This is a genomic window from Micromonospora sp. WMMD712, assembly GCF_029581295.1.
Lineage (GTDB): Bacteria > Actinomycetota > Actinomycetes > Mycobacteriales > Micromonosporaceae > Micromonospora > Micromonospora carbonacea.
In genome coordinates this window covers 6008715-6066385 of the sequence record NZ_CP120743.1, presented here as the reverse complement: position 1 = coordinate 6066385, position 57671 = coordinate 6008715, and the positions used below count along the sequence as shown (strand labels likewise).

At 72.8% G+C, this 57671-nt stretch carries 39 protein-coding genes (2 of these 39 cut by a window edge); 12 read left to right on the top strand and 27 right to left on the bottom strand.

Annotated elements, in window-relative coordinates:
* A protein-coding gene (locus O7633_RS26310) for a MerR family transcriptional regulator (protein WP_282324307.1) crosses the window boundary here: on the bottom strand, positions 1–190 show its 5' end (the start). It extends 398 nt beyond the left edge of the window; the window shows 190 of its 588 coding nt (coding positions 1–190); its start codon is at positions 188–190; its stop codon lies beyond the left edge, outside the window.
* 1030 nt (positions 191–1220) lie between these two features.
* Between O7633_RS26310 and O7633_RS26305 the strand changes: the two genes are divergently transcribed.
* Positions 1221–1667 carry a hypothetical protein gene (locus O7633_RS26305; protein ID WP_282324306.1) on the top strand — a complete coding sequence of 149 codons (447 nt, stop codon included), beginning with the start codon at positions 1221–1223 and terminating at the stop codon, positions 1665–1667.
* Between the two features lie 125 nt (positions 1668–1792).
* Here the strand turns inward: O7633_RS26305 and O7633_RS26300 are convergent, their stop codons facing one another.
* From O7633_RS26300 to O7633_RS26285, 4 genes are read right to left on the bottom strand one after another with little or no spacing between them, the layout of a single operon-like run.
* A complete protein-coding gene (locus tag O7633_RS26300; RefSeq protein WP_282324305.1) occupies positions 1793–3004 on the bottom strand; it encodes an ABC transporter permease in 1212 nt (403 codons plus the stop codon).
* Complete coding sequence (locus O7633_RS26295) at positions 3001–3693, bottom strand: ABC transporter ATP-binding protein (RefSeq protein WP_282324304.1); 693 nt, start codon at positions 3691–3693, stop codon at positions 3001–3003. Before O7633_RS26295 ends, O7633_RS26300 begins: the two co-directional genes overlap by 4 nt.
* Positions 3690–4775 (bottom strand): peptidoglycan-binding protein, encoded by a 1086-nt coding sequence (locus O7633_RS26290; RefSeq protein WP_282324303.1) that lies wholly within the window; start codon positions 4773–4775, stop codon positions 3690–3692. Before O7633_RS26290 ends, O7633_RS26295 begins: the two co-directional genes overlap by 4 nt.
* A complete protein-coding gene (locus O7633_RS26285; protein WP_278132385.1) occupies positions 4772–5314 on the bottom strand; it encodes a hypothetical protein in 543 nt (180 codons plus the stop codon). Before O7633_RS26285 ends, O7633_RS26290 begins: the two co-directional genes overlap by 4 nt.
* A 176-nt stretch (positions 5315–5490) precedes the next feature.
* On the opposite strand from O7633_RS26285, the gene O7633_RS26280 reads away from it, so the two are divergent.
* Both O7633_RS26280 and O7633_RS26275 read left to right on the top strand, forming a co-directional pair.
* Complete coding sequence (locus tag O7633_RS26280) at positions 5491–6150, top strand: response regulator transcription factor (protein ID WP_282324301.1); 660 nt, start codon at positions 5491–5493, stop codon at positions 6148–6150.
* Between the two features lie 38 nt (positions 6151–6188).
* On the top strand, positions 6189–7349 hold the full coding sequence (locus tag O7633_RS26275; RefSeq protein WP_282324300.1) for a HAMP domain-containing sensor histidine kinase: 1161 nt from the start codon (positions 6189–6191) through the stop codon (positions 7347–7349).
* A gap of 13 nt (positions 7350–7362) precedes the next feature.
* Here the strand turns inward: O7633_RS26275 and O7633_RS26270 are convergent, their stop codons facing one another.
* Positions 7363–8460, bottom strand: coding sequence for a hypothetical protein (locus O7633_RS26270; protein ID WP_282324299.1), 1098 nt, complete (start codon positions 8458–8460; stop codon positions 7363–7365).
* A gap of 186 nt (positions 8461–8646) precedes the next feature.
* Complete coding sequence (locus O7633_RS26265; protein ID WP_282324298.1) at positions 8647–10248, bottom strand: glycoside hydrolase family 44 protein; 1602 nt, start codon at positions 10246–10248, stop codon at positions 8647–8649.
* A 191-nt stretch (positions 10249–10439) separates the two neighbouring features.
* Between O7633_RS26265 and O7633_RS26260 the strand changes: the two genes are divergently transcribed.
* Together O7633_RS26260 and O7633_RS26255 are read left to right on the top strand one after the other, a co-directional pair.
* Entirely contained in the window at positions 10440–12125 is a 1686-nt protein-coding gene (locus O7633_RS26260) for a cellulose binding domain-containing protein (protein ID WP_282324297.1), read from the top strand.
* A 963-nt stretch (positions 12126–13088) separates the two neighbouring features.
* A complete protein-coding gene (locus tag O7633_RS26255; RefSeq protein ID WP_278132375.1) occupies positions 13089–13955 on the top strand; it encodes a LysR family transcriptional regulator in 867 nt (288 codons plus the stop codon).
* Between the two features lie 106 nt (positions 13956–14061).
* On the opposite strand, the gene O7633_RS26250 is transcribed toward O7633_RS26255, so the two are convergent.
* Genes O7633_RS26250 through O7633_RS26235 form a run of 4 tightly spaced genes read right to left on the bottom strand, consistent with a single transcriptional unit; the run spans position 14062 to position 17599 of the window.
* Positions 14062–15300, bottom strand: a complete 1239-nt coding sequence (locus tag O7633_RS26250; protein WP_282324296.1) for an FAD-dependent oxidoreductase — start codon at positions 15298–15300, stop codon at positions 14062–14064.
* Positions 15297–15551 carry a hypothetical protein gene (locus O7633_RS26245; protein ID WP_278132371.1) on the bottom strand — a complete coding sequence of 85 codons (255 nt, stop codon included), beginning with the start codon at positions 15549–15551 and terminating at the stop codon, positions 15297–15299. The genes O7633_RS26250 and O7633_RS26245 overlap by 4 nt, the downstream gene beginning before the upstream one ends.
* Positions 15548–16150 (bottom strand): VOC family protein, encoded by a 603-nt coding sequence (locus O7633_RS26240; protein ID WP_278132369.1) that lies wholly within the window; start codon positions 16148–16150, stop codon positions 15548–15550. The genes O7633_RS26245 and O7633_RS26240 overlap by 4 nt, the downstream gene beginning before the upstream one ends.
* Before the next feature lie 42 nt (positions 16151–16192).
* A complete protein-coding gene (locus tag O7633_RS26235) occupies positions 16193–17599 on the bottom strand; it encodes an MFS transporter (protein WP_282324295.1) in 1407 nt (468 codons plus the stop codon).
* A 161-nt stretch (positions 17600–17760) separates the two neighbouring features.
* On the opposite strand from O7633_RS26235, the gene O7633_RS26230 reads away from it, so the two are divergent.
* Complete coding sequence (locus tag O7633_RS26230) at positions 17761–18633, top strand: LysR family transcriptional regulator (RefSeq protein WP_282324294.1); 873 nt, start codon at positions 17761–17763, stop codon at positions 18631–18633.
* Between the two features lie 13 nt (positions 18634–18646).
* Here the strand turns inward: O7633_RS26230 and O7633_RS26225 are convergent, their stop codons facing one another.
* Complete coding sequence (locus O7633_RS26225) at positions 18647–20248, bottom strand: class I adenylate-forming enzyme family protein (RefSeq protein WP_282324293.1); 1602 nt, start codon at positions 20246–20248, stop codon at positions 18647–18649.
* 536 nt (positions 20249–20784) lie between these two features.
* Between O7633_RS26225 and O7633_RS26220 the strand changes: the two genes are divergently transcribed.
* From O7633_RS26220 to metK, 5 genes are all read left to right on the top strand, one after another.
* Positions 20785–21522, top strand: coding sequence for a hypothetical protein (locus O7633_RS26220; RefSeq protein WP_282324292.1), 738 nt, complete (start codon positions 20785–20787; stop codon positions 21520–21522).
* A gap of 62 nt (positions 21523–21584) precedes the next feature.
* Entirely contained in the window at positions 21585–22265 is a 681-nt protein-coding gene (locus O7633_RS26215) for an O-methyltransferase (protein WP_278132360.1), read from the top strand.
* Entirely contained in the window at positions 22265–23518 is a 1254-nt protein-coding gene (locus O7633_RS26210; RefSeq protein WP_278132358.1) for a 3-deoxy-7-phosphoheptulonate synthase, read from the top strand. Before O7633_RS26215 ends, O7633_RS26210 begins: the two co-directional genes overlap by 1 nt.
* Positions 23515–23847, top strand: a complete 333-nt coding sequence (locus O7633_RS26205) for an antibiotic biosynthesis monooxygenase family protein (protein WP_074478358.1) — start codon at positions 23515–23517, stop codon at positions 23845–23847. The genes O7633_RS26210 and O7633_RS26205 overlap by 4 nt, the downstream gene beginning before the upstream one ends.
* 77 nt (positions 23848–23924) lie before the next feature.
* Positions 23925–25109: a methionine adenosyltransferase gene (metK, locus tag O7633_RS26200; RefSeq protein ID WP_278132357.1), complete on the top strand. Its 1185-nt coding sequence runs from the start codon at positions 23925–23927 to the stop codon at positions 25107–25109.
* Positions 25110–25217: 108 nt separating this feature from the next.
* On the opposite strand, the gene O7633_RS26195 is transcribed toward metK, so the two are convergent.
* From O7633_RS26195 to hflX, 7 genes are all read right to left on the bottom strand, one after another.
* Entirely contained in the window at positions 25218–27917 is a 2700-nt protein-coding gene (locus O7633_RS26195; protein WP_278132355.1) for an RICIN domain-containing protein, read from the bottom strand.
* 471 nt (positions 27918–28388) lie between these two features.
* A complete protein-coding gene (locus tag O7633_RS26190) occupies positions 28389–29576 on the bottom strand; it encodes an EI24 domain-containing protein (RefSeq protein WP_282324291.1) in 1188 nt (395 codons plus the stop codon).
* A gap of 409 nt (positions 29577–29985) precedes the next feature.
* The gene (locus O7633_RS26185) at positions 29986–30393 is read right to left on the bottom strand and encodes a nitroreductase family deazaflavin-dependent oxidoreductase (protein WP_278132353.1); all 408 of its coding nucleotides are present in this window, start codon (positions 30391–30393) and stop codon (positions 29986–29988) included.
* A 325-nt stretch (positions 30394–30718) separates the two neighbouring features.
* On the bottom strand, positions 30719–31552 hold the full coding sequence (gene erm, locus O7633_RS26180) for a 23S ribosomal RNA methyltransferase Erm (protein ID WP_278132351.1): 834 nt from the start codon (positions 31550–31552) through the stop codon (positions 30719–30721).
* Between the two features lie 239 nt (positions 31553–31791).
* Positions 31792–33240, bottom strand: a complete 1449-nt coding sequence (desII, locus tag O7633_RS26175; RefSeq protein WP_278132349.1) for a dTDP-4-amino-4,6-dideoxy-D-glucose ammonia-lyase — start codon at positions 33238–33240, stop codon at positions 31792–31794.
* Between the two features lie 40 nt (positions 33241–33280).
* Complete coding sequence (locus O7633_RS26170; protein ID WP_278132346.1) at positions 33281–34507, bottom strand: dTDP-4-dehydro-6-deoxyglucose aminotransferase; 1227 nt, start codon at positions 34505–34507, stop codon at positions 33281–33283.
* Positions 34508–34572: 65 nt separating this feature from the next.
* Positions 34573–35967 (bottom strand): GTPase HflX, encoded by a 1395-nt coding sequence (hflX, locus tag O7633_RS26165; protein ID WP_278136351.1) that lies wholly within the window; start codon positions 35965–35967, stop codon positions 34573–34575.
* A 378-nt stretch (positions 35968–36345) separates the two neighbouring features.
* On the opposite strand from hflX, the gene O7633_RS26160 reads away from it, so the two are divergent.
* A complete protein-coding gene (locus tag O7633_RS26160) occupies positions 36346–37557 on the top strand; it encodes a transposase (RefSeq protein WP_282324290.1) in 1212 nt (403 codons plus the stop codon).
* Here O7633_RS26160 and O7633_RS26155 read toward each other — a convergent pair.
* From O7633_RS26155 to O7633_RS26120, 8 genes are all read right to left on the bottom strand, one after another.
* Positions 37499–39502, bottom strand: a complete 2004-nt coding sequence (locus O7633_RS26155; protein ID WP_282324289.1) for a helix-turn-helix domain-containing protein — start codon at positions 39500–39502, stop codon at positions 37499–37501. The two genes, O7633_RS26160 and O7633_RS26155, sit on opposite strands and share 59 nt — an antisense overlap.
* Positions 39503–39688: 186 nt before the next feature.
* On the bottom strand, positions 39689–41029 hold the full coding sequence (gene ccrA, locus O7633_RS26150) for a crotonyl-CoA carboxylase/reductase (RefSeq protein ID WP_278136350.1): 1341 nt from the start codon (positions 41027–41029) through the stop codon (positions 39689–39691).
* 72 nt (positions 41030–41101) lie between these two features.
* Positions 41102–41818 (bottom strand): class I SAM-dependent methyltransferase, encoded by a 717-nt coding sequence (locus tag O7633_RS26145; RefSeq protein WP_278132340.1) that lies wholly within the window; start codon positions 41816–41818, stop codon positions 41102–41104.
* 14 nt (positions 41819–41832) lie between these two features.
* Positions 41833–43134 carry an activator-dependent family glycosyltransferase gene (locus tag O7633_RS26140; protein ID WP_282324288.1) on the bottom strand — a complete coding sequence of 434 codons (1302 nt, stop codon included), beginning with the start codon at positions 43132–43134 and terminating at the stop codon, positions 41833–41835.
* Positions 43122–44456 (bottom strand): P450-derived glycosyltransferase activator, encoded by a 1335-nt coding sequence (locus tag O7633_RS26135; RefSeq protein ID WP_282324287.1) that lies wholly within the window; start codon positions 44454–44456, stop codon positions 43122–43124. The genes O7633_RS26140 and O7633_RS26135 overlap by 13 nt, the downstream gene beginning before the upstream one ends.
* 53 nt (positions 44457–44509) lie before the next feature.
* Positions 44510–49864 carry a type I polyketide synthase gene (locus O7633_RS26130; protein ID WP_282324286.1) on the bottom strand — a complete coding sequence of 1785 codons (5355 nt, stop codon included), beginning with the start codon at positions 49862–49864 and terminating at the stop codon, positions 44510–44512.
* A gap of 32 nt (positions 49865–49896) precedes the next feature.
* On the bottom strand, positions 49897–54621 hold the full coding sequence (locus O7633_RS26125) for a type I polyketide synthase (RefSeq protein WP_282324285.1): 4725 nt from the start codon (positions 54619–54621) through the stop codon (positions 49897–49899).
* A 61-nt stretch (positions 54622–54682) separates the two neighbouring features.
* On the bottom strand, positions 54683–57671 hold the 3' portion of the coding sequence (locus tag O7633_RS26120) for a type I polyketide synthase (RefSeq protein WP_282328651.1). It continues 6671 nt past the right edge of the window; only the last 2989 of its 9660 coding nucleotides appear in the window; its start codon lies off the right edge, out of view — the gene reads right to left on this strand; it ends in the stop codon at positions 54683–54685.

Below are 57671 nucleotides of genomic sequence, written 5' to 3'. Positions count from 1 at the left end.
AGATCGTCTCCAGGGAGAGGCCCCGCCCTTGCAGGAGCGCCACGGTCCGCATCCGGTTGAGATGGGGAAGGTCGTAGTAGGGCGTCCTGCCGATCCGGTTCGGCGGCTGCAACAACCCACGGGTGTGGTAGGAGCGGATGGTCCGTGGGGTGAGCCAGACCTCGGCCGCGAGCTGATCTATGGTCATCATCATAAATCCCTGCCTCCGCTCGTTGCCGCAGCAGCCCGACGCCCGGATGACGGCCGGGCCCGGTGAGCCTCGACCGCCCGCCTTCCTCCGGAGCACAGCGGCACGTCCGGGAGATCGACGGATCGCCCGCCGACCGTCGACACGGACCCACCATGCCGACGGAGGGGACCGGGCAGCCCGCCGGGCCCACACCGAGTGGTTTACGCCGGAGCCCGTCGGACGACATTCCCCATCCCCCGGACCGTGATTGTGGCAGCGCCGCTATAAGCAAAACATAAAGGGCGCGCAGGCGTTCGTCGCGCCCGCCGCCCACGCCTGGACGAATGCCACCAACCGGCCGACCCGGCGATACGCGTAAGACACCCGGGCCGAGCACAACACGCCACCCCGCCATGTTCGTGATGCATACCCGGCGGCGCTTCGCGACCCAAAGAGGCCCTACGGCGCAATGTCACTTCTTTGGTCACACCCGGATACACCCGGCCCGGCCCGCGGCAGCCTCCGGCGAGGCGAGCGCCTCCGGCCAGGCGGAGAAGCCGGCCCCCGCCCGGACGCCTGCGGGAAAGCCCGCGGGACGCGGCCGGGACCAGCAGGGCCCGGCCGCGCGCGCCGCCGAGTTCCCACGCCTCGGCGGACAACCGGACGGCGTCAACCCCGGCGGGTCAATTATCCACGCCGCGCAATTCTTGCGTCGCCCGCCGCCCGTGCCCAACCGAGGGAATCCGCACATCCGAGCCGATGCCGTCCACACCGGCCCAGCAACCAGGCATTCGCCCGCATTGATCCCGCTCGTCGAATTCGACGCATCATCCGACACCCGCCGAACAGTTGTCGGACGATGGGTTGAAGGGGGAATCCGACCAACCCTTCGGACCACCACCGAAGGATGATCGGCTGAGTGGAGAATCGCCCGCACATTCACCTCGCCGCATGTCGTGGAAAGGATCGCTTCCATTTATTTGCGCCTCGCCGATTGCTGCCGATGCTTGTCGGTGTCCGTCCCCCACGAGGGCTCCATGGAGGTCCCAGGATGAACGTTCCGACCAAGCTCCGGCGCGACGGCCAGAGCATCCGCACTCTCCTGCTCCAGCTGACGCTGGCGGTAGCGATGGTCTTCGCGGCCACCGCGGTGGCCGCGCCCGCCCAGGCCGCTCCCAAGCCGGCGCCCACCGGCGGCACCCAGGCCGCGATCGGTTCGGCCGCCGCGCCGACCGCCACGCCGACCGGGGCCAAGGTGCTCGGCAAGGACTCGGTGTTCGGGCCGACGGCGTCCTACAGCTACAGCGTGTACTACTACGCGCCCAACCGCGTCGACGCCTACTACACCGTGTACTCGGGCTCGGTCAGCTTCGGCGTGTACTGCGCGGGCCTGGGCTGGTACAACCTCGCCTACGTCGGGGTCGGCTCCTGGTACAGCTGGATCGACTGCGGCGCCTACGGGCCGGCGACCGCGTTCCGGTTCCTGACCATCGGCTGATCCCGAACCCGCTCGATCGGCAGCAGGTGCGGCCCCCCGGCTCTCCGGGGGGCCGCACCCGTGTCCGCGTCGAGCCGGCCCGACCACCGCCGGCCCGACCACCACCCCGCAGCGGGCGGCGGCGGTCAGTTCGTGCTCAACGCCTCGGTCGGCGCCAGCCGGGCGGCGCGCACCGCCGGGTAGACACCCGCCAGCACGCCGGTGCCGACCGCCACCGCGAGCCCACCGAGCAGGGCCGTCGGCGGCAGGACGGCCGGCCACCGCTCGACGACGGCGTAGCCGGCGGTGACCGCCGCGCCGAGCAGGATTCCCAGCGCGCCGCCGATGCCGGTGAGCAGCACGGACTCGGCCAGGAACTGACTGGCGACGTGTCCGCGGCTGGCACCGAGCGCCCGGCGCAGGCCGATCTCCCGGCGGCGTTCGAGCACCGAGATGATCATCGTGTTGGCCACGCCGATCCCGCCGACCAGCAGCGCGACCGCGCCGAGCCCCAGGAACAACGAGGAGTACGCCTGCTCGACGAGACGCTGCGCGGCCAGCGCGTCGGACGGCCGGGAGACGAGCACCTCCTCGGGCCGCTGCGGGTTCGCCGTCCGCCCGAGGACCGCCCGCACGTCGTCGACAGCCTCGTCGTCCACCCGGACGAAGATCGCCTGGGGACGCCCGTCGAAGCCGAGGTAGCGCTGCGCCGCCGGCCAGCCGACCAGGACCGAGTTGTCGATCTCCGGCGCGAGGGGGAGCCGGTCGAGCACCCCGACGGTGACGTACCAGCGGTCGTTGATCCAGACCGGCGGGGCCGGTTCCCCCGGGTGCGGCTCGATGCCCAGCAGCTCGCTGGCCCGCGCGCCCAGCACCACGGCCGGATACTGCTCGGTGACCCGGTCGAGGAACACCCCGGCACGCATCGTCGACCTCAGCACGGTCGGCAGGTCGAGCCGGGCGGCGGCGACCGCGAGGCCGTTGGTCTCGCCCTCCGGCACCAGGTTGGTCCGCCGCACCCTGGCCGAGGTGTAGCCGATGGCGGAGGCCGACTGCACCGGTGCGATGCGCTGGATCATCGGCACCGACTCCGCAGGAAGCTGCGCCCGGTCCCCGGTGACCAGGTTCTGGCCGGGCGTGACGGTGAGCAGGTTCGGCCCGAGCGCGGCCAGGCCCGCCCGTACCGCCGCCTGGTTGGACGCCGGGATCCCGAGCACCGCGATCAGGGCGGCGATGCCGATGGTGATCCCGAGGGCCGCCAGCACCGTGCGCGCCGGGCGGGCCCGGATGCCGACGGTGGCGAGCCCGAGCAGGTCGGACACCGACAGCCGGGCGGGCGGTGGCAGTCGTAGGGTCATCCGGTCACCGTGCCCGGCCGGGTCACGTCGGCGCGGATCCGCCCGTCGAGCATCTCCACCCGGCGGGGGAACCGGCCGGCGATGCCGAGATCGTGCGTGATCACCACGATCGTGGTGCCCTCGGCGTTGAGCTCCCGGAGCAGGCCGAGCACCTCCGCGCCCACCCGGGAGTCGAGGTTGCCGGTGGGCTCGTCGGCCAGCACGATGCTGGGACGGTTCACCACGGCCCGGGCGATCGCGACCCGTTGCCGTTCCCCGCCGGACAGCTCGGTCGGCAGGTGGTCGGCCCGGTGCGCGAGCCCGACCCGGGCGAGGGCCTCGTCCGCGCGGGCGCGCCGCAGCCGGGCGGGGACGCCCCGGTAGAGCTGCGCCGTGACCAGGTTGTCCCGGGCGCTCAACCCGTCGGTCAGGTGGAACGACTGGAAGACGAACCCGATCCACGACGCCCGCAACGCGGAGAGCCGGCGGTCGGTCAGCCGGTCGACCCGGTGGCCGTTGACCGACACCGTCCCGGCCGTGGCCCGGTCGAGGGTGCCCATCAGGTGCAACATGGTCGACTTGCCGGAACCGGACGGCCCGACGACGGCGATCATCTCCCCCTCGTGCACGCGGAGGTTCGCCGCCCGCAGCGCGTGGACCCCGCCCGGATAGGTCCTGGAGGCGTTCTCCAACTCCAGCACGGCGGTCATCCCGCGACCACCACCGTCATGCCCTCGACGACCCCGTCGCCGGAGACCTCGACCATGCCGTCGGCGAACAGGCCCAGCTCGACCGCGTGGTACCGCTGCTCGCCCTCGACCGCCTCGACCCCGTAGCCCCCCTCGCGCAGCGCCAGCAGGGCCTCGACCGGCAGGGCGAGCGCATCCGCCCGACTGACGCCGTCGAACCGGACGGTGACCGGGCCGGTGTCCACCTTGGTGGCCAGCGCCGGGTCGGTGAAGTCGATCGTCACCGTGAGCGCGGCGCGGTCCTCCTCGTCGGCGTCGGCGGCGACCGACCTGACCGTGCCGGTCGTGGACCGTCCGTCGGCCAGGTCGAGGCGGACCTTCGCGGCGGGGCGCGCGAACCGGCGCTGCGCCTCCTCCAGCCCTGCCCTGACCAGCCGCCCGACGCCGGTCACGTCGAGCACCTCGCCCTGGGCGGAGCCACCGAGCTGCCCGGTCACCCTGTCGACCCGCACCTCGCCGGGGAGCACCACGACGTCGCCGAGGGCGAGTCTCCCGGTCTCCGGCAGGCCGAGTTTGCGCTGCCACTCGCCGAGCGCCCGCCGGGTGCCCGACCGGAACCTGCCGTCGACCGTGCCGACGTCGTAGCCGAGCGCGTCGAGGTTGCGCTCCAGGACCAGGACGTCGGGCCCGGCGGAGACCCCGTCGCCGAGGTCCCGGTACATCGGCGTGTCCCCGACCAGCAACGGGACCGGGTCGGCGTCGACCGAGTAGAGCCGTTCCCCCCGCCCGACCCGCGCGCCGGGGCTGGGCAGCCAGGTGATCGTGCCGGCCCGGCGGCCGGTCACCGGGCTGCTCCGCCCGTACCCGACGGTGCCGTCGACCACGATCCGCTCGACCAGGTCGGTCCGGACGACCGTCGCGGTACGCCGGGGCGTGGCCTTCCGCGTGGGCTCGGCGGAGACGTGCTGGAGTCGGCTGTACGCCGTGGCGCCGCCGGTGGTGAGCACGGCCACGGCCACGAGGCCCCCCAGCAGCCAGCGCCGTCGCCGCTCGCGCCGGACCCGCACCGGGCCGCCGCTGCGGTCGGCGGTCGCCGCGCTCACGATCCGGCACCCGGTGTGGCCGGCAGGTAGCCCGCCTCCTGCCGGCACTCGTGCAGCTTGGCCAGCACGGTCGGATTGTCGATGTCGATCCCCGGCGGGATGGCCAGCGATCCGTCCCCGCCACCGGAGTGCGGATCGGGGTCCGGATAGTCGAACCCGTCGGCGCGCATGCACTTGGCCAGCGCCCGGGCCTGCTCCAGCTCCTCCTCGCTGAGCGGCTTCGGATTGCCGCCGTTGGGCAGGTGCTGACGGCACTGCTCCAGCGCGGCGAGTTCCCGCTGCTGCTGGCCGGGGGGCTTGGTCGAGTCGACCTTGCCCGACTCGTGCCCCGAGTCGCCGCCCAACTCGGTGCTGTCGCTGTTCGCGTCGAGATCGACTCCCTGCTGCCTCATGCACCGCCGGAACTCGTCCTGGTCCGCCTCCTGCGGCGCCTGCGAGGCACCGGACACCGACGCGACCTCCCTGCCGCCGGCCTCGGCGGCGCAGCCGGTGGCCAGCAGCATGGCCAGCAGGACGGGCGTCAACCACTTACGACTCATGGCGTTCCTCTTTCCGGGCCCTCTCCCGATCAGGATCATCTCCAGCTCAGGAAGATGTCATTGTTGCCAACAGGTGTACCAGCGAGCTGATATTGGCGGCGTAAGCGGCAGTTCTTATCTCGAACTTAGAATCGAGCGGTGCACACTGGAGCCGGGTTTTCCGAGAAGGGATCTCAATGCGCGTGCTGATCGTGGAGGACGAGGCGGTGCTGGCCGAGGCGACGGCCGAAGGGCTGCGCCAGCAGGCCATGGCGGTGGACCTGTGCGTGGACGGCGCGGCCGCGCTGGAGCTGATCAGCATCAACCGCTACGACGTCGTCGTCCTCGATCGCGACCTGCCGGTGGTGCACGGCGACGACGTCTGCCGGGCGATCGTCTCGGCCGGCGGCGAGACCAGGGTGATCATGCTGACCGCCTCGACCGGCCTGGACGAACGGGTGTACGGGCTCAACCTCGGCGCCGACGACTACCTGACCAAGCCGTTCGCCCTCGCCGAGCTCGTCGCCCGGGTCCAGGCCCTCGGCCGGCGGGCCAGGCCGGCGCTGCCGCCGGTGCTGCGCCGCGCCGGCATCGAGCTCGACGTCCCCCGGCACCAGGTGCTGCGGGACGGACGGTTCATCCCGCTGTCCCGAAAGGAATTTGCCGTACTGGAAGTCCTGATGCGGGCCGAAGGCACCGCGGTCAGCGCCGAGGAACTGTTGGAGAAGGCATGGGACGAACACATCGATCCGTTCACGAACGCGGTTCGAGTGACAATGATGACCTTGCGAAAGAAGCTGGGCAGCCCGGCGGTGATCGAAACGTTGTCCGGAGTGGGCTACCGATTGGGCGGCTAGTCCTGCGCCGCCTGTCGGTCAAGGGGCACCTGGTCCTCATGTGCGGGGGGATCTTCCTTCTCAGCGCCGTCGTCCTATTGACGATCAACTACATCCTGTTCCGGGCGGCGCTGCCTCCCGCCGTCACCGGACGGATCGACACCGCGGGCCCGAACCCGACGTCGTTGGTGCGGCCGCTGAACCCGGAGACGGCGGCCGAATACCGGATCGACGTCCTCAACACGCTGCTGGTGCAGTCCGGCGTGACGCTCGCCATCACCCTGCTGCTCGCCCTGCTGGTGGGCTGGATCGTCGCCAGCCGCATGCTGCGGCCGGTGCGGGTGATGGCCGAGGCGGCGCGCCAGTTCAGCGCGGAGAACCTCAACGAGCGCATCCGGATGCGGGGGCACCGCGACGAGCTGACCGACCTCGCCGACACCTTCGACGAGATGCTCGACCGGCTGTCCGCCTCGTTCGACAGCCAGCGGCGGTTCGTCGCCAACGCCTCGCACGAACTCCGCACCCCACTGGCCGCGCAGCGCACCCTGGTCGAGGTGGCGTTGGCCCGCAGGAGCACCGACCCGGACGTACGGGGCCTGTGCTCTCGCCTGCTCGCGATGAACATCCGGATCGAGTCCCTCATCGAGGGGTTGCTGGTGCTGGCCCGCAGCGACCGCGGGCTGGACCACCGCGCCCCCGTGCGGCTCGACGAGGTGGCCGCCGGGGTGGTCGAGGCGCAACGCGCCCGCGCCGGCCAGCACGGCCTGCGCATCCACGCCGACCTGGCACCGCAGGTCGTCAACGGCGACCGGGTGCTGCTGGAGCGCCTGGTGATCAACCTGGTGGACAACGCGATCAAGTACAACCACCCGGGCGGGCAGGTCTGGGTACGGGTCGGCTCCCCCGGCCCCGTGCTCCGGGTCGACAACACCGGGCCGGTCGTGCCGGTCGACCAGTCCGCCGCGCTGTTCGAGCCGTTCCGGCAGCTGCGCCGGGGCCGGGACAGCGCGGATCACGGGGTGGGGCTGGGGCTGTCGATCGTCGCCTCGATCGCCCGGGCGCACCGCGGATCCGTGCGGGCCCAGCCGCGGCCGGCGGGTGGACTCGTCGTCGTGTTCGACGTGCCGGGATCCGCTCCGACCCAGCCACGGACCACCCGGTACGTCGGCGCGTCGACCGCGTCGGACCGGGCCCACCCGGACCGGTCGGTACGCAGCTGAGCCGGCCGGTCCGCTACCGCCGGCCGGCGCGCCGGAGCCGGCGGCGCACGCCGCCGTCGACCCGTGTCCTGACCCGCGCCAGGATCTCCTCGTACCGGCGGTCCGCGCGCGTGCTGAGCGCCTCGGCCTGCTCCAGCATGGCCACGATCGTCTCGATCGCCGTGGTCAGGACCTGCCCGTCGTCGAGCTCGTCGGGGCTGCGGCTCTGCGTCATGCCGGTCGGCCGGAGCTCCGCCAAGTCGCCCGCGACCTGGCACGGGTAGTCCCGCAGCTCCGTGATCTGCCGCTCCGCCTGGTCGGCCACCCAGGCGGCCCGGTCGAGGCCGACGCCGAACCGCAGCCCGTTCCCGCGCTGCCGCAGCACCGAGTCGACCAGGTGCCGCTGGACGACCTCCTGGTACGGCCTGCGCAGCGGATAGCGGTCGCCCAGCGCGAGGTTGACCCGGCGCAGCACCTCGGCCTCGGCCGCGCCCAGCGAGGGGTTCGAGGTGGGGGCCGCCAGTTCGCAGAGGCCGTCGGGGATGCCCATGATCCCCGCGAAGCGGTGCCACAGGGTGTCGTGCGGCGCCCCGGGGGGCGGGACCGTCACCAGGTGGCGTCGCCCGGCGGGCACCAGGTCGCCCCAGCGGCGCAGCATCCGGCTCGCGGTGTAGTTCTCCCAGAACGTGTCGAACTCGCCGCGTTCCACCGCGCCCAGGAAGGCGCCGAAGCGCCAGCCGCTGCGGGCCCGGATGCTCTGCTGCCAGGTCGACGGCAGGGTGCGCCACAGGTCACGTCCGGCCACCACGACGTGCACCTCGGCCGGCAGCAGGCTCTCCACGGCGCGGGCCGCCTGCACGCTGCTCGCCCCGCCCAGCCCCTCGTTGCTGATGATCACGTCGCCCGGCCACCCGCGTGCCTTCGCGGCCAGCCGGTCCCAGGTCCAGCGCAGGTCCGCGTCGCGCCAGGGCACCTGGCGCAGGTCGGTCATGGCGGCGTCCTGCGCGCGGGCGCTGCCCGGCAGCAGGATGCCGGCCCGCTTCAGCTCCCGCCTGTTCCGCCAGAGCACGTCCTGCACGAAGGTGCTGCCCGTCTTCGGGGCACCGACGTGCAGGAAGACGCGTCTGGCCATGCCGCCTCCCCGGGTGGCTCAAGGGCGGCCGGTCACGGCCCGGCCCGTTCGGCGCCCAGGCTGACACACGAAGGTGGCGGGAAGGTGTCGTCGCGAAGGCCGTCGTGCCGCGGCTTGGCGACGCGTCGGGTCACGCCGCCCTCCCCACCGCCGTCCCCCTTGCCGGCCGGCGGGAAGCGGGCGGTGTCAGCGCTGCGGCAGGACCAGGAGCGTCACGGAGTTCGCCGGGTACGTCGCGCTGACGCCGCCACGGGTCACCCGGAGATCCTCGCCCCGGACGATCGAGGTGAGGTCGGCCGGGCCGTAGGTGAACCGCTGGGCCCTGTCCCTGCCGTGGAAGCCGGCGAGCGTCAGCCGCGACGTCAGATCGCCGCCGGTCTTGTTGACCACCATGACGGTGAGCGCCCTGTCGCACGAGCGTTGCGCGGCGTAGACCGCGAGCTGTCCCTGGTCGCTGCTGACCGCCGACACGCTCACGTCGCCGAACCGGCTCCCGGCGCCGTCGTAGTTGCGGTACATCCGGAACGCGTACGCCCCGGGGTCGGTCGGTTTCGGTTCGCCCCAGATGGTCGCCAGGTCCAGCCCCTCGCGCCCGAAGATGCCGAGCACGTCGGCCTGCGCGAGCGCGCCGTTGATGTCGTCCAGCGCGCCCCAATTGTATTCGGTGATGGCGACCTTCGTGCCGGGGTAGTACTGCGCGACCCACGCCTTCATCTGGCGGATGAACTGCAACGGTGGCGCGTTCACCCCGCCGGGGCCGATCCACGACTCGTCGACGTACGTCGGATCCCACAACGACCGGGTGGACCGCAGCCGCAGCGCGTTGGCCTCCGGGTCCCTGCCGCCGCTGATCTGGGGGTAGTAGTGCTGGTCGAAGTAGTCGAGGAAGCGCTTCCCGCCGTGGGCGTCGCTGAAGTCCTTCATGTTCTTCAGGTACCACTGGGACAGGTTGAGCCCGCCGTGCGCCGCCGCGTCCGCGCCCGGCGCGCAGCCGTCCACGCCGGAGGCCACCCACTCGCAGTAGCCCCAGCCGGACGGGCCGAGCACCGCCGCGCGCGGGTCGGCGGCCTTGATGGCCGCGGCGGTCGCCGTGCCCTTGCCGCCCAGCTCGTCGTAGCCCACCGCCTCGGGATGCACGTCGCGGTGGGTGGAGCTCCACAGCACCGGCTCGTTGTCGAGTTCGTAGATGGACACGCCGCCGCGTGACGCCGGGCCGAACTGGGTCACGAGATGCGACACCATCTCGCCCGCGAACGACGCGTCGGCCGGGATCGAGGTGTCCGTCGGGACCGCCCCGGTCAGGTTCGCGTCGGCGTGCCGGCCGTTGCCGCAGTTGGGGTCCCACTGGTCGAACGAGTCCTGCTCGGGGAACCGGGTGGCCGGGAAGCCGCAGGCGAACGGGTGCGACGAGGGCGAGTCCTTCGCCACCCACCCGATCAACGGCACGGTGACCACCTGCCTGGTCCCGTGGTCACGGTTCCGCTGGACGAACGCCTCGACCGTGTTGTCGGGCCCGGCCACGATGTTCTCGAAGTACCAGTCGCTGCCCGTGTTGTAGGTGTGGTTCCTGAAGTTGTAGCGGCTGCTCGCGTTGCCGCCCCAGCGCGCGACCGGCGTGCCGAGTTCGGCGACGAGCTCGGGGTCGCCCCCGTTCATGCCGTAGATGTCGGGGCTGATGGGGTGCCGGGCGGCGGACACGTCCACGGCCAGGGTGAGCCCGTCGGCAGCCGCCGCCGGGCCGGCGACGGCCTGGGCGGTCAGCAGCCCCGCCACGAGAGAACCTGCCACGCCGATCGCCGTGGCCGGACGCGGCCTGCGCCGCCTTCGTACACCCATCAGGGGCTCCCGTCGCCGATCGGCCCCGGGCGGACCGAATTCACATATAGATTATCGTCCATCTATATGATGGCCATCGATTCCCGCCGATTGAAATAATCGGCGCGCGTCCGTGCCAACCACCTACCAGAGAGGAGCCGCCCGTGTCCGGGGGCTCTCTGTTCCGCCGCCTGTGGCCGGCCTTCGTGGCCGCCGCCGCCCTGCTGGTCGCGGTGCCCGGTGTGGGCCTGGCCACCACACCCTCGGCCGACGCCGGCACCATGTCGACGCCGGCCAGCAGCGTCCCGCCGCCGGCCCCGGCCAGCACACCGGCGCCGCCGGCCCCGCCCACGCTGCTCACCGCCACCCGGGTGACCTCGACGTCGGTCACCCTGACCTGGACCGCATCCGTCCCCGGCTGCTGCGCCATCACCAACTACAACATCATGTACCCCGAGCCGTTCAGCGACGTCATACCGACCATCACGGTCGGAAACGTCACCACTGCCACGATCAGCATCTCGCCGACCCACCAGTACAACATCAGGGTGGCGGCCAGGGACTCGACGGGACACACCTCCCCCTGGTCGAACCAGATCATCGTGGTGGCCCCGGCCACCGACAGCGGCCCGGACACCGTGCCACCCGGCTCGCCGACGAACCTGACCAACCGGAACGGCACCCTGTACTGGTCGGCCGCGCCGGACAACGTCGGCGTGACCGGCTACCGCGTCTACCGGTACGACGGCTGGTACACCTCCATCCTGCTCGGCACCACCACGTCGACGACGTACCAGCTGCCGCCCTCGGCCACGACGGGGCCCGGCCCGCGCATCCAGTTCTACGTGCGTGCCACGGACGCCGCGGGCAACCTGTCGGCCGCGTCCAACACGGTCGACGCGACCAGCTCGACGCCCCCGGCAGACCTCCCGCCGACCCCGCCCGCGAACCTGGCGGTCAGCCGGATCACCTCGACGTCGGTCACCCTGACCTGGACGGCCGCCGAGCCCGGCTGCTGCGACGTCACCGGCTACACGGTCACCTACTTCCAGGCGTTCTACGACGTCGGGGACACCGTCCGGGTCGGCAACGTCACCACGGCCACGATCACCCTCAAGCCGGCCACGGAGTATCGCTTCATGGTGCAGGCCAGCGACTCGGGCGGGCACAGCTCACAGTGGTCGGCCCCGCTCACCATCGTCACCCCGGCGACCGACACCGGCCCCGACACCGTGCCGCCGAGCGCCCCCGGGACGCTGACCGTCACCGACGCGACCGCCACGTCCGCCAAGCTGAACTGGACGCCCTCGACGGACAACGTCGGGGTGACCGGCTACAACGTCTACCGCTGGGACGGGGTCTTCGTCTCGACACTGGTGGCCACCGTGACCGGCACCAGCTACCAGCTGTCGATCGCGCCCTCCGTGCCCAACCGCTACTACGTGCGGGCCCGGGACGCGGCGGGCAACGTGTCGATCGCGACCAACGAGGTGCGGGTCACCCCGCCGACCGACCCGACCACTGCGCCACCCGGCACCACCTGCGCGGTGACCTACCAGAAGCAGTCGGAATGGCCCGGCGGGTTCGTCGTCGACGTCACGGTCGAGAACACCGCAACGACGGCCGTCAACGGCTGGACCCTGGCCTTCACGTTCCCGGGTGACCAGCGGATCACGACGCTCTGGAGCGCCACCTACACCCAGTCCGGCTCCGCCGTCACGATCCGCAACGCCAACTGGAACGGCACGATCGCGGCCGGCGCCAGCGTCACGTTCGGCTTCCAGGGCTCGTGGAGCGGCAGCAACGCGGTCCCCACAGGCTTCTCCCTCAACGGCACACCCTGCCGGTAAGGAAGGGCTGCCGAACCACCCCTGACGACACACGGACGAACCGCGTCGGGCAAAGAGTCGCCCGGGCCACCGGCGCGGCGACGAGAAGGGCTCCGACCGAGAAGGCGACCCCAGGTCGGAGCCCTTCTGCCGGCACGCCGCCCAAACAGGGTCGTGCCCAATTCTCCGGTTGAGCGACGGCGTCTTTCGCGTTATTTGCCCGAGGTCTTCGCCGGGCGCTTGATCACGCACACCGTGAACGTCGTCGCGTAGCCACTGTTGGCGAGGCGTGAGAACCGTCATGCGCTTGTGACCCAGGGATGGCTGACCACGGCAGGCCATGGCGGATGTTCGGGGCATTTCACCGCAGGATCACAGGAAGGCGATTGAGCGAAGTTCATCATGGTGAATTTTTCATTGCAGGTAAATCTTTCGCACCTCGCCAGGCATAGTGCAAACTGGAGCCATGGATGCGCTCGGGGGGGCCCGCCCGAAGGGGAAATTTCATGTTCGGCCGTCAATAGGCCTTTCGGCGTCAACAGCATCGACTGTCGGCGACCCCTGACGCCGCAGACCTGCGGGCAGCAGTTGTCGATCATGTCGCCGACTGTTGTCGACCGCCCCCCACATCAGCCGCCAGCGTGATCAGCCTGACTGCGCCATCTGGCCGATCACGGGGAAACGCGATCCACGCCTGCACGTCGCGCCCAAGCCGCCGAGCCGGCGGTCGACGCTGCGCTCTCTACGACCCCACCCCAGGCCGGGGGAACAGCGCCGACGGAGGCCGCCTGTTCTCGACTCGGCCGCCTGAGCTGCGCCTTCCCCGTGATTGCGTCCCGCCGGGCGCCGCGCGGACCGGACATGGCACGGCGAAACACCGCACGGATCTGGGTGATTTGCCGAGACAATGCCGGAACCAGCCCACGTCGGCAGGACCGTGTCCCGAAAGGGATCGGGATGAAACGAGAGATGGTGTGAGAAGCAATGCAACGCGACATCGAAGTAAAGCTCTTACGGGCCCTCGTCGCCGTCGTCGACAATGGCGGCTTCTCCCGGGCTGCGCAGGCCCTGCACGTCACGCAGCCGACGGTCAGCCAGCAGATCCAGCGGCTGGAGTCCGTGGTCCAGTCTCCCCTTCTCGAACGCACGAACAGGCCGCTCAGGCTTACGAGCGCCGGACGCGAGTTGGTCGCCCATGCTCGCCGCGTCCTGCTGCTCAATAGCGAAGTCCTCGGCACCTTGTCGGCGCTGCGCGGCCAGGAGGCCTTCCGACTGGGCTACTCGGTGCACTGTGTGGCCGGATTGCAACGCATGCTCGCCGAGTTCGCGGCGGAGCGGCCCGAACTACGACTTGAGATAGTGACCGGCCTCAGTGCATCTCTCGCCGACAAGCTCGCCAGGGAGGAACTGGAGGCAGCTGTCCTGCTGGGGGTCTCGACGCCACGCTGCGAGATGCTGGGCCGGCTCAGCCTCGCCTGGTTCGGCCACGCCCCGGCCGCCGCCGACACCACGTACCCGGTGGCGATGGTGGGAGGGCACTCCGCGTTGAGCATGCGAATCTTGGAGGCACTGGCCGCAAACGGCGTGAGCTGGCACTCGGTGCCGTGGTCGGCCGATCCGGTGGCGGTGCGGGCCGCCGTGGAGGCCGGCCTCGCGTACACGGCTCTGCCGTCCAACTCGCGGACCAGTCACCCCGGTCTGCTCCCCGCGCCCGCCGACGTCCTCGGCCCCACGCCGGAACCCCTGCCGGTATATCTGGCCTTGTCGCCCTCGGCAAGCGAACTCGTGGTCACCGCGGCCCGGATGGCGGCTCGGGTGACGCTGAAGGACATGCCCCTCGTCGCTCCGTGACCCTGGCCGCCGGGCGCTGCGGAGCAGGCAGTCGACCCGCAGCCGCAGCGAGCTCCGGGGGTGCGCGGCCGAGGGGGGATCGGCCGCGCACCCGGCACCCGAGCGGTCAGTAGGAGGTCCTGGCCGCACCGCGCGCGGCCAGTTTCGGCCCGTACGGCGCGGAGTCCAACCACTCCCCGGCCTTCCGCCCCACGGCGGCGAGCGCCGCCGCGGTCCGCCGCCTGAGCCGGACCGCCCGACTGTCCGCGAGCATGTGCTCCAGGGCCGCGCTGGCGCAGGCCCGGTTGTATTCCGCCGCCTCCTTGCGTTCCCTGGCGAAGCGGTCGACTGCCGCCCCTGCCGCCGCGGCGTCCCTCGCCGACAGGGCTTCCCGGACGGCGTCCACCGCGCGGATGGCGTCGGGAATGCTGGAGTTCATCCCCCGCGCGCCGAAGGGGGCGAACAGGTGGGATGCCTCGCCGGTCAGCAGCACCCGGCGATGCTCGTCGGTGAAGTGGGCAGCGACCTGTTGCGCAAACCGATAGGTGGACACCCACCGCACCCGGTTGCCGTATGCGGCTGGCAGCACCTTGGGGATCCAGCGGCGCAGGCCCTCGGGGGAGGTGAACGTGTCCGGCACGTCGTCGACGAGCAGGTTCAGGTCGACCCGCCAGCCGCCGGCGAACGGCACGATCAGCACGTTGCGGCCGTCGACGCCGGGGTGGTGGTAGTGGAACACCCGCTCGATCGGCACGGGGTGTGCCGGGTCGTCGTCGAGGTCCACGATCACGAAGGTGTTCTGCGAGCGCGGCCCCTCAAGGGGAATTCCGGCGGCGGACCGCAGCGGTGAGCGGGATCCGTCAGCCGCGATCACGTAGTCGGCCGTCCAGGTCCTACCGCTGGCGTCGGTGAGCCGGACTCCGTCGGCGGAGATCTCGGCGGAGGTCACCTCGGCGTCCCAGTGCAGCTGGACACCCCGTTCGCGGCACGCTGCGGCCATCAGGTCCTCGGTGCGCACCTGCGGGAGGCTGGTGAAGGGTGGCAGGCCCTCGCGGAGCAGCGGCGGGTAGGTCTTGCTGTAGATCTCCTTGCCGGCCCAGAACGAACGCTTGGTGGACCACATCACGCCCTCGCCAGCGATCTCGTGACCGAGTCCGGGTGAGAGCTTCTCCAGCGCGACCAGTGAGGAACCGTGCAGGTACGCGGCCCGGCTGCCCGGTCGTACCGCGCCGGGGCCGCGCCGTTCGAGCACCGTGGCATCCAGACCGGCGGCACGCAGGGCCAGTGCGGCGCTGAGCCCGGCCGGTCCGGCGCCGACGACCAGCACCGAGTGATGGATCGTCGCCGCCGGGCCGTTGCTGGTCAACTCGGGTCCTCTTCGAGGTGGATCGTCTCGCTGGTGAAGGAGACGATGCGCCCGTCGAGGCCCCCGGTCAGCGCGGCGTGCCACAGCGCGGTGCGGATCTCGGTGCCCTCACGCCGCAGTATCAGTTGCGGCTCCGGCGAGCTGAGTTCCCAGTAGTCGCCGGTGCGGCGCAACTGCATCCCGGCGCCCTGCGCGGTGCGCACCAGTGGCTCGAACTCCGCGACGTCCAGTACGTACAGGGCGAGTGTCACGAGCCCGACACCTCCTCGTTCTTGCGGATGAGCTCCGCTTTGCGCTGCCACAACGCCTGGGCCGACGGGCGAGGCGAGTCGGCCACGTCGACCAGCGCACGCAACGTCAGGTCGGCGTCCCGGGCGTCGATCTCCGCCATCTCCCGGATCGGACGGGTGATCTCGAGCTGGATGCCGTTCGGGTCGTCGAAGTAGATCGACTCGATGAGTTCGTGCGCCAGCGGCGTGGTGACCCGTACGCCGTGCGCCTTGAGCCTCGCCCGCCAGTCGAGCAGTTCCTCGGCGGTGTCGACGTGGAAGGCGAGATGCCGCGAGCGGTGCATGAGGTCACCCGGCGGCCCCTCTTCGGGCAGGCCGAAGTAGTAGAAGAACGCGATCCGGTTGCCGCGCCCCATGTCGAAGAAGAAGTGCACGAAGTCCGGGTAGTCCTCGGTGACCCAGCCGTTGGCGGTGATGGCGTGCACCAGGGGCATGCCGAGCACCTTGGTGTAGAACTCGAGCGTCGCCCGCGGCTTCCAGGTGACGTAGGCGAGATGGTCGACTCCGTCCAGGCTCAGCCGGGGCTGGCCGACCGGCGTGCCCAGGGGTGGTGATGCCACTTCTCCTCCTAGGGTGACAGCGGAAACGCCTGTCCTGCGCCCTTACGCGGGGGTACGCCCGCGCAGTCCGGTGACCGCGATGAGGGCGCCGATCAGCAGCGTCACGCCGCCGACGATGAGCGCGGAGCGGGTGCCGGAGGCGTTGGACGCCGACAGGCTGAGGACCACGCCGAGCACGGCCACCCCGAGGGAGGAGCCGACCTGGCGTGCGGAGTTGAGCGTGCCGGCGCCGATGCCGGCGAACTCGGTGGGAACGGTGCTGGCGATGCCGGCGACCAGGGCCGGGAGGGTGAACGAGATGCCGAAGCCGAACGCGAGCAGACCGACCAGGGTGGCCACGAGCGCCAGCCCGGAGTTGCCGGTGAACGGTGCCTGGATCAGCGCGCCGGCACCCATGAGGACGAAGCCGATGGTGGCCGGGCGGCGTGGGCCGACCCGGCCGACCAGGCGCCCGGTGAAGATGGGGTTGATGGCGGTCGGGATGGTCAGCGGGAGGAAGGCCAGGCCCGCGAGGGACGCCGAGTAGCCGCGGCTGTCCTGGAAGAAGAGCGACAGCACGAACAGCAGGCCGGAGAGGCCGAAGTTGGCGAGCAGCCCGGCCACCAGCGCGGCGGAGAAGCCGCGGCGGCGGAACATCCGCGGCGGCAGCATGGCCGCGTCACCGGCCCGCATCTCGGCTCGAACGAAGATGATGGCGGCGACCGGCACGAGCACGAGGGCGATCAGCACCGCGCTGTCCGACCAGCCCTTGGCGGGGCCCTCGATCAGGGCGAACACCAACGCGGCCAGGGCGACGACGGCGCTGATCTGACCGGTCAGGTCAAGGCCGCTGCGCGGCTTGAGCGCGGTCTCCGACGCGAATCGGACCGTGACGACCAGGCTGATCAGCGTGAGGGGAACGTTGACCAGGAAGATGGCGCGCCAACCGACCGACTCCGTGAGTAGACCGCCCACCACCGGGCCCGCGACGAGCGCCGCGCCGGTGATCGCCGCCCACGAGCCGACCGCGCGGGCCCGCTCGGCGGGGACCGTGTACGAGTTGGTGATGATCGCCAGCGACGACGGAAGCAGCAGCGCGCCGGCGACGCCGAGCGCGAGGCGCAGCGCCACCAGGAAGCCGAGGCTCGTGGCGGCCGCCGAGATGCCGGACAGGACGCCGAACGCGACCAGCCCCCAGACGAAGACCCGCTTGCCGCCCAGCCGGTCCGACAGCCAACCAGCGGTCAGCAGCAGGGCGGCGAACGTCACCGTGTAGCCGTTGGTCACCCACTCGAGCGCGCTGAGCCCGACACCGAAGCTCCGGGAGATGGCGGGCAGTGCCACCGAGACGATGGTCAGGTCCAAGAGCACCATGAAGTAGCCGAGGGACAGCCCGATCAGAAGTGTGCGTGACGGCTTGCCCGACCGGTCCGATGCCACTACGGGTGGCGGCCCCGCCTGCGTTGCCATGTGTTTCTCCTCGATTGGGATTGCATTCCTTCACCGCTCCCTGCCAGGTGGCCGGGACTTTCCATTCAACCGGAGCCGCTGACCGATTTGTGGGTGGTGGTCCTCGGAAGGACCGGTGAGTATCATCGGCTGAGCCGATGGGTGCCGACGGGGGGCGACGCATGGAGCTGAGAAATCTTCGGGCCTTCGAGACCGTTGCACGAACGCTGAGCGTCACGCAGGCAGCGAAGGAACTGCATTACGCGCAATCCAGCATCAGTGACCAGATCCAGTCCCTGGAGCGGGAGCTGGGCGTCGAACTGCTCGACCGTTCCCAGCGCCGCCTGCGGCTGACTCCGCAGGGCGCGGTGCTCTCGGAGTACACCGACCGCATCCTGAAGTTGCTGGAAGAAGCGCGTTTCGCGGTCTCGCGTCCCGGCACGGAACTGGCGGTCGGTGCCCTGGAAACGGTGAGTGTGCACCTGCTGCCCCCGGTACTCGCCGCCTACCGCGACCAGAATCCGCAGATGCGGGTGAGGCTTGGGCACGACAACCGCGGCCAGTTGTACAAGGCGGTGCGCCGCGGCGATCTGGACCTGTGCCTGACTTTCGGGTCGCCCCCGCCGGACACGTCGCTGCGCTCGGAGACCTTGGCGGAGGAGCCACTGGTGATCATCGTGCCGCCGGCGCATCCACTCGCGGAGCGCGGCCGGGCCGGGTTGGCCGAGCTGGCCCGGGAGGCGTTTCTGGCCACGGAGCAGGGTTGCGGCTTTCGAGAGATGTTCGAGGGGGTGTTCGGCGCGGGCACGAAGGAGCCCGTCGCCGAGGTGTCGAGCATCGGCACGCTCGGTGCGTGCGTGGCGGCCGGCATGGGGTGTGCGCTGCTGCCGATGCTGTCGGTGCGCCACCAGGTCGCCCGGGGCGAGGTGGCTGTCGTGCAGAGCGAGGACACCGATCTGCGGACGACGTTGACGATGACGTGGCTGGACCGCAACTCCGCGAACCCCGGCCTGGTCAGCTTCCAGTCGATGCTGCGTACGCACCTCAGCGGCTGAACGTCCACGCCGGTCATCGGACCGCCTCGGGCAGGGGCACGGCCCGCAGACGGGCGCGGGCGATCTTGCCGGTGACCGTGGTGGGCAACTCGTCGATGACGACCAGCCGTTCCGGAAGCTTGTAGGTCGCCAGCCCTTTGCCGGACAGGTGGCCGGTCACCTCGTCCAGGGTCAGCCCGGCACCTTCGCGCAGCGCCACCACCAGACAGGAGCGCTGACCCAGCCGGGGGTCGGGCTCCGGCACGACCGCGTGCTGGGCGAGCTGGGGCAGATCGTTGAGCAGTTCCTCGACCTCGAGCGCGCTGAACTTGAGCCCACCGCGGTTGATGAGCTCGTCGGCGCGGCCGCGGTAGCCGACCGTTCCGTCCGGGTGAAGCGCGGCGAGGTCACCGGTGCGCAGCCAGCCGTCAGGGGTGAACGCGTCCCGGGTGGTGTCCGGCGCCCGGAAGTAGCCGCTGAACATGAAAGGGCTGCGGTACTGCAGTTCACCCGTCACACCGGGCCCGGCGAGCGCTCCGTTCGCGTCCACGATCCGTACCTCGGCGCCTGCGGCGGGCCGACCCACAGTGCTGGTGAGCTCCGCCGGGTCGTCGGGGCGGGTGTAGGTGCCCGCACCGACCTCCGTCATGCCCCACTGGACGATGACCCGGGCATCCAGCGTCCGTCGGATCCCGTCGACCAGTTCGCGGGGCACCGGGGCTCCGCCGGTGCGCACCTCGCGCAGTGACGGCAGCGCCCGGTCGGGCGTCGGCGCGCGTTCCAGCAGGGACACCAGGTCCCGCAGCTGCGCCGGTACGGCGAAGGCGGCCGTCGCGGAGGCACCGCACAGCAGATCGAGGAAGTCCTGCGCGTTCCACCCCTCGAACAGTCCGACGGCACCGCCGGTGACCAGGGCCAGGTGCACCGACAGCAGGCCGAAGGCGTGGCTGAGCGGGCTCGCGGAGACGATGGTGTCGGTCGCGTCGAGGCCACCATCCGCCGCGACGGCCCCGGCGTTGCCGAGCAGCCCGGCATGGCGGTGCACGCACAGCTTGGGGCGGCGCGAGGTCGTGCCGGACGACGCGAGCAGCAGCAGCGGCGCCTGCGGATCGCGCGGGGCCGGGGGCAGTTCGACGCCCGGATCCTCCGTCGCCATCAAGTCGGCGGAACCGATCAGGCCGGCGGTGGGCGGGGGCTCCTCGTCGCCGGAGAGCCAGACGTGGGTCAAGGACGGGCAGGCGGCGCGTACGGCGTCGATCTCAGCCATCCGTGAGCGTCCCCGGTGCGAGCCCCGGGCGACCAGTGCGACCGCGCCGGCCTGGGTGACCAGCGACTGCACCTCGTGCGCGCGGTAAGCAGTGTGCAGGGGCAGCAGCAGTACGCCGAGGCGGGCGGTGGCCGCATGCAGCACCAGCAGTTCCCAGCAGTTCGGCAGCTGGGTGGCGAGCACGTCGCCGGCGCGCAGCCCGGAACGGTGCAGGGCGCCCGCGGTGCGCTCGGACTGCGCCAGGCAGTCCTGCCAGGTGCGCCAGCGGTCACCGTCCCACACCGCGGCGGCCTCTCGCCCGGCGGCGGCCCGGCGCAGCACTTCGGTGAACGTCGAAGGGGCCGTCGGTGGCACGGCGGGACATTCCACGAAGAACCTCCTGGGAACGAACGACGTCACGGCATCGCGCCGGACCCGGCAAGGAGTGTTGTCCGCCGTTCGGGAAATAGTCCATGGCCCCGCTATAAAGAATCTTCATCGGCGCACGCCAGGTGGCCGAAGAGTGTTCCTTGTGGGCCAGTGGGTCGACGCTCCGCCAGCCCGGTGCCGCTGAGGTGCGCAAACGAAGCACCGACGAGGGATGATCCTGCCGAGACGCGAGTGCGCCGGGACCAATACCGACAAGATACGTCAATGGAATAAGCCGCAGGGACACCCTTCGTTGGGCACACGTAGAAGGTTTTCTTTTGGTTCGGCGCATCCGATGGAACGCATCGGATACACCGAAGGGCGGCGTTCATTGAGGTCGATAGGCTGATCCTAGACATTCGATGATCAACGCGGGAAAGTGGGCTTGCGAAATTCGAAGTATGCGCAGCAGACTTCCGGTGAACCCCTTACAGGAGGTCTCGATGCCCGCTCTTCATTCCTCCGGAAATGCCGTCGAGGACATTTCCGAGGAAGGCGTGTTCTCCCCTTCGGGCCGCCGGCAGCTCGCTGACACGATCAACGCCGCGCGGTTCGCGTCGACGGCCACCCCGGCGACCCTACTGGCCCCAGCCCCGCAGGACGGTGAAGCGGCCCGGCTGACCGAGCAGGCCTGCCTGTTCGACCACTGCGGCGTGCTGCTGTTTCCCGACACCCTGGAGGCGGGCCTGCGCCACCTCGACCGGCTGGGCCTGGCGCCGTTGCCGGCCGTGCCGAGCGTGGTGGTCCGGCACCGGCTGGTCACCCGCTACCTGCTGGACCCCGTCGGCTGTGACGTCGCCATCACCCGCTTGCGCCTGGAGTTGCCGGACGGCCGGCGGCACGCCGCAGTGGAGGTGTTCCTCTTCCCCCGCGACCGGGCCGGCTACCACAGCCGGATCGAGGACAACGAGGTCGCCCACGGTTTCGAACGGCACACCGCCTTCGTCGTACGCCGACCGAGCACGACGCTGCTGGCCAGGTTGGTCGCCTCCTGGCGGACCGACGCCGGCCTGCTCTGGGAGGGCGGCGGGTACAACCCGCACGAGGGCGGGCCCGAGGGGTCCACCGTCCTGTACTTCGTGCGCGACCAGGCGTACCAGACGCAGCGGCGGCGCTTCGAGCTGCACTGCGCCGGTGACTTCCGGGACTTCCTCGCCGGGCGCGCCCGAGACGTCGACGCGGTCGACCGCGCCTACCGCAGGTGGCAGGCCACCGGCCCGAGCGCCTCCGACTGAGCCCTTCACCCACACCTGGACGATCCACGAACAGCGGAGGACCCGTGCTGCGCAACGACCCCTTGACCCAACGCAATCTGCCTCTGACCTCCGAGCTCTACGACTACCTGCTCACCCAGGGCCGGATGGTTCCCGATGCGCTGCTGGCCGAGCTGGTGGAACGCACCCGCGAGGCCGCCCCGGGGCAGGCGCACATGAGCGTCGCACCCGAGGAAGGCGCCCTGCTCACCTTCCTCGTCCGGCTGTTGGGCGCCACCCGTGTCGTCGAGGTGGGCACCTTCACCGGCTTCTCGTCGCTCTGCCTGGCCCGGGGCCTGCCCCCGGGTGGCTCGCTGGTCACCTGCGACGTGTCCGACGAGTGGACCCGGCTGGCCCGCGAGTTCTGGAGTCGCGGTGGGGTGGCGGACCGCATCGAGTTGCGGCTCGGGCCGGCGCTCGACACCCTGCGCGCCCTGCCCGCCGAGCCGCACCTCGACCTGGCCTTCATCGACGCCGACAAGCCCGGATACGTCGGCTACTGGGAGGAACTGGTGCCGCGGCTGCGGCCCGGCGCGCTGCTCATGGTGGACAACACCCTCTTCAGCGGCGAGGTGATCGACGACTACCCCGGCGAGAAGGCAGCCGCCATCCGCGTCTTCAACGAGCACGCCCGCCGCGACCCCCGGGTCGAGCTCGTCATCCTGCCGATCGCGGACGGACTCACCCTGGCCCGCCGGCTGCCGTCTGGCGAGGTAGGGGCCTGATGGCCCGCTACCCGTGGCCGTCAGCCACCGCCGCGGCGCCGTTCCCCGACCTCGACGACGACGTCCCGTGGGACTTCGGCGTGGCGGAACAACAGCCCGACTGGGCCGATCCGGTCCGGGCCGCAGCGGTCCGCGCCGAACTGGCCCGGCTGCCCGCCCTCGTGACCTGGGACGAGGTGCGTCAGCTCCGCAGCCTGCTCGCCGAGGCGGCGACCGGCGACTACCTCGTCGTCCAGGCCGGTGACTGCGCCGAGGATCCGGCGGAGTGCACCCCGTCGACGGTGCTGCGTAAGGCCGGCCTGCTCGACGCGCTGGCCGGCGTGATGGCGGCCGCCACCGGCAAGCCGGTGCTGCGGATCGGGCGGATCGCCGGGCAGTTCGCCAAGCCGCGCAGCGCCAGCACCGAGGTCGTCGACGGCGTCGAGCTGCCCGTCTACCGTGGACACCTGGTCAACGGGCCCGAGCCGACGGCGACGGCCCGGCGGGCGACGCCCGAGCGCATGCTGGACTGCTACCACGCGGCCTTCTCGGCCGTCACGGACCTACGACGGCGGATCAGCGCCTGGACGCCCGCCTCCGGCGCGCCGGTCTGGACCAGCCACGAGGCGCTGGTCTTCGACTACGAGCTGCCGCTGCTGCGGCGTACGTCGTCCGGCACCATCCTGGCCTCCACGCACCTGCCGTGGATTGGCGAACGGACCAGACGCCCGGACGGGCCGCACGCGATGATGCTGGCACGCACCGCCAACCCGGTCGCCTGCAAGGTCGGGCCGACGACCCGCCCGGAGGACCTGCTCGCCCTGTGTGCCCGCCTGGATCCGGGGCGCGAGCCGGGTCGGCTCACGCTGATCGCCCGCATGGGCGCCGGGGCGGCGGCCGCCGCGCTGCCCCCGCTGGTGTCCGCCGTACGGCGCGCCGGGCACCCGGTCGTGTGGCTGTGCGACCCGATGCACGGCAACACCGAGAAGACGCCGTCCGGCGTCAAGGTCCGGTCGGTGCGCACCGTCGTCGCCGAGGTGCGTGCCTTCCAGGCGGCCGTGACCACGGCCGGCGGGACGGCGGCCGGCCTGCACCTGGAGACGACCCCGTTCGACGTCGCGGAGTGCGTCTGGGAGGACCCGGCGGAGTTCGAGCCCGGGGCCGTGACCGAGACCTACTGCGATCCCCGCCTCAACACGGCTCAGGCCGTCGAGGTGGTCAGGGCATGGGCGACCCCGTCCGTGCCGAACCGGAGAAAGGAAGTTCTGTCATGAGCGAAACGGTCATCCGTGCCGACGACGGCACCTTCACGATGGTCAACGTCTTCCAGGTCGAACCGGACAAGCAGCGGGAACTGGCCGAGGTGCTGACCGAGAGCGCCGACAAGTTCATCCGGCACCGGCCCGGCTGCATCTCCGTCAACATCCTGGCCAGCCTCGACGGCACCCGCGTCACGTACCTCGCCCAGTGGCAGAGCAAGCGTGACATCAAGGCGACCATGTCCGACCCCGACGTCCAGGTCGGCCGGGACAAGGCGGCCAAGCTGGCGAAGCCGGACCCGCACGCGTACACCGTCTTCTCCGTGCACCACCCGGAGAGCTGACCGCCTCGTGCCCCCCGGGGCGGACCGGCGCGGGCCGGTCCGCCCCGCTCCTCTGCTGCAGCGACCAAGGGAGTTCCGTGTACCGACGCCTCTTCACCTCGGAGTCCGTGACCGAGGGTCACCCCGACAAGATCGCGGACCGGATCAGCGACACCGTCCTGGACGCCCTGCTGGCCCAGGACCCGCGGGCCCGCGTCGCCGTGGAGTGCCTGATCACCACCGGCCAGGTGCACATCGCCGGCGAGGTGACCACCACCGCGTACGCCGACATCGCCCGGCTGGTCCGCGAGGCCATCCTCGACATCGGCTACGACGCCTCGGCGAAGGGCTTCGACGGCGCCTCCTGCGGTGTCTCGATCTCGCTCGGCGCGCAGTCGCCGGACATCGCGCTCGGCGTCGACGCCGATGGCGACCCGCTGCGGAACCAGGGCGCCGGCGACCAGGGCCTGATGTTCGGCTACGCCTGCGACGAGACGCCCGAGCTGATGCCGCTGCCGATCCAACTGGCGCACCGGCTCGCCGAACGCCTGACCGCGGTCCGCCGCGACGGCACGGTGGCCTACCTGCGCCCGGACGGCAAGACGCAGGTCACGCTGGAGTATCTCGGCCCGCGCACCGCCCGGCTGGACACGGTGGTGGTGTCGTCACAGCACGCACCGCACGTCGACCTGGAGAACCTGCTGACGCCGGACATCCGGGCTCACGTCGTCGAACCGGTGCTCGACGTGGCCAGCAAGCACGGCCTCGACCTGGAGACCGACGGCTACCGGCTCCTGGTCAACCCGACCGGCCGGTTCGAGGTCGGCGGCCCGATGGGCGACGCCGGCCTCACGGGACGCAAGATCATCGTCGACACGTACGGCGGGATGGCCCGGCACGGTGGCGGCGCCTTCTCCGGCAAGGACCCGTCGAAGGTCGACCGCTCCGCCGCGTACGCGATGCGCTGGGTGGCCAAGAACGTCGTCGCGGCCGGGCTGGCCCGCCGCTGCGAGGTGCAGGTCGCGTACGCGATCGGCCGGGCCGAGCCGGTGGGCCTGTTCGTCGAGACGTTCGGCACCGAGACGGTGCCACCGGCCGCGATCGAGAAGGCCGTCACCGAGGTCTTCGACCTGCGGCCCGCTGCGATCATCCGGGACCTGGACCTGCTGCGCCCGATCTACGCGCAGACCGCCGCCTACGGTCACTTCGGCCGGGAGCTTCCCGACCTGACCTGGGAGCGCACCGACCGCGCGGCCGCCCTCGCCGGGCTGGCGGGGCGGTGAACGCTCCGGTGCGCTGAACGGAACCGAGCCGGCGCAGGAAGTCCGGCACACTCCAGGTGACGAGGGCACCCGGGGCCGGGCCGACTCGGCCCGGCCCCGGTGCGCCGGTCAGTTGCGGAGGCTCCACTGCTGGTTGGTGCCGCCGTTGCACGACCAGAGGATGATCTTCGTGCCGTTGGCGGTGGCGGCGCCGTTGGCATCGAGGCAGAGCCCGGACTGGACGTTGGTGACGGTGCCGTTGGCGTTGACGTTCCACTGCTGGTTGGTGCCGCCGTGGCAGTCCCAGATGATGACCGTGGTGCCGTTGCTCGTGCCCGCGCCGTTCGCGTCCAGGCACTTGTTGCCGTACCCGGTCAGTTGCTTGTTGGCGGTGTAGGTCCACTGCTGGTTCGTGCCGCCGGAGCAGTCCCACAGCTGCACCTGCGTGCCGTTGGTGGTGGAGGAGTTCGGCACCTCCACGCAGCGGCCGGACTGGCCGCCCACGAGCCGGCCGCCCTGCGGGCCGCTGCCGCCGCTCTGCTGCCGGACGATCGAGCTCGACTCGGCCGACCGGTTGCCCTGCGCGTCGAGGACGTAGAGGCGGTACTCGCCCTGCGTCGTCGGCACGGCGATGGACGTGGCGGTGCCCCCGGCCCTGGTCATCGTCGGTCCGGCGGTGAAGGTGGTCGTGCCGGCGGGCGCCAGCCAGACCGCCCTGGTCGCGTCGCCCGTGCTCCGGATCGGGATCGACGCCGTCCCGCTGGTGACGTAGGTGCTGGCGGGCAGGACGTAGTTCGGCAGGGACAGGTTGGCCGCCGGGACGATGTCCCGGAACGTGTCCTCCAGGCCGGAGTTGGCGGCGATGCCGTACGCCTGCGCGGGCCAGACGTAGTCGGAGGAGACGATGATGTCGCCGACCGTGCTGTTGGGCAGGTTCTTGTTCGAGACCTTGTTGATCGGGCCGTAGATCTGCGTGATGCTCAGGTCGTGCTTCCGCCCGAAGTCGTCGGAGTTGATCATCCAGGTGATGTTCTTGTCCACGCTGAGCACGTTGTCGCGGAAGGTGATGTAGGCCGATCCCTCGTCCGGGTGCAGGCCGTACTTGTGCCCGGCCGGCACGCCCTGGAGGTAGTTGTTGGTGATCGTGGTGCCCGGCTGGCTGCCGAGGGTGTAGATGGGCGCCGTGTCGCTGAGGCGCTGCACCGTGTCGATGATGTGGTTGTAGCTGATGGTGTTGTTGCGGGCCGTCGTGGTCGGCCGGTTGGGCGCGATCGAGCCTGACGACCCGTCGAAGTTCCACCAGCCCCAACCGAGCGTGATGCCCGACCACGGGGACTTCTCGATCCGGTTGCGCTGCACGCTCAGGGTGTCGACGAAGTACGCCGAGATGGGGCTGTGCCCGTTGAACAGCACCGCGCTGTCGTAGAGGTAGTTGTTCCTGATGTCGATGTTCTTCGGCAGCCCCTCGACCTGCGGGGACCACTTCTCACGGTTGCTCGACGTCCCGTCGCCGATGTAGACGTGCTGGGGGTGGCCGACGGTGATGGCGGAGCCGGCGACGTCGTTGGTGAAGTTGCCGACCAGTTGGCTGCTCTGCACGTCGTTCACCATGTTGATGCCGTCGGCGCCGGTGTGCTGGATGCGGTTGCGTTGCAGGAGGATCCCGTCGGCGTTCTCCACCTGGATCATGCCGGGGGTGACGTCGACGTTGCGGTAGTAGTAGTCGTGGAAGTTCCGCTTCGCGTACGCCTGCGCCCCGAGGTTGCCCTGCTGCGCCTGCTTGAACGACGACCCGGCGACGTTGAACAGGTTCCAGTCGGAGTGCTGGACGGTGAGGCCGGAGAACGTGATGTTCCGCGCGTGGCTGCTCGTCGAGGTGCCGGCGACCCGCAGCAGGGTGGTCACGTTGTTCGGCGCGAAGACCGACGCGGTCGTCATGTTCTCGGCGCTGCTCTTGTAGTAGTAGAGCGTCCGGCTGCCCTTGTCGAAGTAGAACTCGCCCGGGGCGTCCAGGAACTCGTAGGCGTTCATCACCTTGTGGCTGCCGCCCGTCTGGGCGTTGCCGTTGAACGCGCCCTGGGCGATGGCGGCACCCGGCTGCTGGAACAGCGCCACCCGGTTCGCGCCGTCGGAGCTCGTGGTCACCTGGCGGACCCCCACGATCGCCGTGGTCCAGGTCGTCGCCGTCTCGATCTCGATGTCGTCGGCGTTGCGGGCGACGGCGGGGAAGTCGTTCAGGTTGTACTTGGCGCCGTCGCACTGCGAGCCCGACTCCCAGGCCCACGCGGCCTGCCCGGCCGTGATCGTGTACGTCCCGTAGCAGCCCGCCGAGCCGATGGTCTTCGACGCCATGTACGCCCGCTTGTCGTTGACGTACAGCGCGCGCAGTTTGTTGGCGCGGTCGAGCGGCGCCTTCCAGATGTTGCCGCTGTGCTGGGTCCACCCGGTCACCTGCACGCCGCCTTCGAGCACCGGCGTCTCGTTGGGATAGGCGGCGTAGCTGACCCGGTGTCCGTTGGTGCCGGAGTCGCCGGCCCCGAACTCGATCGTGCTGCCCACCGGGTAGCTTCCACCACGCAGGTAGACCTCGATGTCGCCGGTCATGTTCGCATTCACTGTGCGGACGACGTCCCGCGCACGTTGCAGTGTCCTGAATGGCGACTGGAGCGTGCCGGGGTTGGCGTCGTTTCCGTCCGGGGCGACATAGTAGGTCTGTTGGACGGCGGCCGAGGCCGGCAGTTGATTCCCGACCACTGCCGGTAGCGTGGAGGCGACGGCCAGCGCAACCGCCAGCAGTGACCTTCGAACGGTGGAGACGGCTGGTTTCACGTACCATTCCTTTCGCTTACCGCCGACAGGACATGTTCGCTGGACATTCGTCCTCGGGGCGCGACGGTGGACCACCGCACGAATAACGGCCGACGGCGGGAGAACACGGGGCTATTCCGACCATGGTGGTTCCTTGACAAAGGCGCAGCAAGAACAGGCGCGAGGCCACGTACGCTTCGGCGATAAACACCGACCGGCGGCACCTATCGTGCCGTCGGGAACGCCCGCTGCCCGCTCACGCCCGCTTGCCCATGGTCACAGAATTCTGCCTTGCAGCGTAGACGTCATACGTTTACGGCGCAACCATCAGATCGCCCGCCGACTATGCATAATCGCCGTCGCCGTCGCCGCGGCCGCTGGCCGGGCCGGAGCCGGGCGCGGCTCCCCCACCACGGCTTTCGGGTCCACGGCCCAACGGCTCCCGAGCGCCCACCGAGGCGCCGAGCCATCAGGTGATTTCCCGAAGGGGCGTCACGCCTGCGACGCAGGATTCGCGGCCGGCAAGGCGCTGGCCCGGGTCGACCACGCATTCCCCGATGGGCGGGCACTCCCGCCGGAGTCGACGTCGCCGGCCGCTCCGGCGGTGCCCGTCGACTCGATCCGCTGGTGCAGCAGGACCGCCCCGACCAGGGTGGAGGGTGCGGTCAGCAGGTACAGGGCGACGCCCGGCACCGCGAACACCGGGCTGATCGGCAGCAGCGTGAGCATCCGCACCGACAACACCGGCAGAATCAGGACGCAGATGCTGGTCATGCCGAAGCCGAGCGTGAAGCCGAGGTTCCGCCAGGCGAAGCGAAGCTGCTCGCCGACGCCCCGCACGCCATGATGGTGCAGCGGCACGGCGAGCACCAGCGAGCCGGTCAGAAAGCCGTTGAACAGCAGGCCGACCCCGAAGGCCGCGACGAGGTTCACGCCGGGAATCCACAGCAGCGGCAGGATGATCAGCCAGCCCACGTGCAGAACCAGGGTGACGATGACCGTCTGACGCAGGCAGACCGCCGCCGAGCGAAACCACGACGGCGCGCCCTGGTTCGTCCCGCCGGTGCGGCGGATCACGCCGCGGGTCAGGGCCGGGAAGAACGCCGCACCGAACAGCATGGTCAGCGGCACGGTGAGCGCGGTCATCGCGCCGTGGAAGAACAGGCTGAACGCGGCCCACAGCGCCTTGTCGACGATCCATCGCACGACCTCGGGCCAACCGGACGCGAACCCCAGCAGCCAACCGGTGAGCCGCTCGACCAGCATCCCGGTGGCTTCCTGCAACCCCAGCAGCGCCAGGCCGGTCAGCGCGAGGGGAAGCAGCACGAACGCCCAGAGGGCGGGCGTGGTGACGAACAGCCTGCCACCGCGGAAGAAGTAACCGACACCGATGAAGAAGCGCCCGATCCTGGTGCCGGTCGCCTTCGCGGCGCGCAGCGTCTGGTGCCCCGCGACCCCGACGGCATGCCCCGCAGCACCCGCCATCCGGGCTGCTGATGAGCCGGTCCCGTCCCATGCCATCGGCCCGCCCGCAGCCGGCGCCGCCTGATTCCCCGACTCCACTGGCACCAGCTGCGCACTCGACGGGACCCGGTAGGCCGGAGGGAAGCCATGGGCCGACGGGAGGACCTGGCCGGTCGACGGATCACTCGGCGGAAACGGACGCGGCTGCGGATCCATGCGTCAGGCCCTCCAGGGGTTCGTTCGAGACGGCGAGCGGCGAGCCTCGGGGCCGACAGGCTTCTCAACGGCCCGCCGGCGGTAGCCGATCCTGCGGATCTTCCGAGTTGCCGGGTGGACGATGGCATTCTCGACGCCCGACCAGGCTCGGACCACCGGATCGCCGTCCATTCAGGACACTAGCGATCCAGGCCGGCCACCCGCCACCCCGTCCACGGCACACCGCCGCAGAAGCTGACCGCCCGCTGCCGGCCTCAGCCCGCGGCGTCACCGGACCGACCTGGGCCGGTCCCGGAACGCAGGCCGCCCGACGCGATGCCGCGCCGCACGCGGCACGCCAGGAAGAAGGGCGGTCACGATATCGAGATCCGCCACCCTGATGCCGACGTGGTCGAAGAGCCGTCTCCTCCTACGGCACGGGCTCCAGCACGACGACGGGGATCTGGCGGGTGGTCTTCCGCTCGTAGTCGGCGAAACCCGGGTACGCGGCCTTCTGCGCGTCCCAGATCCTCTCCCGCTCCTCCCCCGTGGCGACCCTGGCGACCAGCTCGACCGTGTCCGTACCGATCTCCGCTCGGACCCGCGGGTGGACGAGCAGGTTGTGGTACCAGTCGGGATTGGTGGGTGCACCGGCCTTGGAGGCGAACACGGCGTACCCGCCGTCCACCTCCTGGTACATCATCGGGTTCACCCGGGGCTGACCGCTCTTGGCGCCGACGGTGTGCAACAGCAGCAGCGGAGCACCGGCGAACTGGCCGCCCACCTGCCCACCGTTCGCACGGAACTCGGAAATTATCCTGTCGTTCCAGTCACTCACTGGCCACTCCTCGCCCCGGCCGGCCACCTTCTGCACCACCATCCTGTCAGCTCCCGCCGTGCGAGACGACCTGACCGTCTGCCGGTGTGCAGGCTGTTCGCCCACACCAGCGCCACCACCCGATGAGCGTGACCGTCACCGACGGGCTTCGAGTGGCGGCGCGCGTCCATCCCGTCCGGGCAGGAGAGCCTCGGCCCAACGGCTCCCGAGCACCCACCGAGCACCGGGCCACCGGAGCGGCACCGAGAAAGGCCCTGACCTGGGGCGAAACCCCAGGTCAGGGCCTTGTCGCTAGCGCGCCGCCAGGGCTCGAAACCAGGACCGCTCAGCGCCGGCGCGCCGAAGCGGGGCTTCCTGGCCGGCGCGGTGCCGGACGGCGGGGGCCGGCCGGCCGGGCGGGTGCCACCAGGTGCCACAGGGAGGCCCACTGGTGGGCGGTCAGGTCCTTGGGCAGGTGCTGCGGCCCCACCCGGTTGGCCCGTTGCCAGTCCTGCTGGTCCTTGCGGGCGATCCGCCCGGTCCGCTGAAGGATCTCCGGCAATCCGTGCCCCTTGCCGGTGAACACCAGCCGGACGAATTCCTGGTAACCCCTCCGGTCGTCGACCAGCGGGGTCCCACGACGGACCATGGAGAACAGCCCGCCGTCGACGGAAGGGACAGGCCGGAAGGCGCGGGCCGGAACCCGGGAGTGCAGTTCGAAGTCGTACCAGGGCCACCAGCTCGCGGTCAGCAGCGTCGCGCCGCCGACGCCGGCCCGCCTGCGGGCCACCTCCCACTGCACCAGCAGCACCGCCGTGTGCCAGTGGTCCGCGGCGAGGAGAGCCCGCACGATGGGGGTGGTCACGTGGAAGGGGATGTTCCCGACGACCACGTGCGGATACTGGGGGAACCGGAAGCTCAGGACGTCCGCGCAGACCACGGTGACGTTGTCGGGTGTCTGCCGGCTGAGCCGCTTGGAACGCTTGGAGTCGATCTCCACTGCGGTCAACTCCCTTCCCTGCCGGCTCAGGGGTAGGGTCAGCGCGCCGTCGCCGGCGCCGATCTCCACGATAGGGCCGTCGGTCCGGGCGACGAGCTCGACGAAATCGTCGATCACCGAGCGGTCGACCAGGAAATTCTGGCCGAATTCATGTCGCCCGGCGTGCTGGATGTAGGGCATGTGCGTGCTCCGCGAATATCGTTCGGAGCCGGTCGGCAGGGAACGCCGCACCGGCAGTGACCCGATGGGCGGCGACACTCATCAAGAGGAGCGATGGTCCGCCGCTATGCGCGGCGGAGCCTCATGAAGCACACAACAGCCATGACGGGCACTATACCCGACGACTGAAACGACGGTGCGGGCCACCGGGAACTGGCTTTCTTCGGCCTTGGCCACCCGCTCTCACCAGTCGATCTCCATCAGCGGAGGAAACCCCGTCGGTCCCCCCAGCCGTCGGCGACGTCGGTCTCCATCTGGTTCAGCCGCGCGGTCACCGCCTGGTCGAATCCGTCCAGGAAGTATTCGTCGCCAGGCTTCGCCACCACCGATCCGCCGCTGGTCACGAACGTCTCCACCACCTGCGCCAATGTCGTGCCGGGAGATACCGTGCCGATGCGATAGCGGTCGGCACCGGCCAGGCCCGGAAACGCCGCCTCCCGGTAGAGGTAGACGTCACCGAGGATATCCACCTGCACCGACACCTGCGGGTGGGCCGCGGGGCGCATCGTCTCCGGCCGGATACGCACGAGCTCCACGTCGCTTCCCGTCATCAGGCTGTGCAGGGCGTAGCCGTAGTCGATGTGCAGGGTCGGCGTCCGCTCCATTGCCCTCTCCCGGAACCGGTGCAGCTCGGCCTGGAGCTCGGCGCGCTCCTCCGGGGAGAGCTTCCCGTCCGGCCGCCCGCTGTAGTCCTCCCGCAGGTTGATGTAGTCCAGCGGGCGGTCCGGTGCCGCCTCGTTGAGCTCGGCGACGAAGTCGATCAGCGCGCTCAGCCGCCCGGCGCGGCCGGGCAGGACGATGTAGCTGAGGCCGAGCCGCACCGGCTCGCCCCGCTCGGCACGCAGCTGCTGGAACCGCGTGAGGTTCGCCCGTACCCGGGTGAAGGCCCCCTGCTTGCCGGTGGTCGCCCGGTATTCCTCGTCGTTCAACCCGTACAGCGACGTGCGGATGGCGTGCAGGCTCCACAATCCCCGCTCACCCTTGAGCTTCTGCTCCGTGAGGGCGAACGAGTTGGTGTAGAGGATGATCCGAAATCCCCGCTCGGCCGCCCGGCTGACCAGTGCACCGAGCCCGGGGTTGGTGAGTGGCTCGAGGCCACCGGAGACGTACATCGCGTCGCGGTTGTGCGCGGGAACCTCGTCGATGACAGAGGCGAACATGGCGTTCCCGTCGTCCAGCGCCGAGGCCTGGTAGCGGGCCCCGGTGACCCTTACGCAGAAGTGACAGCGGAACATGCACGTGGGGCCCGGGTAGAGCCCGACGAGATGCGGAAACGTCGGCCTCCTGTCGAGCACGGCGTCGAAGACGCCGGCCCTTTCGAGGCCGAGCACCGTGTTGGTCCAGTAGCGACCGGACGGTCCGTTCTCCACTGCGGTGCGCAACCCGGGAATCCGGGCGAACAGGTCCAGCAGCCGCCCGAACCCGGCCCGGTCCAGGCCGATTTCGCGGCGGGCCTGCTCAAGCGGCAGGAAAGGGGTGGTCCCGTAGATGCGTGCCAATGCCACCAACCCCTGGGCGGCGGCCCCGATCTCTGCCGGCGGCACGATTCCTGAGCCGGCGACCTCGTCGTACAGCACGCGCGCCGCCGCGGTCGGGTCGCTGCCGGGGACAGCGCAGGTCGCCACGGGATTCGAGGCGGAGATCTCCATGGTCACGGGCCCTCCCACACGTCCGTCCGGTGCCGTTCGGTCAACCGGGTGCCACCACGCTCTGTCCGTCGGGCCCGGGCCGCTGTTGCCACCGAGCGGTCAATTCGAATCCCCGGGAGACCGCCAACCGCACGATGTTGCACACCCTGCGGATGTCTTCCCGGGAGATGGCGGAGCCGGTCGGCAGCGCCAGGACGCGCGCCGAGAGCCGCTCGGTGTGCGGCAGCTGGAACTGCTGCCGGGACCGGTAGGGCTCCAATTGGTGACAGGCCGGCGAGAAGTAGCGCTGCGCCACGACGTTCTCGGCCCGGAGCAGGTCGACGAGCAGGTCGCGGTGCAACCCGGTGACGTCCGGGTCGATCTCGACGATCACGTACTGGTAGTTGTGCCGCTCCTCGGGGACGAAGTCGATCACGCTGAGGCCGGGAATCCGGGCCAGCTCCCCGCAGTACTGCTCGTAGTTGGCCTGGTTGTGGCGGGCCACCTCGGGGAACGCGTCGAGCGAGGTGAGCCCCATGGCGGCGGACGCCTCGCTCATCTTCGCGTTGGTGCCGCCGGCCGCGCTGGGGCTGTGCAGGCCGAAGCCGAAGTTCGCCAGGGAGCGGACGCGGTGGGCGAGGTCGTCGTCGTCGGTGACGATCGCCCCGCCCTCGAAGGCGTTGACGACCTTCGTCGCGTGGAAGCTGAACACCTCGGCGTGGCCGAACCGCCCCACCGGTCGACCCTGTGAGGTGCACCCGATGGCGTGGGCGGCGTCGAAGAACAGGCGCAGGCCCGCGTCGGCGGTCACCTTCTCCAGCGCGTCGACGTCGCAGGGCCGGCCCCACAGGTGGACGCCGAAGACCGCCGACGTGCGTGGCGTGATGGCCGCGGCGACCGCCACGTGGTCGAGGCATCCGGTGCGCGGGTCGATGTCGCAGAAGACCGGGTCCAGCCCGAGCCAGCGCACCGCGTGCGCGGTCGCGGCGAAGGTGAGCGATGGCATGATCACCTCACCGGTCAGCTCCGTGGCGTGCGCGAGCAGCTGGAGGGCCACCGTGGCGTTGCACGTCGCCACGCAGTTGCCGACCCCGACCATGTCGGCGACCCGCTCCTCGAACTCCCGTGCCAGCGGCCCGTTGTTGGTCAACCACTCGTTGTCGAGCGCCCAGGACAGCCGGTCGAACAGCCTGGCCCGATCGATCCGGTTGGGGCGCCCGACGTGGATCTGCTGGAGGAAGCTGGCGTGTCCTCCGAAGAGTGCCAGATCCCCGAGATCTCGCTTCATCGTCTGCCTCCCTCTACGGGCCACAGCTTCGCCAGCTCCGGATGCCGCCCGGGAGGCGGCGACGCTCAGGTCCTGGCGTACGCGCTGAGCTCGGCGGCCAGGTCGGGGGCCACCCGCGCCCGCAGCAGGGTGCCGTCGGCCGTGTGCTCCTCGGCCAGCACGTCGCCGTCGGCGTGCACCCGGGCCACGAGGCTGCCCGCGACGTACGGGATCAGGACGTCGACCTGGACCTCCCGGTGCGGCAGCGCGGCCTCCAGCAACTGCCGAAGCGTGTCGATGCCCTGACCGGTGCGGGCCGAGACGACGACGTGGTGCGGCTCGGCCTCCGCCAACGCGGCCAGGGCGGCCGGGGTGGCGGCGTCGGCCTTGTTGATCACGACGAGTTCGGGCACTCCCGCCGCGTCCACGTCCCGGATGACCGCGCGCACCGAGGCGAGCTGCTCCAGCGGGGCGGGGTGGGCACCGTCCACCACGTGCAGCAGGAGGTCGGCCTCGGCCACCTCTTCCAGGGTGGAGCGGAACGCCTCCACCAGGTGGTGCGGCAGGTGCCGGACGAATCCGACGGTGTCGGTGATCGTGTAGCTGCGCCCGCTCGGGGTGGTGGCCCGGCGCACCGTCGGGTCGAGGGTGGCGAACAGCGCGTTCTGCACCAGCACGCTCGCGCCAGTGAGCCGGTTGAGCAGCGAGGACTTGCCGGCATTGGTGTAACCGGCGATCGCGACCGACGGGACGCTGTTGCGCCGCCGATCGCGGCGCTTGAGTTCGCGGCCGGACTTCATCTCCGCGATCTCCCGTCGGAGCCGGGCCATCCTCTCGTGGATGCGCCGCCGGTCGGTCTCGATCTTGGTCTCGCCGGGTCCCCGGGTGGCCATGCCACCGCCGCCGGCGCCTCCGCCCATCTGCCGGGAGAGCGACTGGCCCCAGCCGCGCAGCCGCGGCAGCATGTACTGCATCTGTGCCAGGGCCACCTGCGCCTTCCCCTCGCGGGACGTGGCGTGCTGGGCGAAGATGTCGAGGATCAGCGCGGTGCGGTCCACCACCTTGGCGTCGACGACCTCTTCGAGGCGTACCAGTTGGGCGGGGCTCAGCTCACCGTCGCAGATCACCGTGTCGGCCCCCACCTCCTGGACGATGTCCCGCAACTCCCGCGCCTTGCCGGAGCCGATGTACGTCGCCGGGTCGGGCCGGTCGCGGCGCTGGATCACCCCGTCGAGCACCACGGCTCCCGCGGTCTCGGCGAGTGCCGCCAACTCGGCGAGGGACCGTTCGGCCTCGTCGGCGGTGCCCGAGGTCCACACGCCGACCAGGACGACGCGCTCCAGCCGCACCTGCCGGTACTCGACCTCCGTGACGTCGGCCCTCTCGGTCGACAGCCCGGCGACCCGCCGCAGGGCGGCCCGGTCGAGCCGTCGACCGTCGGCCTCGGCGTCGACCCCGAGGTCGGCGTGGGCGTCGTCCATCAGGGCGTCGGCCTTCGCCGGATGCGGGGAATGGTGCGCTGCGGAGGTCATCTGGGTCCTTTGCCGGGGGGATGCCAATCTCGTTGGAAGGCTTCCGGTCCCTTGCAGGCTTCCGGATGGCGGCGCGGGAAGCGAGGTTCGCCGGTCACACACTTCGCCGCGGCCGAAGCCGCGATGTGTGCGGGCGTCACCGGGTCGCCGGCCCGCGCCCGACCGCCACGGACACGCACCGGCGGGGCCGCGGTGGGTGCGGGATCGCCGTCGTCGCCAAGTGTGTTTCCGACGCACCTGGGCAAGGCAGGCGTCGCCGGGCGATGGTGGGACCGGGGGGCCGGGTCTGCCGTGATCAGCACATCGTCCCGCCGCAGGAGGGGAGTGATGGTGCCGACGCTCGACGTCCGCGAGGAGGTGACCGCGGCAAGGTCCGATCCGGACGCCGTGTCCCGGTTCTGCGCCGCCCTGCTGGCCTCGTTGCCCCGCGCCGACCAGCGACGCAAGGGCGAGCTGTACGTCCGGGGGCTGCTGACCGCCTCCGGCCGCAAGACCATGCGCAACCTGGCCGCCATCGCCGACGATCCGGCGGCGGCACAGAGCATGCACCACTTCATCAGTTGCTCCACCTGGGAGTGGGAGACCGTCCGTGCCGCGCTCGCCGGCCACCTGGACCGGACGCTGTCGCCCCGGGCCTGGGTGGTGCGGTCGATGCTGGTGCCGAAGACCGGCCGGCACTCGGTCGGCGTGGAACGCCGGTACGTGCCGGCGCTGGGCGAGACGGTCAACAGCCAGCAGAGCTACGGCCTCTGGCTGGCCTCGGAGACCGTCGCCGCGCCGATCAACTGGCAGTTGTCCATCGGTAAGGGTTGGCTCCAGGACAACCGCGCCCGCGCGAGCGTACCGGCGGACGAGGACGGCACGACCAGCGACGGCGCGGCGGTGCAGGCGGTGCTGAAGGCCGCGGCCTGGGGGATCGGCCCTCGCCCGGTGGTCATGGACGCCCGGCACTCGGCGCTGCCCCCGCTGATCGAGGCGTTCACCACGGCGGGTCTGCCCTTCCTGCTGCGGATCAGCAGCGGCTGCACCCTGCTGGCCGCCGGGCCCGGCCCGCGCGAGAACCGGGTCGCGGCGGCCTCCGCCGAACACCTGCTCAGCCTGACGCGGGCCCAGCGCCGTCCGGTGGAGTGGATCGACCCGGCCAGCCCCGGCGCACGGCGCACCAGCCTGGTCGCGCCGCTACAGGTCTATTGGCCGGGCCTGTCCGGCGCCCGCCCACCCGGTCCGTCCGTCCCGGCCCCGCCGGGGGCGGCGCGCGCCGCCGCGCCCGGGCTGCCCCTGACACTGCTCGGCAAGTGGCAGACCTACGAGCGCGGCGTACGGCAGATGTGGCTGACCAACATGACCGACGCCGGGTACGGCCCACTGCTGCGGTTGAGCAAGCTCACCCGGCGGGTCGAGACCGACTTCTCCCAGGTCAGCCTCGACGTGGGCATCCAAGACTTCGAGGGTCGGTCATACCAAGGCTGGCACCGGCACGTCACCTTGGCGTCCGTGGCGCACGCCCTGCGGATGCTGGAGGGCGGTGCCGCCGGGTAGGCCGCGCGGGCTGGTCCGGCTCCTGCGATGAGCCCGGATAGCCCCGTTCCTGGCAGAGCAGGCCACGGATCCGGTGCAGGCGCAGAGCGAGCTGCGTGTCGAGGGCCCGGTCCGGCTGCCGCCAGTCCCGGCCGAGCAACTGGGAGATGCGGTCCAGCCGGCGGGACACGGTGTTCGGATGCAGATGCAGCATCTCCGCCGCCCGGGTACGGCTGCCCGCCGAGTCGAAGTAGGTCTGCAGGGTCTCCCTGAGATTCGTGAGCCGGCGCGCGTCGTAGCTCAGCACGGGTCCGATGACCCGGTCGACGAAACCGGTGACGTCGTGGCCGCCGGCGACCAGCAGCCCGAGGAAGCCCAGGTCCCGTGAGCAGGCCGCCCGCCCCTTCGCGTCCAGCGCGGCCAGGGCGTCGACGCACCGGGCCGCCTCCTGGTAGGTGCGGCTGACCGAGTCCGCCGTGCGCACCGGTCCGGCGCCTCCGGCCGTGACCGGTAGGCCGAGCAGCCCGCTCAGTTCCCGCGTCACGTCCCGGGCCCGGGCCCCCGGGTCGTCACCGGGCAGCAGCAGCACCGCCTGGCCGTCCCGGATGGCCTTCATGCCGTTCAGGCCGTGGGCGACGGAGACCGCCCGTTCGAACACCCGGGCCGAGGTGGCGCCCTCGGGGCGGGCGACCACGACGACGTAGGGTCGGTCGAACTCGACAGGTGTGTACCGACGGCGCTTCCCGCCCCGCTCCAGGTCCGGCCACGGGCCGAGCAGGTCCTCCAGGAGCCCGTCGCCCGGCTGGCCGTGGCTCCCGCCGTTCCTGGTCATCAGCAGCGCCACGGTCTGCGCGACCGCCGGCAGGGCCGCCATCCGCTCGTCGTCGGACGGCTCGTCGGCGTGGAACAACACACAGCCGAGGTCACCGGCGCGGGCCGCCAGGGGCACCACCCAGGAACCGGTGGTCAGGCGGCCGGGTCGGCCGGTGGCGTGGGCGTTCAGCCGCACCCGGGCCAGTTCCCGCTCGTTCGGGACAGGGATCTCACCGGCCGCCGCCAGCACGCCGTTGGCCCGGTCACGCACGTGCAGGGCGCCGCCCAGTCGCCGCACGGCGCTGCCCACCAGGTCGTCGAGCTCGCCGCCGTCGAGGATGAGCTGGACGAGTTCGGGTTGCAGGCTGTCGGCCATGCGGACCGCGTTCAGCTCGGCTCGGGCCCTGGCCGCCTCCTGCTGGGCCTGCTTGAGTTCGGCCCACGTGTCGTCGAGCAGCATGATCCGCTCCACTGCCGTCGCCGCGAGATCGGCGAGCAGGCGCAGCGACGCGACCTCGTCCGGGGCGAAGTGGCGGACCTGCCGGTGGCCGACGTGCAGGTTGCCGAGGTGCCGGCCCTCGACGCTCAGAACCACGGACAGCACCGCGTGCAGCCCTTCCGCGCGGACCAGGCCGTCGGCGGCCGGGTGTCGTTCGAGGCGTTCGTCGGCGAGGTGGTCCGCCGTCCAGGAGAGTGGCTCGCGCGGCGCGGCGGCCACGACCAGCCCGTCGCGCCAGGGCAGCCGGTAGCCGCTGGTCAGCGCGGTGGCCGCCCCGACGGCCGAGGCGACGTAGGACTCGCCGGCCGCGTCGTCGACGAGGCTGACGAACGCCACGTCCCCGGCGAGCAGCAGTTGGGTCCGCCGCACCACCAGTTGCAGCCCGGCCTCCAGGTTCGTCGCCCCGGCGAGGTCACGGGCGGTGTCGACGAGGGCGGCCAGCTCCGCCTGCCGCTGACACCGCCTCCCGATGACCTCTCGAAGCTCCAACGCGAGTCGCTTGGCGATCATCACCCGGTCGAGCGTCGCCTGGTCCACTCCGTCCCGGTGCGCCTGGTGCACCAGTTCCTCGTACTGCGGTAAGGGTGCCTCCCTGGCCAGAAGCTCGAAGAATCGGAGTTCGTGGTCCCGCGGGGGAATGCTGGTGCCAGTCATACGTCCAACCACCTCGCACACAACGAATAGAGGATTCAGGGGGGTCGATGGCTACATAAGACTATCGATATGTCCACAGTAACCTGTACACCCTGCAACTACTCGCAGTGAGAATTGCTTCCGCCCGGTAACACCCGGTTCGCCCGCATGCCAGCCGCCGCGCGCCCGGGCGGCAAAGGCGGCCCTTCAGGCCGGCACCCGGAAGCGGTTGATCGCGGCAAGATGGCGTTCCCGCAGCTCCGGGTTCCGGACCCCGAGCCCCTCGCGCGGCGCGAGCGCGAGCACGCCGACCTTGCCCTGGTGCAGGTTGTGATGGACGTCGTAGACCGCCTGGCCGACCTCCTCCAGCGGGTAGCAGCGGGACAGCGTCGGGTGGATCTTGCCCTTGACCACCAACCGGTTGGCTTCCCACGCCTCCCGGTAATTGGCGAAGTGCGTGCCGACGATGCGCTTCAGGGACATCCACAGGTAACGGTTGTCGTAGACGTGCTCGAAACCGCTCGTCGAGGCGCAGGTGACCACGGTGCCTCCTTTGCGGGTCACGTAGACCGAGGCGCCGAACGTCTCCCGGCCGGGGTGCTCGAAGACGATGTCGACGTCCTCGCCTCCGGTCAGCTCCCGAATGCGTGCGCCGAAGCGCTTCCACTCCCGGGGATTCTGGGTGCGCTCGTCGGACCAGAAGCGGTAGTCCTCGGCGACCCGGTCGATGACGGCCTCGGCGCCCATCCGACGGCAGATGTCGGCCTTGCGCGGGCTGGAGACCACGCAGACGGGATTGGCCCCGCCGGCCAGCACGAGCTGGGTGGCGAACGCGCCGAGACCGCCGCTGGCCCCCCAGACGAGGACGTTGTCGCCCTGCTTCATCCGGGCCCCGTTGCCGGAGACCAGCTGGCGGTAGGCGGTGGAGTTGACCAGTCCCGGCGCGGCGGCCTCCTCCCAGGTCAGGTGGTCGGGTTTGGGCATCAGCTGGTTCGCCTTGACCAACGCGATCTCGGCGAGGCCGCCGAAGTTGGTCTCGAAGCCCCAGATCCGCTGTTCCGGGTCGAGCATCGTGTCGCCGTGGCCGTCGGCGGACTCCAGCTCCACCGAGAGGCAGTGCGCCACGACCTCGTCACCCGGCCGCCAGCGGTTGACGCCGGGCCCGACCCTCAGCACCACGCCGGCCAGGTCCGAGCCGAGGACGTGGTACGGCAGGTCGTGCCGCCGAGCCAGCTCGGAGAGCCGGCCGTAGCGCTCCAGGAAGCCGAAGGTGGGCAGCGGCTCGAACAGCGACGACCAGACCGTGTTGTAGTTGACCGAGCTGGCCAGGACCGCGACGAGGGCCTCCCCGGGGCCCAGCTCGGGCACCGGCACCTCCTCCGTGTGCAACGACTTGCGCGGGTCCTTCTCCTGGCGGGGAAGGCCCAGGAACATCCCCGTCTCGTCCTTGTGCACCGTCACGGCCCGGTAGGAGGAGGGCAGCGGCAGGGCCGCCAGCTCCCGCGCGTCGGTCTCCTGGGCGAGGATCGCGTCGAGTATCCGGTTCAGCTCGGGGGTGTCTGGCATCTGTTCCTCCAGCGGGTCGGGGGCGCGGGTCGGGGGCGCACCGGCAACGGGTCGTCAGGGGTGGACGCCGACGAACAGGCCGCGGCCGGACGGGCCGGGCGTCAGGTACTCCGTCGTGAAACCCGCCCGGGCGAAGGCACGTTCGTAGTCGGACCGTTCGAAGAGGGTGATCAGGTGGCTCTCGTCGAAGTGCCGGACTCCCCCTCCGGAACTGGCCACGAGGTAGTGCACGGTGATCCGGGTCGCGCCGCCCTCGCGTACCGAGTGGGAGACCCGGGAGATGGTGCGGCCGTCGACCTCCACCAGGCTCGCGCCCACGTACCCGGGGGTGAAGGTCTCCGGGAACCACCACGGCTCGACGATCGCCACTCCCCCGGGGGACAGGTGCGCGGCGAACCGGGCCAGGGTCGCGTCCAGCTCGGCCGTGGTGGCCAGGTGGCCCACCGAACTGAACATGCAGGTGATGACGTCGTAGCGGTGCCCCAGGTCGAAGGTCCGCATGTCGCCGAGGTGCAGGGCCGCCCCGGGGTTTCGCTGCTGGGCGATGCTCAGCATGTCCGGTGCCAGCTCGATGCCGCCCACGTCGTCGAAGAGGCCCGCCAGGTGCCGCAGGTGCAGCCCCGTGCCGCACGCCACGTCCAGCAGCGTCCGGGCGTGCGGCCGACGGGCCCGGGCCAGTGCCTCCAGCTCCGCCGCCTCCGCCGCGTAGTCCTTGCCCTTGCCCTGGTAGATCAGGTCGTAGACCTCGGCGATGGCGTCCGCGTACATCATGGACATCGCTCCTTTCAGGAGTGTTCGGTGGTGGCTCCGGCCGGCCGGCCGGGCCGGTCGTCCGCGACGAGGCGTTCCAGGATGCGGACCACCTCGGCCGGCGAGGGCGCGGCACGCAGCTCGTCGCGCTGACGGCGGGCGGCGGCGGCGATCGACGGGTCGTCGAGGATCCGGACGACGGCCGCCCGCAGCGTCGGGGCGTCGAGCCGCTCCGGCGGGATCGAGATCCCCGTGCCGAGTCGCTCCGCCTGCTGCGCCTTGAGCGGGGCGTCCCACAGCGACGCGATCATGATCTGCGGCACCCCGTAGAGCATGGCCGTCGACCACGTGCCCGCCCCACCGTGGTGGATGATCGCGGCACAGGTCGGCAGCAGCACGTCCAGCGGCACGAAGTCGCACACCCGGACGTTGTCCGGCAGGTCACCCAGCTCCTCGCGCTGGGCGTCGCTGAGCGTCGCGACGACCTCGACGTCCAGGTCGCCGAGGGCGCCGAGCAGCTCCTGGAAGGAGACCACGTCTTTGCCGTACGTCTCCCGGCTCGACACGCCGAGGGTGAGGCAGACCCGGGGCCGGTCGGCCCTGGCCACCCACTCCGGCACCACGGACGGGCTGTTGTACGGGGTGTACCGCATGGCCACCCGGCGCCCCGGGACGGGAAGCCGGGTGCTGTCGGCGGTGGGATCGATGGTCCACGCGCCGGTGACCAGGGTCTCCACCTCGTCGTCGTCGAGCTCGCAGCCGTACCGGTGCAGGGTGCAGCGCAACCACTCGGCCATCGGGTCCTCGCGCTGCTCGGCCGGCCGCCGCGCCAGGCTCTCGGTGAACAGCCGCCGGGCGTTGCCGACCACGTCCGGCCCCCAGAGCAGCCGGGCGTGCGTCGCACCGACGACCCGCGCCGCGACCGGCCCGGCGTAGGTGAACGGCTCCCAGATCACCAGCTCGGGCCGCCAGGACCGGGCCAGGGCGACCATGTCGTCCATCGTGGAGACACCGTTGAGCGGCGCGAAGCACAGCGCGGTGAGCATGGTCTGCTGCCCGAGCAGATACTCCCAGGTCAGCACCTCGGGACGGGCCTCGGTGAAGTCCAGTCCCCGCTGGTACGGCATCAGGTCGCCGCCGACCTCGGCGAGCAGGTCGATGATCGCCTGGTCGTCGCCGACCGGCACCGCGGTCAGCCCCGACCGCACGATGGTGTCGGTGAGCGAGGGCTGGCTCGCCACCCGTACCTCGTGGCCGGCCGCGCGCAGCGCCCAGGCCAACGGCACCAGGCTGTAGTAGTGGGTGTTGTGCGCGAAGGACGTCATCAGGACGCGCATCGGGTCGCCTCCTCCAGCGCCGGGCGGTCGTCGGACCGCTGTTCGCCGCTCTCCGCCCGGGCGACGGGAAAGCGGGCGTGGCCGAGCAGGACGGGCGAGCGTCGCCACCGGACGCCGCCGGACGCCCGCCGCAGCGTGGGCAGCGCCTCGGCGAGGGTCCGCAGGGCGGTCGTGACGACGAGCCTGATCAGCGGCCCGGCGCCGGCAAGCTGCGGCAGGCCCACCACGTCGCGGGCCGGGACGCGCGACCCGCCGGGGTCGAACGCGTCCGGGCTCGGGGCGGTCGCCGCGCGCGGACCCCGGTTCGCCATGGCGACCAGCACGACCAGGTGGCTGTCCGCCGGGAGGAACACCCCGCCCAGGGTGACGTCCTGCTGCGCGACGCGGCTCTCCAGGCGCACCGGCGGAAAGCAGCGCAGGGTCTCCTCGACGACGGCGGCGGACCGGTCGAGGTCCCCACCGAGCAGGGCCCAATGCCCGGGGCGGTCGAGCAGCGCACCGACCGCGTTGCAGAGCAGGGTGATCGCCGGTTCGGCCGTGCCGACCGCCAGCGCGAGCGCGGCGGCCGTCCGGTCGTCGGCCGGCAACGGCGGCCAGGACCCGGCTGCGGACGGACGCGACGGCCCGGACCCGGCGGACGGGGACAGCGACGGCGGGGGCGGCACCTCGCCCAGCAGGTCGGTCAGCTCGGCGGTGGCGGCGACGGTGGCGAGAGCGGTCGCCACGGTCTGCGGGCACAGCCGGCTGTCCAGCGTACGGCCGGCGGCGGCGAGTGCCTCGGCGAAGCGGCCCCGCCGCGCGGCGGGCACCCCCAGCAGGTCGGCCAGCACCGCAGCGACCAGCCGCCGGGCGAGCACGGCCAGGTCGAACCGCTCCCCGATCCCGTCGAGCAGGACCGCGGTGGTCTCCACGACCCGGGTACGCGCCCCTGCGGCGTCGGCCCGCAGGACCGGCCCGCCGAACCCGGCGAGCGCGTCCAGCCGACGCCGGGCCTCCGGCCCGTGGTCCAGCGCCGTGCCGGCCAGCGGCAGGGTCCGCTCGGCGGGCCGCTGCCCGGCCCGGGTCAGCCAGCCGAACCGGTCGTCGGTCAACACCTCCCGGGCCAGCGCGGCGTCCCCGGTCACCCAGGTGTCCAACTGCTCGCTGCGGAACAGCGGCTGGGCGGCCACCTGCTGCTCGTACGGGGTCGGGTCGTCGGTCTCCGCGCGCAGGATCAGCGCGTACGGGTCGCCGTGGTTGCCGGCGAACCACTGCGCGGCGCGGGTCAGTTGCAGCCGGCGGGCCCAGGTCGCGGGATCCCCGTCGGGCGGGACTGTGATCATGCGCTTCCTCTCCTGCTGTCGTCGGACTCGCCGGGACGGACCCGGCGTACGGGTCACGGAACGCGGGTCGGGCACACCTCGTCGAGCCACTTGTGCACGGTCGCGGCGGTGCCGGGGGCGTGCTCGGTCATCATCGAGAAGTGGGTGCCGGGCACCTCGGCGCTGGTGTGCGCGTCGTCGAAGCGCGAACGCCAGTCCTGCCGGGGATCCGGCCAGGCGCCCACCGGTTCACCGGCATACAGGTGCAGCACGGGTGCCCGGGTCGGCCGGGGCGCCCAGTCCAGGAGCAGCCGGTGATAGGCGCCCATCGCGGTCAGCCGTGTGTCGTCGACGGGGACGACGGACCGCTCGGCGACCCACGCCAGCATCTCCTCGCGCCACACCCCCATCGCCCCCGGGGCGGCGGGCGTGTAGATGTCCATCAGCACCAGCGCGGCGGGGTCCGCGCCCCGTGCCTCCAGGCGCACCGTCAACGCGTGCGCCATGTTCGCCCCGGCCGAGTGGCCGACCAGGACGAAGGGCCGCCCGGCGCAATGGGCCAGGACGGCGTCGGCCTGGGCGTCGAGCAGCACGTCCAGCCCGGCGGGCAGCGGCTCGCCGGGCAGGAAGCCGGTCTGCGGAAGGACGGTGACGTCCCGGAGACCGGCCAGCGCGGCGGCGAACGCCGTGAACTCCCGGGGGCCGGACGCCGCGGCCGTGCCCGCGCAGCAGACCAGCGCGGGTCCCCCCGCCCCGGTGCCGAGCGGGACGAGGGCCGGTGGCTCGCCCATCTCGTCCGGGGACCGGAACACCGGCCGGAACGTGGCGACGGTGCCGAGCACCTCCACCGCCTCGGCGGCGCGGCCGGCGGCGACGGCCCGCCGGTACATCTCGACCAGGGCGCTCCCGGCGGCCGGCGCGGGTGGCCCGCCCGCCGCGCCGGTGAGCAGGCCGTGCAGGTGCGCGGCGAGCGCGTCAGGGGTGCGGTGGTCGAACAGGACCGGGGCCGAAAGGCTCAGGCCGGTGGCCTCGGCGAGCCGGCGGCGCAGCTGGACGGCGGCGAGCGAGTCGAAGCCGAGGGCGGAGAACTCCGCGTCGGCCGGTACGTCGTCGGCCCCGTCGTGCCCCAGCACCCCCGCGGCCTCGGCGCGGACCAGCGCCAGCAGCCCGGGGCGGTCGGTGGCTGCCGGGGCAGGTCGGGGCACGGGCGGCTGCGCCCGGTGCGCCGGGCCGGCCGGATCGACGTCCCCGGTCGGCAGCTCGGCGAGCAGCGGGGCGGGACGCGCGGCGGCGAAGCCTGACGCGAAGCGGCCCCACTCGGTGTCGGAGACCGTCACCCCGGTCTCGTCGGCGTCCAGGATCCGCCCGAGGGCGGCGAGGGCGGCTGCCGGGGGCATCGCCCGGACGCCCCGGCGGCGCAGGTACTCCTCCCCCGCGCCCGCCCCCATGCCGGGCCCGCCCCAGACCCCCCAGGCGACGGAGGTCGCGGGCAGCCCTGCGGCACGACGACGCTCGGCGAGCGCGTCGAGGGCGGCGTTGGCCGCAGCGTACGCGCACTGCCCGCCGCTGCCCCACACCCCGGCGGCGGAGGAGAAGGTGACGAAGGCGTCCAGGTCACGGGCCAACTCGTGCAGGTGCACCGCCCCGGCGACCTTGCCTGCGCAGACCTGCGCGAACAACTCCGGGGTCGTCTCGTGAAGCGGTGTCACCTGGGGCACGCCCGCCGCGTGGAACACGGCGGTGAGCGGAGCGGCGCGGGGAATCCCGGCGAGCAGGTCGGCCACGGCCTCCCGGTCGGCGACGTCGCAGGCGACCACGGTCACCTCGGCACCGAGCGCGACCAGTTCCGCCCGCAGCGCGGCGACCCCGGGGGCGTTCCCGCCCCGGCGGCTGGTGAGGACGAGGTGCGTGGCGCCGTTGCGCGCCAGCCAGCGGGCCGTGTGCGCGCCGAGCGCGCCCGTACCGCCGGTCACCAGGACCGTGCCGCGCGGGCGCCAGGCCCGCTCGGCCCGGGGCGCGGGCGCGGGGACCAGCCGCCGGGCGTACCCGGCCGCCCCCCGGACCGCGACCTGGTCCTCCGGGCCGCGCAGCGCGCGCCGCAGCAGGTCCCAGTCCCGGTCGTCCGGGTCGACCGGCAGGTCCACCAGGCCGCCCCAGGACCGGGGGAGTTCGAGCGCGGCCACGCGGCCCAAGCCCCACAACTGGGCGCCGGCGACCGACGGGGACTCGCCGGGCGTCACCGCGACCGCCCCCCGGGTCACGCACCACAGCCGCGCGGAGGCCCCCAGGTCGGTCAGGGCCTGGGCGAGGGACAGGGTCGCCAGCACCCCGCAGGGCACCGAGGCGGACCGGGGATGTGCCCGGTCGTCGAGGCCCAGCAGGCAGAGCAGCCCGTCCGGCCCGCCGTCCGCGTCGGCGGCGGCCTCGGTCAGCACGGCGGCGAGGGTGTCCCGGTCCACGGCGGCGGCGTCCACCGTCAGCCGGGTGACCGTGGCCCCGCCCCGGTGCATGGCCCGCTCGGCGGCGTCGGCGAGCGACGCGACGCCGTCGTGGGCGGGGACCACCAGCAACCACGCCCCGGAAACCGTCTCGGTCCCGGCGGCGGCGGGCACGGTCGGCAGGGGCCGCCAGGCGATCCGGTACCGCCAGGCGTCGTCGCGGCGGGCCGCCGGCGGGCCCGGCGCCAGCCAGTAGCGCCGGTGCTGGAAGGCGTACGTGGGCAGCTCGACCCTGCGCGCGCCGGTGCCCGCGAACACCCGGGACCAGTCCATTTCCGCGCCACCGGCGTACGCCCCGGCCAGGGCGGCCAGCAGGGTCGCGGGCTCCGGCCGGCCGGGGCGCAGCACCGGCAGCAGCAGCACGTCGCCGGTGGGCCCGAGGCACTCCTCGGCCAACGCGCACAGCACCCCGTCCGGGCCGAGCCCGACGAAGGCGGTGGCCCCCTGGTCGCGGGCGGCCCGCACCCCGTCCCGGAACCGGACGGGCTGGCGGACGTGCCGGACCCAGTAACCGGGGTCGCGCAGCTCGTCGGCGGTGGCGAGCCGGCCCGTCGCGTTCGACACCACCGGGATCGTCGGGGCATGGTACGTGAGGCCCCGCGCCACCCGCCGGAACGGCTCCAGCATCGCCTCCACGTGCGGGGAGTGGAACGCGTGGCTGACGTTGAGGCGTCGCGTCCGGTGGCCGAGGGCGGCGCACCGGGCGGCCACGGCCAGCACCGCCTCCTCGTCGCCGGAGACCACGACCGAGCGCGGGCCGTTGACCGCCGCCACCGCGACCCGCTGCCCGTCGAGCAGTGGCCCGACCTCCTCCTCGGTGGCCCGGACCGCCACCATCGCGCCGCCCGGCGGCAGCTCCCCCATCAGCCGGCCCCGCGCCGCGACCAGCTCGCACGCGTCGTCCACGTCGAGTACGCCGGCCACGTGCGCGGCCGCCAGCTCGCCCACCGAGTGACCGAGCAGCACGTCGGGCCGGACCCCCCAGCCGTGGACCAGTCGGAACGACGCCACCTCGACGGCGAAGAGGGCGGCCTGCGCGTACCGGGTGCCGTCGAGCAGCCGGGCGTCGTCCGACCCCGGCTCGGCGAACAGCACCCGCAGCAGCGGACGATCGAGGTGCCGGTCCAGCCGGGCGGCGAGCTGGTCCAGGGCGTCGGCGAAGGCGGGGAATGCCTCGTACAGTTCGCGCGCCATCCCGACGCGCTGGCCGCCCTGCCCGGCGAAGAGGAACCCGGTCCCGCGATCGTGACGCACCGTGCCCCGGATCAGGCCCGCCGCCGGCTCGCCGGCGGCCAGCGCGTCGACGAGGCGGAGCAGGCCGTCGCGGTCGGCGGCCACCAGCACGGCCCGGTGCTCCAGCGCGGCCCGGCTGGTGGCCAGGGAGAATCCCACGTCCAGCGGGTCCGCGTCGGGGTGCGCCGCCAGGTGCGTACGCAACCGGTCCGCCTGGGCGCGCAGCGCCGCCTCCGTCCGGCCGGAGAGCACCCACGGCACCAGCGGCAGGGTCCTCGTGGGCGGCGTCGGGTCGTCGGCCGGGGCCGGCGGCGGCTGCTCGACGATCACGTGCGCGTTGGTGCCGCTCACCCCGAACGCGGAGATCCCGGCCCTGCGGGGCGCCCCGGGCAACGCGGGCCAGGGCGCCACCCCGGTCGACAGCCGGACGACACCGGCGGACCAGTCGACCAGCGGGGTCGGGACGTCGGCGTGCAGGGTGGGTGGGAGCGTACCGGCCCGCATCGCCAGGAGCATCTTGATCAGGCCGCCGACGCCGGCCGCCGCCTGGGCGTGCCCGATGTTCGACTTCAGCGAGCCGAGCCAGAGCGGCCGGTCCGGGGTCCGGTCGGCGCCGTAGGCGGCGATCAGCGCCTGCGCCTCGATCGGGTCGCCGAGCCGGGTGCCCGTGCCGTGCGCCTCGACCGCGTCGATCTGGTCGGCGCCGAGCCGGGCGTCGGTCAGCGCCTGCCGGATGACCCGCTGCTGGGCGGGGCCGCTCGGGGCGGTAAGCCCGTTGCTGGCCCCGTCCTGGTTGACGGCCGATCCCCGGATCACGCCCAGCACCCAGCGGCCGTCGCGCACCGCGTCGGAGAGCCGTTGCAGGACCAGCACACCGACGCCCTCCGCCCAGCCGGTGCCGTCCGCGCCCGCCCCGAACGCCCGGCAGCGCCCGTCCGCGGCGAGGCCCCGCTGCCGGGAGAACTCCACGAATGCCGCCGGGTCGGGCATCACGGCGACCCCACCGGCCAGTGCCAGCCCGCACTCGCCCCGGCGCAGCGCCTGCACCGCGAGGTGCACCGCCACCAGCGAGGACGAGCAGGCCGTCTCGACGGTCAGGGCCGGACCCTCCAGCCCGAGCAGGTACGAGATCCGTCCGGACAGGACGGCGTCGGCGCTGCCGGTCAGCCGGAAGCCCTCCGCGCCCTCCGGCACCTGACCGGCGTCGGCCGCGTACCCCTGGTGGGCCGCACCGACGTACACCCCGGTGCGCGAGCCGCGCAGGCTGTGCGGGTCGGTCCCGGACCGCTCCAGCGCCTCCCAGGACACCTCCAGAAGCAGCCGCTGCTGGGGGTCCATGACCACGGCCTCGTGCGGCGACACCCCGAAGAACGCGGCGTCGAAGTCTCCCGCCCCGGCCAGGAACCCGCCCTCCCGGCAGTAGGTGGTGTTCCGCGACTCGGGATCCGGGTCGTACACGGCGTCGACGTCCCAGCCACGGTCGGTGGGGAAGCCGCCGATCGCGTCCGTGCCCGTCTCGACCAGCCGCCACAGGTCCTCCGGAGAGGACACCCCGCCCGGGTAGCGGCAGGCCATGCCCACGACGGCGATCGGCCCGTGCAGGGCGGCGAGCAGCTCGTGGTTCTGCCGGCGCAGCCGCTCCGTCTCCTTGACGGAGACACGCAGCGCCTCGATCACCTTGTCGGGGGGCATGGCCATGGGCGGGCTCCTCGGGGGGAAGAGGGAACGGGTCAGGAGCTGGCGTTGTCCAGCACCCGGCGCACCAGCTCCTCGGGATCGAGTTCGTCGATGGCGTCGCCGGGAGCCGGCTCGGGCCCGTCCGGCACCGCGTCGGCGTCCAGCCCCGCAAGCGCAAGCAGGCCGTCCAGTAGGCCGGCGTCCCGCAGCCGGGCCAGCGGCAGGTCGGCCAGGGCCCGGCGCACCTCGGCCTCGCGCGGGTCGCCGCCGGCCGGCGCGGGACCGAGCAGCCCGGCCAGGTGCTCGGCGACCGCCGTCGCGGTGGGGTGGTCGAAGACGAGGGTGGCGGACAGCGGCACGCCGACCGCCGCCCTGAGCCGCTTGGCCAGGTCGACGGCGGTCAGCGAGTCGAATCCGATCTCCCGGAACGCGGCGTCGGGGCCGACGTGCTCGGGCCCCGGGTGGCCGAGGACGGCGGCGACCTGCCGGCGTACCAGGTCGAGCAGGCCCCGGCGGCGTTCGTCGGGGCTCGCGGCGGCGTGCCAGGCCGGCAGGTCGGAGCCCGCGGGTCCGGCGTCGGCCGGCGTCGCGCGGGCCTCCGGGAGGTCGCCGAGCAGCGGGCTGGGCCGGAACGCGGTGAACCCGGCCGTGAACAGCGTCCAGTCCACGTCGGCGACGGCGACGAAGGTCTCGTCCCGGTCCAGGGCGGCCAGGAGGGCGTCCACGCCACGCTCGGGAGGCATCGGCCGCAGGCCCCGGCGGCTCAGGTACTCCTCGGCGTCGCCCTCGCCCATGCCCCCGGAGCCCCACAGGCCCCAGGCGACGGAGGTGGCGGTCAGCCCGGCGGCGCGCCGCCGTTCGGCGAGCGCGTCGAGGGCCGCGTTGGCCGCCCCGTACGCGCTCTGCCCGCTGCTGCCCCACACGCCCGCGTTCGACGAGTACAGGACGAACGCGTCCAGGTCGTGCCCCCGGGTGAGTTCGTCGAGGTGGCGGGCTCCGGCGACCTTCCCGGCGAACACCTCGGCGACGTCGGTGAGCCCGGTCTCGCCGATCGGCATCGAGTGCGCCACGCCCGCGGTGTGGAAGACCGCGCTCAGCGGCGCGTCGGCGGGCAGCCCGGCGAGCAGCGCCGCCACGGCGGCCCGGTCGGCGACGTCGCAGGCCGCGACGGTCACCTCGGCGCCCAGCGCCCGGAGTTCCCCGACCAGCCCGGCCGCACCGGGGGCGTCGGCCCCGCGCCGGCTGGTGAGCACGAGGTGCGCGGCCCCGCCGGCGGCCAACCGCCGGGCCACGTGCGCGCCGAGCGCGCCGGTGCCGCCGGTGACCAGGACGGTGCCCCTGGGCCGGTACCGCCGCTTCGCGGGTAGCGCGGGGGCGCGCCGCAGCCGGCGGCCGTACCCGACCGGGCCGCGCAGCGCGACCTGGTCCTCGTCCCCGGCCAGCACGTCCACGAACGCCTCCCACACCGGGCCGTCCGCGTCGGCGGGCAGGTCGACGAGCCCGCCCCACGTGCGGGGCAGTTCGAGGGCCGCGACCCGGCCGAACCCCCAGACCTGCGCCTGGCGCTCGTCGGCGGTCTCGCCGGGCCCGACGGAGACCGCGCCCCGGGTGACGACCCACAGCCGGGCGGCCGGCAGGGCGTCGGCGACGGCCTGGGTCAGCAGCAGCGTCGCGGCGACGCCGACGGACACGGCCGGGTGGTCGGGGTGCGGGCGACGATCGGTGCCGAGCAGGGACAGCACCCGGGTCGCCCCGCCCGCACCGGCCGCGGTGAGCAACGCCGCGCACGCGGCCCGGTCGGTGCCGGTCGGCTCGACGGTCACCAGGCGCACCTCGGCGCCCCGCGCGGTGAGCGCGTCGCGCACCGCCTCGACCAGCTCCGCCGCCTGCTCCGGGCCGGTGACCAGCAGCCACCGGTCGGCCGGCGCGGCGCCGGTGCGCTGAAGCCGCCGCCAGCCGACCCGGTAGCGCCAGCCGTCCCCGGCCGGGCCGGAGTCCGCCTGCGCGGCGGGCTCCAGCCAGTAGCGTTGCCGCTGGAACGCGTACGTGGGCAGGTCCACGGCGACGCGCGCGGCCCCGGCCAGAGCCCGGGACCAGTCCACGGCGACCCCCTGGGTGAACGCCTCGGCCGCCGAGGCCAGGAGCCGGTCCAGGCCGCCCGCCTCCCGGCGCAGCGACCCCACGGCCACCACCCGGACGCCGGCACTGTCCCCCAGCTCCTGGATCGCGGGTACGAGGACGGCGTGCGCGGCGGCCTCGACGAAGGCGCGGTGCCCGTCGTCGAGCAGCACCCGCACGGTCTCCTCGAAGCGGACCTGCCCCCGCAGGTTGCGGTACCAGTAGCCGGCGTCCAGGCCGGCGGTGTCGACGCGCCCGCCCTGCACCGTCGAGTAGAAGGGCACCTGCGCCGGACGGGCGTCGACCGGGCCCAGGACGGTGAGCAGCTCGGCGCGCAGCCGGTCCACCTGCGTCGAGTGGGACGCGTAGTCCACCGGGATCCGCCGCACCCGGACGCCCTCGGCCGCGAGCGCCTCGACCAGTTCGGTGACCGCGTCGGCGGCACCGGACACGACGGTCGACTGTGGCCCGTTGACGGCCGCGACGTCGAGCCGGCCCACCCAGGCGGCCAGCCGCCCCGCGACCTCCCGGGCCGGCAGCTGGACGGACGCCATGCCGCCGCGACCGGAGAGCACCCGACCGATGACCTGGGACCGCAGCGCGACCACCCGGGCCGCGTCCGGCAGGGTCAGCGCGCCGCAGACCACCGCGGCGGCGATCTCGCCCTGGGAATGGCCGACCACCGCGTCCGGCTCGACGCCGAGCGACCGCCACACCTGCGCCAGCGACACCATCACCGCCCAGGAGACGGGCTGGAGCACGTCCACGCGGTCCAGCGGCGGGCTGCCGGCCGCGCCCCGGATCACCTCGCCGAGCCTCCAGTCGGTGTACGCCGACAGCGCCTGCTCGCACCGTCGCATCGACTCGGCGAACGCCGGTGACTGGTCGAGCAGGTCGGCACCCATGCCGGCCCAGTGCGTCCCCTGCCCGGGAAAGACGAACACGGTGCGCCCGGTGGGGGCGGCGACGCCGGTCGTGACCGCCGGTCCGGGTTCGCCGCCGGCCAGCAGGTCGAGCGCGTCGAGCGCCTGCGGTCGCCCGGTGGCCGTCACCACCGCCCGGTGGTCGAACACCGACCGCGCGGTGGCCAGGGCGAGTCCGGCGCTGGCGAGGTCGGTCCCCGGCGCTGCGGCCAGCAGGTCGCGCAGCCGGCGGGCCTGCCCGGCCAGCGCCGGCTGCGACCTGGCGGACAACACCAGCGGTACGACCGGCGGCGGGTCGCCGACGGGCCGGGCCTCGGCGGGCGGGGCGTCGCCCGCCGGGGCGGCGGCGGGCCCGGGGGCCTGCTCCAGCACCACGTGCGCGTTGGTGCCGCTCACCCCGAAGGAGGAGACCCCGGCGCGGCGCGGGCGGCCCGTGTCCGGCCACGGCGTCTCCGCCCGCAGCAGGGCCACCTGGCCGGCGGACCAGTCGACCTCGGTGGTCGGGGCGTCCACGTGCAGGGTGGGCGGCAGGACGCCGTGCCGCATCGCCAGCACCGTCTTGATGACCCCGCCGACCCCGGCCGCCGCCTGGGTGTGGCCGATGTTGGACTTCAGCGAACCGAGCCAGAGCGGACGGTCGGCGGGCCGGCCGGCACCGTACACGTTCATCAGGGCCCGCACCTCGATCGGGTCGCCGAGCCGGGTGCCGGTGCCGTGCGCCTCGACCGCGTCGACGTCGGCGGCCGTCACCCGGGCGTCCACGAGCGCCTGGCGCAGCACCTTCTCCTGCGCCGGGCCGCTGGGGGCGGTGAGGCCGTTGCTCGCCCCGTCCTGGTTGACCGCCGTGCCCGTGACCAGGGCCAGCACCCGTCGCCCGTGGCGGACGGCGTCCGACAGCCGCTCCACGACCAGCATGCCGACCCCCTCGGCCGGCCCGAACCCGTCCGCCGAGTCGGCGAACGCCTTGCACCGGCCGTCCGGGGCCAGCCCCCGCTGCCGCGAGAACTGCACGAACACCGCCGGGCTGGCCAGCACCGTCGCCCCGCCGGCCAACGCCAGGTCGCACTCGCCCTGCCGCAGGGCCCGCACCGCCAGGTGCAGGGCCACCAGCGAGGACGAGCAGGCGGTGTCCACCGTCAACGCGGGCCCCTCCAGGCCCAACGCGTACGAGATCCGCCCCGAGGTGAAGCTGACCACGCCGCCGGTCAGCAGGTGGCCCTCCAGTTCCGCCGGCGGCTGCCCGACGACGTCGGTGTAGCCGCCGTGCCACGCCCCGACGCACACCCCGGTACGGCTGCCGCGCAGCGAGTCCGGGGGGATCCCGGCCCGCTCCAGCGCCTCCCAGGACGTCTCCAGCAGCAGGCGCTGCTGCGGGTCCATGGCCAGCGCCTCGCGGGGCGAGATGCCGAAGAACGCGGCGTCGAAGTCGCCGACCCCGGCGAGGAACCCGCCCTCGCGGCAGTAGGTGCGGCCCGCCGCCTCCGGGTCCGGGTCGTACAGCGCGTCGCCGTCCCAGCCGTGGTCGTCGGGGAACGGGGAGATCGCGTCGGTGCCCGAGGCGACCAGCTCCCACAGTTCCTCCGGTGAGCCGACCCCGCCGGGGTACCGGCAGGCCATGCCGACGATCGCGATCGGCTCGTGCGCCCGCGCCTCGACCGCGCGCAGCCGGTCGGTGGCCCTGGCCAGCTCGGTGGTGGTCAACCGCAGGTACTCGCGGAGCTTCTGCTCGTGCGACATGCCGCCTCGTCCCTCCTGACCGTCGGTCCCGTCCACCCCGTCCCCCGCGTACGCGGGGTCGTCAGGCGCGGAACCGCTCGTCGATGAACGCGAAGATCTCGTCGTCGTCAGCGGACTCCAGCGCGTCGGCCGTCCCGCCGCCGTCGCTGCCGGCCACGTCGTCGCCGGCCGCGCCCCACCTGGCGGCCAGCGCCGCGATCCGGACGCCGACCTCCCGGCGCACCAGGTCGTCCAGCCCGTCGAGGGCGGCCCCGTCGGTGGCGGCCAGGGCCGCCTCCAGCCGGCCCAGCTCGGCCAGCAACGGCAACTCGGTCCGGGCCTGCTCGGGCGCGAGCCCGGCGAGCAGGTGCTCCGCCAGCGCCTCCGGGGTGGGGTGGTCGAAGACCAGCGTCGCCGGCAGGCGCAGCCCGGACGCGGTGGCCAGCCGGTTGCGCAGCTCCACCGCCGTCAGCGAGTCGAAGCCGAGTTCCCGGAAGGCCCGGTCGGCGTCGACGGCCTGCGGGTCGGCGTGTCCGAGGACGGCCGCCGCGTGTCCGCGTACGCTCTCCAGCATCAGCTCCCGCTGTTCGGCCACGGTCAGCCCGGCGAGCCGGTCGGCGAGCGTGCGGTCCGCGTCGTCCCGGGTCGGGGTGGCGGCCGGGGCCCCCGACGCCGCCGCCGGCACCAGATCGGCGAGGAGCGCGGGGACCTTCCCGGCGGCCCGCAACGCGCCGACGTTGAGCCGGATCGGCACCTGGAGCGCCTCGTCCACCAGCTGCGCGGCGTCGAACAGGGCGAGGCCCTGGTCGGTGGTGAGCGGCAGCACGCCGCCGCGCGCCATCCGACGCCGCATCCCCTCCTGGTCGAGGTGCCCGGCCATCCGGCTGCTGTCGGCCCACAGGCCCCAGGCCAGCGCCACCGCGTGGAGCCCCTGCACGCGGCGGTACTGGGCGAACGCGTCGACGAAGCCGTTGGCCGCCGAGTAGTTGCCCTGCCCGGGGCTGCCGAACAGGGCCGCCGCCGAGGAGAACAGCACGAACGCGGACAGCTCCCGGTCCCGGGTCAACTCGTGCAGGTTGACCACCGCGTCGGCCTTGGGCCGCAGCACCGCGTCCACCTGCCCGGCGGTCAGCGCGGTGATGGTGGCGTCGTCGAGGACGCCGGCGGCGTGCACGACGGCGGTGAGCGGGTGCGCGGCCGGCATGCCGTCGAGCAGCCGGCGCAGCGCGACCCGGTCGGCGGCGTCGCAGGCGACGACGGTCACCGACGCGCCGGACGCGGTCAGCTCGTCGACGAGCGCGGACGCCCCGTCCGCCGCCGGGCCGCTGCGGCCGGCGAGCACCAGGTGCCGTACGCCGTGCCGGGTGACCAGGTGCCGGGCGACCGCGCCGCCGAGCGTCCCGGTGCCGCCGGTGACCAGGACGGTGCCGTACGCGCCGAACGCGGGCGGCATGGTCAGCACCACCTTGCCGACGTGCCGGGCCTGGCTGATCAGGCGGAACGCCTCCCGGGCCCGCCGGACGTCCCGCACGGTCAACGGCAGCGGGCTGAGCGCCCCGGCGGCGAACAGCTCCATCAGCTCGCCGAGCAGCTGCCCGACCAGCTCCGGACCAGCCTCGACGAGGTCGAACGCCCGGTAGCCGACCCCCGGGTGGTCGGCCGCGATCCGGTCGGGGTCGCGGACGTCGGCCTTGCCCAGTTCCAGGAAGTGGCCGCCGCGCGGCAGCAGCCGCAGGGACGCGTCCACGAAGTCCCCGGCAAGGGAGTTCAGCACCACGTCGACGCCGCGCCCCCCGGTGGCGGCCAGGAACCGTCCGGCGAAGTCGAGGCTGCGGGAGTCGGCGATGTGCGCGTCGTCCAGGCCGAGGCCACGCAGGGTGTCCCACTTGCCCCGGCTCGCCGTGGCGTAGACCTCCACGCCCAGGTGCCGGGCCAGTTGGAGGGTCGCCATGCCGACGCCGCCGGCCCCCGCGTGCACCAGCAGCGACTGCCCCGGGCGGATCCCGGCGAGCCTGGTGAGCGCGTAGTGGGCCGTGAGGAAGACGGCCGGCACCGACGCGGCCTCGGCGTACGACCAGCCGCGCGGAACCCGGGCGAGCATCCGGGCGTCGGCGACCGCCACCGGCCCCAGGCCGCCGGTCCACATGCCCAGCACCCGGTCGCCGGGGGCGAAGCCGGCCACGTCCGGCGCGACCTCGGTGACCACCCCGGCCCCCTCGGCACCCAGCACCGGCGTGCCCGGGTACATGCCGAGCGCGATGAGGGTGTCCCGGAAGTTCACTCCGGCGGCGCGCACCGCGACCCGGACCTGCCCGGGGGCCAGCGGCGCCTCGGCGTCCGGGGCCGGGACCAGCGCCAGGCCCTCCAGGGTGCCCTGCCCACCGGCGGCGAGCCGCCACGCGGCACCGGCCGGGGGCGTCAGCGGGCCGTCCGGGCGGGGTCGGTGCCGAACCAGCCGGGGCACGTGCACCGCCCCGGCGCGAACGGCCAGTTGCGGCTCCCCGGCGGCGAGCGCGGCGGGCAGGGCCGAGGCGCTGGCCGGGTCGGCGTCCAGGTCGACGAGGACGAACCGGCCGGGCTCCTCGGACTGGGCGGAACGCACCAGCCCCCACAGGGCGGCCGACACCGGGTCCACGTGCTCGGTGCCGTCGCCGACCGCCACCGCCGAGGTGGTGACGAACGCCAGCCTGGCCAGCCCCAGCCGGCCCTCGACCGCGAGCCAGGCCCGGATCATGTCCAGGGCGCCGAGCACGGTGGCGCGCACCGCGTCGGGCCCGACCGGCGCGCCCGACGGGACCGGCACCGCGACCACGTCGGGCAGCGCCGCCCCCTCGGCCACCGCCGCGACCAGACCGGCGAGATCGGGGTACGCCCCGCAGAGGCCGCCCGCCCGGTCCAGGCCCCCGGCCAGCCCGGGATCGGCCGCGCCCACGACCGCCCAGCGCTGCACGGCGGCGACCCCCGGTTCCGGCCGGGCGGTCCAGGCGACGTGGTGCAGCGCGCCGTCCCCGGCGCCGGGGAGGCCGGGGGCGCCGGGGGCGCCGGGGATGAGCGCCTCCACCGGCACCGCG

What these genes read in the sequence shown, in the direction of transcription:
- erm (WP_278132351.1), bottom strand. Translation starts at nt 31,552, where the DNA reads ATGCCCTACATCCAGCACGCCGGGCGACATGAATTCGGCCAGAATTTC.
- O7633_RS26305 (WP_282324306.1), top strand. Translation starts at nt 1,221, where the DNA reads ATGAACGTTCCGACCAAGCTCCGGCGCGACGGCCAGAGCATCCGCACT.
- O7633_RS26140 (WP_282324288.1), bottom strand. Translation starts at nt 43,134, where the DNA reads ATGCGCGTCCTGATGACGTCCTTCGCGCACAACACCCACTACTACAGC.
- O7633_RS26235 (WP_282324295.1), bottom strand. Translation starts at nt 17,599, where the DNA reads ATGGCAACGCAGGCGGGGCCGCCACCCGTAGTGGCATCGGACCGGTCG.
- O7633_RS26255 (WP_278132375.1), top strand. Translation starts at nt 13,089, where the DNA reads ATGCAACGCGACATCGAAGTAAAGCTCTTACGGGCCCTCGTCGCCGTC.
- O7633_RS26285 (WP_278132385.1), bottom strand. Translation starts at nt 5,314, where the DNA reads ATGAGTCGTAAGTGGTTGACGCCCGTCCTGCTGGCCATGCTGCTGGCC.
- O7633_RS26230 (WP_282324294.1), top strand. Translation starts at nt 17,761, where the DNA reads ATGGAGCTGAGAAATCTTCGGGCCTTCGAGACCGTTGCACGAACGCTG.
- O7633_RS26125 (WP_282324285.1), bottom strand. Translation starts at nt 54,621, where the DNA reads ATGTCGCACGAGCAGAAGCTCCGCGAGTACCTGCGGTTGACCACCACC.
- O7633_RS26205 (WP_074478358.1), top strand. Translation starts at nt 23,515, where the DNA reads ATGAGCGAAACGGTCATCCGTGCCGACGACGGCACCTTCACGATGGTC.
- O7633_RS26155 (WP_282324289.1), bottom strand. Translation starts at nt 39,502, where the DNA reads ATGACTGGCACCAGCATTCCCCCGCGGGACCACGAACTCCGATTCTTC.
- O7633_RS26160 (WP_282324290.1), top strand. Translation starts at nt 36,346, where the DNA reads ATGGTGCCGACGCTCGACGTCCGCGAGGAGGTGACCGCGGCAAGGTCC.
- hflX (WP_278136351.1), bottom strand. Translation starts at nt 35,967, where the DNA reads ATGGACGACGCCCACGCCGACCTCGGGGTCGACGCCGAGGCCGACGGT.
- O7633_RS26210 (WP_278132358.1), top strand. Translation starts at nt 22,265, where the DNA reads ATGGCCCGCTACCCGTGGCCGTCAGCCACCGCCGCGGCGCCGTTCCCC.
- O7633_RS26145 (WP_278132340.1), bottom strand. Translation starts at nt 41,818, where the DNA reads ATGATGTACGCGGACGCCATCGCCGAGGTCTACGACCTGATCTACCAG.
- O7633_RS26270 (WP_282324299.1), bottom strand. Translation starts at nt 8,460, where the DNA reads ATGGCCAGACGCGTCTTCCTGCACGTCGGTGCCCCGAAGACGGGCAGC.
- O7633_RS26280 (WP_282324301.1), top strand. Translation starts at nt 5,491, where the DNA reads ATGCGCGTGCTGATCGTGGAGGACGAGGCGGTGCTGGCCGAGGCGACG.
- O7633_RS26275 (WP_282324300.1), top strand. Translation starts at nt 6,189, where the DNA reads ATGTGCGGGGGGATCTTCCTTCTCAGCGCCGTCGTCCTATTGACGATC.
- O7633_RS26300 (WP_282324305.1), bottom strand. Translation starts at nt 3,004, where the DNA reads ATGACCCTACGACTGCCACCGCCCGCCCGGCTGTCGGTGTCCGACCTG.
- O7633_RS26295 (WP_282324304.1), bottom strand. Translation starts at nt 3,693, where the DNA reads ATGACCGCCGTGCTGGAGTTGGAGAACGCCTCCAGGACCTATCCGGGC.
- desII (WP_278132349.1), bottom strand. Translation starts at nt 33,240, where the DNA reads ATGGAGATCTCCGCCTCGAATCCCGTGGCGACCTGCGCTGTCCCCGGC.
- O7633_RS26130 (WP_282324286.1), bottom strand. Translation starts at nt 49,864, where the DNA reads ATGGCCATGCCCCCCGACAAGGTGATCGAGGCGCTGCGTGTCTCCGTC.
- O7633_RS26190 (WP_282324291.1), bottom strand. Translation starts at nt 29,576, where the DNA reads ATGGATCCGCAGCCGCGTCCGTTTCCGCCGAGTGATCCGTCGACCGGC.
- O7633_RS26170 (WP_278132346.1), bottom strand. Translation starts at nt 34,507, where the DNA reads ATGAAGCGAGATCTCGGGGATCTGGCACTCTTCGGAGGACACGCCAGC.
- O7633_RS26135 (WP_282324287.1), bottom strand. Translation starts at nt 44,456, where the DNA reads ATGATCACAGTCCCGCCCGACGGGGATCCCGCGACCTGGGCCCGCCGG.